The sequence below is a fragment of the Streptomyces sp. NPDC005393 genome, from assembly GCF_040606675.1.
Lineage (GTDB): Bacteria > Actinomycetota > Actinomycetes > Streptomycetales > Streptomycetaceae > Streptomyces.
Genome location: NZ_JBEXFG010000039.1, coordinates 1 through 55786, shown reverse-complemented (window position 1 = coordinate 55786; position 55786 = coordinate 1). Strand labels below are relative to the sequence as shown.

At 72.0% G+C, this 55786-nt stretch carries 49 protein-coding genes and 8 pseudogenes (1 of these 57 cut by a window edge); 27 read left to right on the top strand and 30 right to left on the bottom strand.

Annotated elements, in window-relative coordinates:
- Together ABZS71_RS26880 and ABZS71_RS26875 are read right to left on the bottom strand one after the other, a co-directional pair.
- Positions 1-473 carry the 5' end (the start) of a thiamine pyrophosphate-requiring protein gene (locus tag ABZS71_RS26880; RefSeq protein WP_355843157.1) on the bottom strand. It extends 1342 nt beyond the left edge of the window, so 473 of the gene's 1815 nt are visible here — the first part of the coding sequence; the start codon lies at positions 471-473; the stop codon falls past the left edge of the window.
- Positions 474-506: 33 nt separating this feature from the next.
- Positions 507-1472: a TIGR03557 family F420-dependent LLM class oxidoreductase gene (locus ABZS71_RS26875; RefSeq protein WP_356214213.1), complete on the bottom strand. Its 966-nt coding sequence runs from the start codon at positions 1470-1472 to the stop codon at positions 507-509.
- Between the two features lie 226 nt (positions 1473-1698).
- On the opposite strand from ABZS71_RS26875, the pseudogene ABZS71_RS26870 reads away from it, so the two are divergent.
- Positions 1699-2091, top strand: a pseudogene (locus ABZS71_RS26870) (sigma factor); the annotation flags it as partial.
- 72 nt (positions 2092-2163) lie between these two features.
- Here the strand turns inward: ABZS71_RS26870 and ABZS71_RS26865 are convergent.
- A complete protein-coding gene (locus tag ABZS71_RS26865) occupies positions 2164-3309 on the bottom strand; it encodes a PAS domain-containing protein (RefSeq protein WP_356214211.1) in 1146 nt (381 codons plus the stop codon).
- A 215-nt stretch (positions 3310-3524) separates the two neighbouring features.
- Between ABZS71_RS26865 and ABZS71_RS26860 the strand changes: the two genes are divergently transcribed.
- From ABZS71_RS26860 to ABZS71_RS26840, 5 genes are all read left to right on the top strand, one after another.
- Positions 3525-4262, top strand: a complete 738-nt coding sequence (locus tag ABZS71_RS26860; RefSeq protein WP_356214209.1) for a GAF and ANTAR domain-containing protein — start codon at positions 3525-3527, stop codon at positions 4260-4262.
- An 89-nt stretch (positions 4263-4351) separates the two neighbouring features.
- Positions 4352-5572: an aminotransferase class I/II-fold pyridoxal phosphate-dependent enzyme gene (locus ABZS71_RS26855; RefSeq protein ID WP_355843145.1), complete on the top strand. Its 1221-nt coding sequence runs from the start codon at positions 4352-4354 to the stop codon at positions 5570-5572.
- Between the two features lie 88 nt (positions 5573-5660).
- On the top strand, positions 5661-6758 hold the full coding sequence (locus ABZS71_RS26850; protein ID WP_356214207.1) for an MBL fold metallo-hydrolase: 1098 nt from the start codon (positions 5661-5663) through the stop codon (positions 6756-6758).
- Between the two features lie 83 nt (positions 6759-6841).
- Positions 6842-7903: a right-handed parallel beta-helix repeat-containing protein gene (locus tag ABZS71_RS26845; RefSeq protein WP_356214205.1), complete on the top strand. Its 1062-nt coding sequence runs from the start codon at positions 6842-6844 to the stop codon at positions 7901-7903.
- An 11-nt stretch (positions 7904-7914) separates the two neighbouring features.
- Positions 7915-8997, top strand: coding sequence for a methyltransferase (locus tag ABZS71_RS26840; protein WP_356214203.1), 1083 nt, complete (start codon positions 7915-7917; stop codon positions 8995-8997).
- Positions 8998-9111: 114 nt separating this feature from the next.
- Here the strand turns inward: ABZS71_RS26840 and ABZS71_RS26835 are convergent, their stop codons facing one another.
- The 9 genes from ABZS71_RS26835 to ABZS71_RS26795 all read right to left on the bottom strand — a co-directional run bounded on the left by ABZS71_RS26835 (position 9112) and on the right by ABZS71_RS26795 (position 16032).
- Positions 9112-9828 carry a class F sortase gene (locus ABZS71_RS26835; RefSeq protein ID WP_356214201.1) on the bottom strand — a complete coding sequence of 239 codons (717 nt, stop codon included), beginning with the start codon at positions 9826-9828 and terminating at the stop codon, positions 9112-9114.
- Positions 9829-9922: 94 nt separating this feature from the next.
- On the bottom strand, positions 9923-10456 hold the full coding sequence (locus tag ABZS71_RS26830; protein ID WP_356214199.1) for a hypothetical protein: 534 nt from the start codon (positions 10454-10456) through the stop codon (positions 9923-9925).
- 350 nt (positions 10457-10806) lie between these two features.
- Positions 10807-11136: a TcmI family type II polyketide cyclase gene (locus tag ABZS71_RS26825; RefSeq protein ID WP_355843127.1), complete on the bottom strand. Its 330-nt coding sequence runs from the start codon at positions 11134-11136 to the stop codon at positions 10807-10809.
- Between the two features lie 2 nt (positions 11137-11138).
- Positions 11139-11603 carry an SRPBCC family protein gene (locus ABZS71_RS26820; protein ID WP_356214197.1) on the bottom strand — a complete coding sequence of 155 codons (465 nt, stop codon included), beginning with the start codon at positions 11601-11603 and terminating at the stop codon, positions 11139-11141.
- Position 11604: 1 nt separating this feature from the next.
- Positions 11605-11862 carry an acyl carrier protein gene (locus ABZS71_RS26815; protein WP_355843121.1) on the bottom strand — a complete coding sequence of 86 codons (258 nt, stop codon included), beginning with the start codon at positions 11860-11862 and terminating at the stop codon, positions 11605-11607.
- Positions 11862-13139: a ketosynthase chain-length factor gene (locus ABZS71_RS26810; RefSeq protein WP_356214195.1), complete on the bottom strand. Its 1278-nt coding sequence runs from the start codon at positions 13137-13139 to the stop codon at positions 11862-11864. The genes ABZS71_RS26815 and ABZS71_RS26810 overlap by 1 nt, the downstream gene beginning before the upstream one ends.
- Positions 13136-14398: a beta-ketoacyl-[acyl-carrier-protein] synthase family protein gene (locus tag ABZS71_RS26805; RefSeq protein WP_355843114.1), complete on the bottom strand. Its 1263-nt coding sequence runs from the start codon at positions 14396-14398 to the stop codon at positions 13136-13138. Before ABZS71_RS26805 ends, ABZS71_RS26810 begins: the two co-directional genes overlap by 4 nt.
- Positions 14395-14802, bottom strand: a complete 408-nt coding sequence (locus ABZS71_RS26800; RefSeq protein ID WP_356214193.1) for a cupin domain-containing protein — start codon at positions 14800-14802, stop codon at positions 14395-14397. The genes ABZS71_RS26805 and ABZS71_RS26800 overlap by 4 nt, the downstream gene beginning before the upstream one ends.
- Positions 14803-14853: 51 nt before the next feature.
- On the bottom strand, positions 14854-16032 hold the full coding sequence (locus tag ABZS71_RS26795; protein WP_356214191.1) for a SchA/CurD-like domain-containing protein: 1179 nt from the start codon (positions 16030-16032) through the stop codon (positions 14854-14856).
- 160 nt (positions 16033-16192) lie between these two features.
- On the opposite strand from ABZS71_RS26795, the gene ABZS71_RS26790 reads away from it, so the two are divergent.
- Positions 16193-17839: an FAD-dependent monooxygenase gene (locus tag ABZS71_RS26790; RefSeq protein ID WP_355843105.1), complete on the top strand. Its 1647-nt coding sequence runs from the start codon at positions 16193-16195 to the stop codon at positions 17837-17839.
- Between the two features lie 34 nt (positions 17840-17873).
- On the opposite strand, the gene ABZS71_RS26785 is transcribed toward ABZS71_RS26790, so the two are convergent.
- Genes ABZS71_RS26785 through ABZS71_RS26775 form a run of 3 tightly spaced genes read right to left on the bottom strand, consistent with a single transcriptional unit; the run spans position 17874 to position 19856 of the window.
- Entirely contained in the window at positions 17874-18557 is a 684-nt protein-coding gene (locus ABZS71_RS26785) for a VTT domain-containing protein (protein ID WP_356214189.1), read from the bottom strand.
- Positions 18530-19312 (bottom strand): MBL fold metallo-hydrolase, encoded by a 783-nt coding sequence (locus ABZS71_RS26780; protein WP_356214187.1) that lies wholly within the window; start codon positions 19310-19312, stop codon positions 18530-18532. The genes ABZS71_RS26785 and ABZS71_RS26780 overlap by 28 nt, the downstream gene beginning before the upstream one ends.
- A gap of 58 nt (positions 19313-19370) precedes the next feature.
- The gene (locus ABZS71_RS26775) at positions 19371-19856 is read right to left on the bottom strand and encodes a GNAT family protein (protein WP_355843096.1); all 486 of its coding nucleotides are present in this window, start codon (positions 19854-19856) and stop codon (positions 19371-19373) included.
- Between the two features lie 380 nt (positions 19857-20236).
- On the opposite strand from ABZS71_RS26775, the pseudogene ABZS71_RS26770 reads away from it, so the two are divergent.
- The 3 genes and pseudogenes from ABZS71_RS26770 to ABZS71_RS26760 all read left to right on the top strand — a co-directional run bounded on the left by ABZS71_RS26770 (position 20237) and on the right by ABZS71_RS26760 (position 22756).
- Positions 20237-21261, top strand: a pseudogene (locus ABZS71_RS26770) (membrane dipeptidase).
- 105 nt (positions 21262-21366) lie between these two features.
- A complete protein-coding gene (locus ABZS71_RS26765; RefSeq protein WP_356214185.1) occupies positions 21367-22296 on the top strand; it encodes a YihY/virulence factor BrkB family protein in 930 nt (309 codons plus the stop codon).
- A 31-nt stretch (positions 22297-22327) separates the two neighbouring features.
- On the top strand, positions 22328-22756 hold the full coding sequence (locus tag ABZS71_RS26760; protein WP_356214183.1) for an ATP-binding protein: 429 nt from the start codon (positions 22328-22330) through the stop codon (positions 22754-22756).
- Here ABZS71_RS26760 and ABZS71_RS26755 read toward each other — a convergent pair.
- A pseudogene (locus tag ABZS71_RS26755) lies at positions 22704-23043 on the bottom strand (ATP-binding protein); the annotation flags it as partial. The gene ABZS71_RS26760 and the pseudogene ABZS71_RS26755 overlap by 53 nt on opposite strands.
- A 111-nt stretch (positions 23044-23154) precedes the next feature.
- On the opposite strand from ABZS71_RS26755, the gene ABZS71_RS26750 reads away from it, so the two are divergent.
- From ABZS71_RS26750 to ABZS71_RS26700, 11 genes and pseudogenes are all read left to right on the top strand, one after another.
- A complete protein-coding gene (locus ABZS71_RS26750) occupies positions 23155-25701 on the top strand; it encodes a SpoIIE family protein phosphatase (protein ID WP_356214181.1) in 2547 nt (848 codons plus the stop codon).
- Positions 25698-26816, top strand: coding sequence for a substrate-binding domain-containing protein (locus ABZS71_RS26745; RefSeq protein WP_356214179.1), 1119 nt, complete (start codon positions 25698-25700; stop codon positions 26814-26816). Before ABZS71_RS26750 ends, ABZS71_RS26745 begins: the two co-directional genes overlap by 4 nt.
- A gap of 47 nt (positions 26817-26863) precedes the next feature.
- A complete protein-coding gene (locus ABZS71_RS26740) occupies positions 26864-27646 on the top strand; it encodes an ATP-binding cassette domain-containing protein (protein ID WP_356214177.1) in 783 nt (260 codons plus the stop codon).
- On the top strand, positions 27643-28836 hold the full coding sequence (locus tag ABZS71_RS26735; RefSeq protein ID WP_356214175.1) for a sugar ABC transporter permease: 1194 nt from the start codon (positions 27643-27645) through the stop codon (positions 28834-28836). The genes ABZS71_RS26740 and ABZS71_RS26735 overlap by 4 nt, the downstream gene beginning before the upstream one ends.
- A gap of 270 nt (positions 28837-29106) precedes the next feature.
- A pseudogene (locus ABZS71_RS26730) lies at positions 29107-29280 on the top strand (protein-L-isoaspartate(D-aspartate) O-methyltransferase); the annotation flags it as partial.
- Between the two features lie 451 nt (positions 29281-29731).
- Positions 29732-31895, top strand: a pseudogene (locus ABZS71_RS26725) (phage holin family protein).
- A gap of 36 nt (positions 31896-31931) precedes the next feature.
- Positions 31932-33326: an amino acid permease gene (locus ABZS71_RS26720; RefSeq protein ID WP_356214171.1), complete on the top strand. Its 1395-nt coding sequence runs from the start codon at positions 31932-31934 to the stop codon at positions 33324-33326.
- Between the two features lie 39 nt (positions 33327-33365).
- On the top strand, positions 33366-34472 hold the full coding sequence (locus ABZS71_RS26715; protein ID WP_355843061.1) for a PP2C family protein-serine/threonine phosphatase: 1107 nt from the start codon (positions 33366-33368) through the stop codon (positions 34470-34472).
- A 130-nt stretch (positions 34473-34602) separates the two neighbouring features.
- Positions 34603-35063 (top strand): annotated as a pseudogene (locus ABZS71_RS26710) (MFS transporter); the annotation flags it as partial.
- Positions 35064-35271: 208 nt separating this feature from the next.
- Positions 35272-36534 (top strand): saccharopine dehydrogenase NADP-binding domain-containing protein, encoded by a 1263-nt coding sequence (locus ABZS71_RS26705; RefSeq protein WP_356214169.1) that lies wholly within the window; start codon positions 35272-35274, stop codon positions 36532-36534.
- A gap of 116 nt (positions 36535-36650) precedes the next feature.
- The gene (locus tag ABZS71_RS26700; protein ID WP_355843055.1) at positions 36651-37022 is read left to right on the top strand and encodes a nuclear transport factor 2 family protein; all 372 of its coding nucleotides are present in this window, start codon (positions 36651-36653) and stop codon (positions 37020-37022) included.
- 30 nt (positions 37023-37052) lie between these two features.
- Here the strand turns inward: ABZS71_RS26700 and ABZS71_RS26695 are convergent, their stop codons facing one another.
- Positions 37053-37856 carry a helix-turn-helix transcriptional regulator gene (locus ABZS71_RS26695; protein ID WP_355843052.1) on the bottom strand — a complete coding sequence of 268 codons (804 nt, stop codon included), beginning with the start codon at positions 37854-37856 and terminating at the stop codon, positions 37053-37055.
- Between the two features lie 77 nt (positions 37857-37933).
- On the opposite strand from ABZS71_RS26695, the gene ABZS71_RS26690 reads away from it, so the two are divergent.
- Entirely contained in the window at positions 37934-38248 is a 315-nt protein-coding gene (locus ABZS71_RS26690; RefSeq protein ID WP_355843049.1) for a 4a-hydroxytetrahydrobiopterin dehydratase, read from the top strand.
- Positions 38249-38257: 9 nt separating this feature from the next.
- A pseudogene (locus tag ABZS71_RS26685) lies at positions 38258-38788 on the top strand (class I SAM-dependent methyltransferase); the annotation flags it as partial.
- Positions 38789-38894: 106 nt separating this feature from the next.
- Here the strand turns inward: ABZS71_RS26685 and ABZS71_RS26680 are convergent.
- Genes ABZS71_RS26680 through ABZS71_RS26670 form a run of 3 tightly spaced genes read right to left on the bottom strand, consistent with a single transcriptional unit; the run spans position 38895 to position 41648 of the window.
- Positions 38895-40271, bottom strand: a complete 1377-nt coding sequence (locus ABZS71_RS26680; protein WP_356214168.1) for a deoxyribodipyrimidine photo-lyase — start codon at positions 40269-40271, stop codon at positions 38895-38897.
- 19 nt (positions 40272-40290) lie between these two features.
- The gene (locus ABZS71_RS26675) at positions 40291-41067 is read right to left on the bottom strand and encodes an anti-sigma factor (RefSeq protein ID WP_356214167.1); all 777 of its coding nucleotides are present in this window, start codon (positions 41065-41067) and stop codon (positions 40291-40293) included.
- The gene (locus ABZS71_RS26670) at positions 41064-41648 is read right to left on the bottom strand and encodes a sigma-70 family RNA polymerase sigma factor (RefSeq protein ID WP_355843040.1); all 585 of its coding nucleotides are present in this window, start codon (positions 41646-41648) and stop codon (positions 41064-41066) included. The genes ABZS71_RS26675 and ABZS71_RS26670 overlap by 4 nt, the downstream gene beginning before the upstream one ends.
- A gap of 193 nt (positions 41649-41841) precedes the next feature.
- On the opposite strand from ABZS71_RS26670, the gene ABZS71_RS26665 reads away from it, so the two are divergent.
- Entirely contained in the window at positions 41842-42732 is an 891-nt protein-coding gene (locus ABZS71_RS26665) for a class I SAM-dependent methyltransferase (RefSeq protein ID WP_355843037.1), read from the top strand.
- 7 nt (positions 42733-42739) lie between these two features.
- Here the strand turns inward: ABZS71_RS26665 and ABZS71_RS26660 are convergent, their stop codons facing one another.
- From ABZS71_RS26660 to ABZS71_RS26635, 6 genes are all read right to left on the bottom strand, one after another.
- Positions 42740-43915: a S1 family peptidase gene (locus ABZS71_RS26660; protein ID WP_356214165.1), complete on the bottom strand. Its 1176-nt coding sequence runs from the start codon at positions 43913-43915 to the stop codon at positions 42740-42742.
- Between the two features lie 173 nt (positions 43916-44088).
- On the bottom strand, positions 44089-44922 hold the full coding sequence (locus ABZS71_RS26655) for an aldo/keto reductase (protein ID WP_356214163.1): 834 nt from the start codon (positions 44920-44922) through the stop codon (positions 44089-44091).
- Between the two features lie 116 nt (positions 44923-45038).
- Entirely contained in the window at positions 45039-45917 is an 879-nt protein-coding gene (locus ABZS71_RS26650; RefSeq protein WP_356214161.1) for an effector-associated domain EAD1-containing protein, read from the bottom strand.
- Positions 45918-45957: 40 nt separating this feature from the next.
- Positions 45958-46641 (bottom strand): hypothetical protein, encoded by a 684-nt coding sequence (locus ABZS71_RS26645; protein ID WP_355843025.1) that lies wholly within the window; start codon positions 46639-46641, stop codon positions 45958-45960.
- Positions 46642-46682: 41 nt separating this feature from the next.
- Complete coding sequence (locus tag ABZS71_RS26640) at positions 46683-48509, bottom strand: AMP-binding protein (protein ID WP_355843022.1); 1827 nt, start codon at positions 48507-48509, stop codon at positions 46683-46685.
- A gap of 186 nt (positions 48510-48695) precedes the next feature.
- A complete protein-coding gene (locus ABZS71_RS26635) occupies positions 48696-49589 on the bottom strand; it encodes a LysR substrate-binding domain-containing protein (RefSeq protein ID WP_355843019.1) in 894 nt (297 codons plus the stop codon).
- Between the two features lie 181 nt (positions 49590-49770).
- Here ABZS71_RS26635 and ABZS71_RS26630 point away from each other — a divergent pair, with 181 nt between their 5' ends.
- Positions 49771-50901: a bile acid:sodium symporter family protein gene (locus ABZS71_RS26630; protein WP_356214159.1), complete on the top strand. Its 1131-nt coding sequence runs from the start codon at positions 49771-49773 to the stop codon at positions 50899-50901.
- Here the strand turns inward: ABZS71_RS26630 and ABZS71_RS26625 are convergent.
- A complete protein-coding gene (locus tag ABZS71_RS26625) occupies positions 50870-51112 on the bottom strand; it encodes a hypothetical protein (RefSeq protein WP_356214157.1) in 243 nt (80 codons plus the stop codon). The two genes, ABZS71_RS26630 and ABZS71_RS26625, sit on opposite strands and share 32 nt — an antisense overlap.
- 144 nt (positions 51113-51256) lie before the next feature.
- Between ABZS71_RS26625 and ABZS71_RS26620 the strand changes: the two genes are divergently transcribed.
- Both ABZS71_RS26620 and ABZS71_RS26615 read left to right on the top strand, forming a co-directional pair.
- Positions 51257-51712: a VOC family protein gene (locus ABZS71_RS26620; protein WP_355843010.1), complete on the top strand. Its 456-nt coding sequence runs from the start codon at positions 51257-51259 to the stop codon at positions 51710-51712.
- Positions 51713-51932: 220 nt separating this feature from the next.
- Positions 51933-52418 carry a DUF6083 domain-containing protein gene (locus ABZS71_RS26615; protein WP_356214155.1) on the top strand — a complete coding sequence of 162 codons (486 nt, stop codon included), beginning with the start codon at positions 51933-51935 and terminating at the stop codon, positions 52416-52418.
- 9 nt (positions 52419-52427) lie between these two features.
- Here ABZS71_RS26615 and ABZS71_RS26610 read toward each other — a convergent pair whose 3' ends face one another.
- The 3 genes and pseudogenes from ABZS71_RS26610 to ABZS71_RS26600 all read right to left on the bottom strand — a co-directional run.
- On the bottom strand, positions 52428-53018 hold the full coding sequence (locus ABZS71_RS26610) for an SUKH-4 family immunity protein (RefSeq protein ID WP_356214153.1): 591 nt from the start codon (positions 53016-53018) through the stop codon (positions 52428-52430).
- 228 nt (positions 53019-53246) lie between these two features.
- Positions 53247-55262, bottom strand: coding sequence for a sialidase family protein (locus tag ABZS71_RS26605; protein WP_356214151.1), 2016 nt, complete (start codon positions 55260-55262; stop codon positions 53247-53249).
- A 222-nt stretch (positions 55263-55484) separates the two neighbouring features.
- Positions 55485-55586 (bottom strand): annotated as a pseudogene (locus ABZS71_RS26600) (zinc-binding dehydrogenase); the annotation flags it as partial.
- Between the last annotated feature and the right edge of the window lie 200 nt (positions 55587-55786).

The following is a 55786-nucleotide window of genomic DNA, read 5'->3' as shown; positions in this document are numbered from 1 at the left end:
GCGGTGGGGGCGCGGCGGGCGTAGGCGGTGCGGATGGCCCGGTCCAGGACGTTCGGCAGCTGCTCGGGGACGGTCACCGTCTCCAGGAAGTCGGAGGCGACGTCCTTGAAGAGGCTGTGCAGATCCACCTCCTGCTGGTACGAGCCGCCCATCGCGCTGCGGTGGGTCTGGCCGACCAGGGCCACCACCGGGACATGGTCCAGCTTGGCGTCGTAGAGGCCGTTCAGCAGATGGATCGCACCGGGGCCGGAGGTCGCCGCGCACACCCCGAGGCGGCCGCTGAACTTGGCGTAGCCGACCGCCTCCAAGGCGGCCATCTCCTCGTGCCGGGACTGGATGAACCGCGGTTCGTTCTCGGCCCGTCCCCAGGCCGCGAGCAGCCCGTTGATCCCGTCGCCGGGGTAGCCGTAGACATGCTCGACGCCCCACTCGCTCAACCGGGCGAGGACGTAGTCGGCCACAGTCATGGTCATGTGCGTCCCTTCTTGGGGGCGGGGCCGCTCGGCTCAGCCGGCCAGCTGCGGAAGCACCTTGCTGCGGTAGAAGTCGAAGAAGCCGCGCTGGTCCGGGCCGATCTGGTTGACGTAGACGGTGTCGAATCCGGCCTCGGCGTACGCGGCGAGCGCGCGGATATGCGCGTCGGCGTCCGGGCCGCAGATCACCCGCTGAGCCACCCGCTCGGGGGTGACCAGCTCGCAGGCCTGCTCGAAGTGGGCGGGGGTGGGCAGCAACGACAACAGCTGGCCCGGCAGCGCCTCGCTCGCCCACAGCCGGTGGGCGGTGCGCAGCGCCTCGTCGGCGTCCGGGCCCCAGCACACCTTCAGGCCCCCGCGGACGGGTTTGGAGTTGCCGCCCGCGCCGCTGCCGCGCCGGAAGCGCGCCACCAGCTCCGCGTCGGGGACCATCGTGATGAAGCCGTCGCCGACCCGCCCGGCCAGCGCGGCGGCGGCCGACCCGAACGCCGCGATGTCGATGGGCACCGGATCCTCCGGCACCGTGTACAGGCGCGCGTTCTCCACCGTGTAGTGCTTGCCGTGGTGGCTGACCTTGCGTCCCCCGAACAGCTGGCGCATCACCGCGATGGCCTCCTCCAGCATCTCCAGCCGGATCGCCGGCGGCGGCCAGCGGTCGCCCAGCACATGCTCGTTGAGCGCCTCGCCGCTGCCCACCCCCAGCCGGAACCGGCCCTCCAGCAGTACGGCGCTGGTGGCGACGGCCTGGGCGACGATGGCGGGGTGGATCCGCCTGATGGGGCAGGTCACCGCGGTCTGGATGGGCAGGCTCGTCGCCTGCGCGAGCGCGCCGATCACCGACCAGACGAAGGAGCTCTGGCCCTGCGCCTCGTTCCAGGGGTGGTAGTGGTCGGAGATCCACAGTGCCGTGAAACCGGCCTGCTCCGCCATCCGTGCCTGCTCGACGAGTGCCGCGGGCTCGTGTTCTTCGGCCATCAGGAAATAGCCGTACTCGGTCATAAGGCCCTCCTCGAGCGCGGGGTGCCGATGCGACGGGTAACCGGCGCGCGGGCAAGGAAACCTTGTTTGGAAGGGCCAGGAGCGGGCACGCGACCCGTGTGCTTCAGACCGCACGCACGCCACGGGAGCAGCTCGGCTACTGGAGGCGTGCCGCGGAAGGCACCCGATTCATCCCGGATTGCTTCCTGTGGTGACATCGACCACAGCCCGAGGGAGACATCGGCGCATGACGTCCGTACGAGCACATCCCGGGCAGCGGAAGCATCCGCACGACGACGCCCCCGACACCTCCGCCGCATTCCGCCGGATCGCCGCCATGCCGGACGGCCCGCCGAGGGAGGCGCTGCGACAGGAGGTCGTATGCGCCTGGATGCCGATGGCCGAGCGGCTCGCTTGGCACTTCCGCGACCGCGGTGAGGCATCCGAGGGCCCGCGGCAGGTCGCCATGCTGGGCCTGGTCAAGACGGTCAAACGCTATGACCCCGACCGCGGCCCGGCCTTCGAGAGCTTCGCCGTCCCGACCGTGGTCGGCGAGGTCAAGCGGCACTTCCGCGACCATATGTGGGGTCTGCACGTCCCGCGCCGGGTCCAGGAGCTGCGCAACCAGGCGCGTACCGCGGCCCGCCTGGGCGAACAGGTCAACGGGGAAGCGGCCTGAACCGGGCGCGGTGGTCGCGCCACGCGACGCCGCTCAGGCTCCGGGGGCGGGCGCGTCGGGGGCCGGGGCGCTGGGCACAGCCGACGGCATGGTGAGGGCTATGTGGCGGCAGAAGCGATCCGCCGCGCCCGCCTCCGCCATTTCGAAGGGGTTGCGCCCGCCCGTACGGAAGAGCGTGAGCGCACCGCGGACCGGGGCCGTCGGGGAGGTCCGCAGGGGTATGCACAGCAGCGAGGTGACCTCTTCGCGCACCAGCACGGGCGCGCCCGCCGCGTCCCGGCCGAAGGCGTCCGCGTCGGGCGGGCTCACCCGCAACGAGGAGACGCCTTCGCGCAGCGCGTCCACCACCAGGGGGCAGTCGGCCGGGTCCTGCGCGGCCAGGGACACCGTACGGTCGCCGACGGCGCCCGCCGGGCCGAGCGCCACCACCCGGCGCGGGGCGCCGGCGGCATCGCCGGACGGGGCCAGATCGGCGATCACCCAGTCCGCGAAGCGGCCGGCCAGAACCTCCGCCGCCCGCACCAGGACGGCCTCCGGGCCGGCGCCGGCGAGGGCGGCCCCGAGCAGCGCCGTCGCCATGTCGTCGACGAGGTCCAGCAGTTCGGCGTGTCGCGTCACCTCGGCCAGATCCGGCCCCGACCGCGGCCGCCACGCCCCGGCCGCCCCGCCCGCCGCGTGGCCCGTCACCGGCTGGAACGCCGCCAGCACCGCCGGCTGCGGTTCGCCCGGCGGCCGCAGCGCGGCCAGGGTCACCCGCACCTCGCCGTCGGTCGTCGGCTGGGAGAGCCGCACCGTCAGACTGCGGTCGCCCTCGCCGCGCGCGACCGCGGCGACCTGCGAGCGCAGCGCGGCCTGTCCGTCACGGCGCAGCGACGAGGCGAGGGGCCGTCCGGTGGCGTATCCGGCAGGGGTGTTGAACAGCTGCGTGGCGGCGAAGTTCATCCGCCGTACGGCGGACTCACGGTCCATCAGTACGACGGCGATCGGCATCCGCTGGAACAGCGCCCGCAGCAGCTGCTGCTCATGGGGGTCGGCCCGGCCCCCGCCCGGGATCCGCGATGCCGCGGCCAGCTCCTCGTACCGCGGCCACAGCACGTCCACCACATGCTGAAGCTCGAAAAGAGCGGCGTCCAGTACGGACAGCCGCTCCTGCGAGGGCAGAGCCCGCGCGGTTCTCAATTCGTCAACCCGTCTGCGGAAATCTGTGAGCTCCGCACCAAACTCCTGCGCCCCGGACATGGGCACACGGTAGCCTGACCGGCCGTGGCGGACCGCCTGGGTGTTGTTTTCCGCGCAAAGCCGGGGGAAGCCGGAAATGAGGGTCCCGCGCGGGGGCGGGGCCGGACCGGGGCCGGAGCGCCCGCCACCTCGCAGCGAAAGGACCGGACTCGGCGATGCCGGACCGCACGCACAGCCGCCCCACCACGACCTGCCAGACCGACGCCCCCTTTCTCGGCCGCGGGCTGGCCGACCTCGCGGAGCAGGCCGTCTCGTGCACCCCCGACAGCTGCGGGGCCACCGCCACCGCCGTCCTCGCATCGGACGCGGGCGGCTGCGGGGACGGCGACCGGACGACCGCGGCCACCCACCCCGATCTGTCCGCGCTGGTGTCGGTGCAGCTGAGGTCGGGCGAGGGCCCGATCCTCGCGGCGCTGGACACCGGCCGCCCGGCGGGCGCCGACGATCTGCTGTACGACCGGCGCTGGCCGCGGTTCCGGGCCAGTGCGCTGGACGCCGGCGTACGGTCCAGCGCCACCCTGCCCTTCGCCTGCGACGGGCTCACCGTGACCATCTCCGTCTACGGGCTGCGCCCCGGCTCCCTGGAGAAGGCGGCTCAGGGCACCACCGAGCTGCTCGGTGATCTGACCACCGAGAGCCTGGCCCGGGACCGGCTCTACCGCGCCGCCCTCGTCCAGGTCGATCAGCTGGACGCGGCGCTGCGCGCCCGCCCGGTCGTCGACCAGGCGTGCGGCATCGTCATGTACGTGCTGGGCTGCGACGCCGACCACGCCTTCGATCTGCTGCGCCGGCTGTCCCAGCGGACCAACCGCAAGCTCACGGAGCTCGCCGGGAATGTGGTGCGCACCCGTGGCCGCGGTCTGGAGAAAGACCTCATCGAGCTGGGCCGCTGAGCCCGGGGCCCGCCCGTGTCGCCCTGCCGCCGCATCCCCCGATCTGCGAAGGTGGACAGGTCAGCACAGACAGGCGGAGGTGTGGACGAATGCAGCGGCAGTGGACCGCCCCGGCTCCGGCGGATCGGGACGACGGCGGCCTGCCGGTCCTCCCGGAGCTGGCCGAGCGCTTCACCGGGGCGGCCGGCCGCACCGCGCCGGAGCCGGTCGGCGGGTCCGTGGAGCTGCGCTCGGCCGCGTGCGGCTACTGGTCGCGACGCGGGCTGTGGACCGATCCGGCGCATGTCGTGGTCGCGCCCGGCGCCGAGCCGCTGCTGCTCGCGCTGCTCGCCTCGGCCTACGGCGGCGATGTGCTGCTGCCCCGGCCCTGCGCCGCCTGGTACCCGCCGCTGGTGCGGCTGGTCGACCGGCGGGCCTACCACGCGCCCGTACCGGCCGAGTGCGGCGGGCTGCCCGATCCGTTCGCGCTGCTGGAGACCGTGCGCAGGATCCGCGCCGAGGACGGGCTCCCCAGGCTGCTGCTGCTGGCGGTGGCCGACGATCCGACGGGCACCGTGGCCCCGCCCGAGCTGCTGCACGAGGTGTGCGAGGCGGCCGTGGCCGAGGGGCTGCTGATCGTGAGCGACGAGACCTGGCGGGACACGGTCCACCATCCGCATGGCACGGTGCTGCTCAGCCCCGCCGAGATGTCCCCCGAGGACGTCATCGTGCTCTCCGATCTCGCGGGTGCGTTCACCCCGGCCGGCTGGCCCGCCGCGATCGCCCGGTTCCCGGCCACCGAGCGCGGGTCCGAACTGCGGGGGCGGGTGCTGTCCCTGCTCACCGCCGTACGCTCCACCCTTCCGGCTCCCGTCGCGGCGGCCGCCACGTACGCGCTCGGCGAGCCCGGGCCGGTCCGCGCGCGGATGACCGCCGCGGCCCGGGCGCACGGTGCCGTGGCCGCCGCGGCCTATCGCGCGCTGACCGCGGTCGGGGCGCTGTGCCGTCCGCCGCAGGCCGGCCGTCATCTCTACGCCGACCTCGACGAGCTGCGCGGGGTGCTCGCCGCCCGCGGTATCACCGACTCGGTGGAGCTGGAGCGCGAGCTGACCCGGCGGCTGGGCTCCTCCGTGGCCGGGGGCCATCGCTTCGGCGACCCCCCGCACACCCTGCGGGTGCGGCTGACGACCCTGCCGCTGCTCGGGGCCGACGACGAGGCGCGGCTGGGCGCCCTCGGCGCACCCGATCCGCTGGAACTGCCGCATGTGGCGATGGCGCTGGCCGCCTTCGAGGCGGACTTCCGCGAGCTGATCGAGGCCGGTCCGGGCTGACCGGGCCGGCCGGGCGACCGCCCGCACGCCGTCCAGAGCCGAGGGCCGCCGCCGAAGGGCCGGCCCGGACCGGAAGGGAGCCCACGCCATGACCGACCAGGCAGACCAGGCCGACCGGGCCGACCGGGCCGAGCCGGCGGGGCCCGCCGGGCGGCCCCGTCCCGAGCCCGGCGCTCCGGTCCGGACCCGGCTCGGCCCGGCGACCCCCGAGCTCGCCGCCCCGCGTCCGCTCGGCGAGCTCCGCACCTGGCCCCGGTCGTTCGTCCACCGGCTCACCTCACCGCTGCCGGGCGTACGGGCGATCGCCCGGCTGGCCCGGGAAGGGCGGCTGCGGCCGCCGGTCGAGACGCTCCGAGAGATCCCCGAACTCCCCTTCGCCCCGGGTCCGCTCCCGCTGACCGGCCCCGGCCAGACGGCGCTCACCTGGGCGGGGCACGCGAGTTGGGTGATGCGGATCGGCGGGCTGACCGTGCTCACCGACCCGGTCTGGGCCCGTAAGCTCCTCGGCACCCCGGCCCGGGTCACCCCGGTCGGGGTCCGCTGGGAGGATCTGCCGCCGGTCGACGCGGTGGTCATCAGCCACAACCACTACGACCACCTCGACGCGGCCACGATCAATCGGCTGCCCCGGGACACGCCGCTGTTCGTCCCCGCCGGGCTGGCCACCTGGTTCCGGGTGCGCCGGTTCATCCAGGTGACCGAGCTCGACTGGTGGGAGGCGGCCGAACTGCCCGGCGAGGGCGGCCCCGTCCGCTTCGACTTCGTCCCCGCGCACCACTGGAGCAAGCGCACCCTGACCGACACCTGCCGCTCGCTGTGGGGGGGCTGGGTCCTCACCGCGCCCGACGGGCAGCGCGTCTACTTCGCGGGGGACACCGGCTACGGCCACTGGTTCCAGGAGATCGGCCGCCGCTATCCGGGGATCGATCTGGCGCTGCTGCCCATCGGCGCGTACGACCCGCGCTGGATGCTCCGTCCGGTGCACACCGATCCGGAGGAGGCCGTACGGGCGTTCGGGGACCTGGGGGCGCGGGCGCTGGTCCCCATGCACTGGTCGACGTTTCTGCTCTCCGCCGAGCCTCCGCTGGAGCCGCTGCACCGGGTCCGCGCTGCCTGGGAGGCCACGGGCCGTCCCCGCGAGGCGCTGTGGGATCTGCCGGTCGGGGGCTCACGGGTGCTCGAATAGCGTGCGTCCGGGGGAATGTGACGTAAAGGTGCTTACCGGAACATAAGTGGCGAGTGGTGCGGAGGGCACCTAGCTTCCTGTTCATGCGTACACGAAAACTTCGCTATGCGGCGGGCCTCACGGCCGCCCTTGTCATCGAACTCGGCTCCCTCCCCGCCGCCCACGCCGCCGCGGCCCGGCACATCGTCCAGCCCGGCCAGTCGATCCAGGCCGCCGTGGACGCCGCACGGCCCGGGGACACCATCGAGATCCGGCCCGGTACCTACCGGCAGAACGTCGAGATCACCACCGACCGGCTGACCCTGCGCGGTGCGGGCCGGAACACCGTGCTCAGCCCGGCCGCGCGTCCCTCGGCCAACGCCTGCGGCGCGGCCGGCCACGGCCTGTGCGTCACCGGTACGGCCCAACACCCCGTCACGGATGTCCGGATCCGCTCCCTGACGGTCGCCGGCTTCCCCAAGAACGGCATCTGGGGCTCCGGCACCGACCGGATGGACGTACGCAAGGTCGTCGCCGAGAAGAACGGCCAGCAGGGCATCGGCCAGCAGCTGTCCACCCGCGGCGTCTTCCTCTCCAACGTCTCGCGCGGCAACAAGGAGTCGGGCATCTTCCTCGCCAACACCGTCGACAGCGAGGGCGGGGCCACCGACACCATGGGCACCGAGGTCGCCGACAACCAGCTGACCGGGAACCGGATCGGGGTCGTGGTCCGGCGGCTGCGGAACCTCACCATCGAGCAGAACACCGCCACCGGCAACTGCGGCGGTGTGTTCATCGTGGGCGACGAGTCCACCCCGCGCGCCGGTGACCTGACCGTACGGCACAACGCCGTCCACGAGAACAACGCGTACTGCGCGCCCAACGCCCGGCTGCCCTTCATCCAGGGCGCCGGCATCGTGCTCACGGGCGCCGAGGGCACCCGGGTGACCGGCAACCAGGTGCACAACAACGTGGGCACCTCGCCCATGTCCGGCGGGATCGTGCTGTTCAGCAGCGTCGTCGGCACCCCGAACGCCAAGAACGCCATCAGCCGGAACGTGCTGAGCGGCAACAAGCCGGCCGATCTGGCCGACCGGGACAAGGGTCCCGCCAACACCTTCACCAACAACGTCTGCGAGCTGTCCGTGCCCACGGGCCGGTGCTGAAAGGCGACGCCATGACGACCATAGGGACCACCCCTCCCACCACCACACCCGCCGCCGCCCCGGCCCCCGCCCACCGCACGGCCCCGACGCAAGCGGCCATGCAGCTGCGCGAGGTCGCCTTCGGTGCCGCGCGGGCCGCCGCCTTGCGGGCCGCCGCCCGGCTCGGCGTCGCCGACGCGCTGGGGGAGCGGCCCGCCTCCCTCGGCGAACTGGCCTCCGCCGTGGACGCCGAGCCCGATCCGCTGCGCCGGCTGCTGCGCGCCCTGGCCTGCTGCGGGATCTTCACCGAGACCGACGACGGCCGCTTCACGCACACCGCCATGTCCCGGCTGCTGCGCGAGGACGCCCCGGGCAGCCTCCGGAACATCTGCCTGTGGTGCACCGAGCCCTGGACCTGGGAGGCCTGGCCCCGGCTGGACCGGGCGGTGCGCTCCGGCGGCGTCATCTTCAACGACATCTTCGGCAAGGACTTCTTCCGCTATCTCCACGAGGACGCGCCCGAGTCGGCCGAGGTGTTCGACCGGGCGATGACCACCTCCAGCCGGCAGTCCGCCGCGGACGTCGCCGACTTCCTCGACCTCGACGGCATCAAGGAGGTCGTGGACATCGGCGGCGGCCAGGGCCATGTGCTCGCCAGCCTGCTGGAGAAGCATCCGGCGCTGCGCGGTACGCTCCTCGACCTTCCGCAGGTGGTGGCGAACGCCGATCCGCGGCTGCGGGACGGCGGGCCGCTGGCCTCGCGCGCCACGCTGCTGCCCGGCGATTGCCGCCAGGAGATCCCCGTCCAGGCCGATCTCCACATCATCAAGAACATCCTCGAATGGAACGACGAGAGCACCCGACGGACGCTCGCCAACGTGGTCGCGGCGGCGCGGCCCGGCGCGCGGGTGGTGGTCATCGAGAACCTCGTGGACCACAGCCCCTCCCACTTCACCACGGCGATGGACCTGTTCCTGCTGCTCAACGTGGGCGGCCGCAAGCACACCACCGACAGCATGGTCGCGCGGATGACCGAGGCCGGGCTGAACGTCACGGACATCCGCCCGGTCAACGGCTATCTGCACGCGTTCGACTCCACGGTGCCCGGCGCCTAGCCGCCCTGGCCCGCCGTGGCCACACATACGGTGCCCGCGTCGTCCTCACGACGCGGGCACCGTGCTTGCTGTCCCGTATGCGAATCAGGCCAATTGCGGTCAGGCGGTATGCGATCAGGCCCAGCGGAACGAGGTGAGGTGCGCGAATGCCACCACATTGGCCGTGTAGTCCCTGGCCGCGTGGTCGTACGCACCGCCGCAGGTGATCAGGCGCAACTGGGCGTCGGCGGTGTCCCCGTACACCTCCTGGTCCGGGAAGGCGTTCTTCTTGAAGGTCTGCACCCTGTCGACGAGGAAGGTCGCGATGATGCCGTCCTCGCGGGTGATGCTGACCTTGCCCCCGGGCTTCAGGGAGCTGAGCGTGTAGAACACCGCCGGTCCGATCTTGGTGTCCACATGCCCCGCCACGACGGCGTTGCCGCGCTCGCCGGGCGAGGCGCCGCCCCGGTACCAGCCGACCAGGTTGTTGTCGGTGTCGGGCGGCGGGACCAGCATGCCCGTGGCGTCGAGTGACAGCTCGGTGAACGGCGCGCTCACCCCGATCGAGGGGATGTCCAGATGCGTCGCGGGGGAGCGCGGCAGCGCGGGTCCGGGCCGGGACTCGGGGGTGGCCGTCGGATCCAGGGACTCGGCCGGCGGCTCCTCCGCCGTCTCCGGCTCCTCGTACGCGGACGCGGACGCGGTGGCCGTGGCCGTGGGCGTTGCCACCGCCGGCGAGGACTGGGAGGACGCGTCAACGGAGTTGTAGATCAGGAAGACTCCGATGAGGGCCGACGCCGCGGCCCACCGGAGAGTGCGGGTGTTGCTGTCTGCCCCGCCCTGCTTGCGCATAGGGGTCCGCCTTTCTCACAGCGCCCGAGGCGCTGCCGTGGCACCTCCGCCGAGCGGTGGTGCCACGGCAGCACGGGATTCAGAAGCGTCAGGCTCAGATCGCGGTGCCCGAGGGCTTACGACGACGCAGGGCGTAGGCGCCGGCACCCAGGCCACCGAGGAGCAGGACCGAACCGGCGGCCATGCCGCTGCCCGTGGTGGCCATGCCGCCGCCACCGGTGTGGACACCGCCGCGCGGCTTCTCGCCCTTCCACGAGCCGCCGTCCCAGTCGCCCTTCTTCTCGCCGGACCAGCCGTGGTCCTCCTTTTCGCCCTTCTCGGACCAGTCGTGGTGCTCCTTGCCCTTCTCGGACCAGTCGCCCTCGTCCTTGCCCTCGTGCTCGTCCTTGCGCTCGTGCTCTTCCTTGCCTTCTTCCTCGCCCTTGTGCTCCCGCTCCTTGTCCTTGTCCTTGTCCTTCCACGAGCTGCTGCCCTGACCGTAGCCGTCCTCGGAGGACTCCTGGCTGCTCGAGTACCCACCGTGGCCGCCCGGGTCCGAGACGTCGGCGGCGAACGCGGCAGCAGGGGCGCCCAGGGACAGGGTGGCGGCAATCGCCGCCCCGGTGAAGAGTGCGCGAGTAGATCGCATGAGTCATTCCTTCCGGCGCCTGCCGCGATACTGACTATTTGCCAGATAAAGGGATCGCGGCGGCGTCTTGTCCACCGTCAGCGAAGAGTGACTCACCTGCCACTTGGCGCGGCCTACAATCTGGCCGGTTGTAAGCCCTCTGGGTGTAGATAAGCGCAATGATCACTCATTCGCCGCGCGAATGGTCTGATGCCCGTTCACCTTCTCGGCAGACGTGGCCTCGATCAGCTCGGAAAGGCGCGAATATCCAGGCATACGAAAGGGCCGCCGACCCGATACGAACGCGGTCAGCGGCCCTGCGGCGGGGGCGGAGGCGGCAAATGAACGGCCCAGGCCCTCCTGGGACGGACTCAGCTCCGGTCCCGCTCCCAGCGGTAGAACTCGTGCGCCATGGCGTCCTTCGGCTCCCGCCATGTCTTCGGGTCGTACGCCTCGACATATGCGGTGAGCCGCTCGCTGATGGCGCGGAATTCCGGATGGCCGGCCATCCGCGCGACCTCGGGTCCCGGCGGCCGGTCGGCCTCGATCAGATGCAGATACACATCGCCGAACTGGAACAGACTGCGGCCGGTCACTCCGATGAGACGCGGTAGTTCACCGCGGTCCGATTCCTCGAAGACGGAAGCGATATCCGGGGCCGAGCCTTCCTTCATCCGGGCGACGATCAGAGAGCGGTACATGACTACGCCCTGACCCGCGCGCGGGCGCGCTGCTCGATCTTGTCCCGGATGAGCTCCATCTGGATCTTCGAATTGCGGTTGATGTGCTCCGTCATCCCGGCGTCGTCCACCGGGGCGTCGGGCTTCATCTCGAAGTCCTGGGTCCAGCGCATCCGGGTGCCCTCGGGCTCCTCGTCGTACTCCCAGCGGATGTTCATGAAGGCGAACGGGCCCGTCTCGACCCGGCGCGCCCACACGGTCCGCACATCGCGGGCCGTCTCCCGCTCGGAAACCCAGCTCCAGATCTTCCCGTTCTCATCGGGGTGCATGGTCAGCCGGAAGGTGGTGGTGTCCCCGGTCCGCTGCAGCACCTCGACCGACGCGTACTCGCTGAACAGCTGCGGCCAGTTCTCCAGGTCGTTGGTCATGTCCCAGACAAGGTCCAAGGGCGCTGCGATCACGATCTCGTTGTCGGTGTGGCCGGCCATGTCATGCTCCCGTGGTCAGTGAGGTGTTGATGACATCGAGGAAGTCGCCAGGGGTCTTGCAGCTCTCGGCACCCGGCTCGATGGGGGTGCCGTACCGGTTCTCCAGTTCGCCGACGATGGCGAGCAGACCGAGCGAGTCCAGGCCGTACTCCTCGAAGGTGGAGTCGGGCCGGGTCTGCATCGTGTCCGGATCGACGGTGAGACCGGCACAGCGCTTCATGAGCGAGGCCAGCTCGCTGTAGGACAGTTGACTGGGCATCACATATCTCCTTCCGGGCCGCGGAGCACGAGCGCCGCGTTGCAACCCATGAGCCCTCGGCTCAGCACCAGCGCGGTCCGCAGCTGGGTGGGGCGGGAACTGCGGGTGACGAGGTCGAGGTCATGGCATACGTCGGTGACGTACGGGGTGGGCGGTACGACGTGGTGTTCCATGGCGAGCACCGCGGCCCCCACGTCCAGGACCGGAGCCGCGCAGTACGCCCGGCCGAAGCCGGTCTTGGGGGCGGTCACCGGGACCCGGGTGCCGTGCGCGCCCAGCGCGTCGGCGATCGCGAGCGCCTCGGCGAGGTCCGCATCGGGCCTGCCGACGGCGTCCGCGAACACCACGTCGATCTCCTCCGGCGCGCAGCCCGCATCGTCGAGGGCTGCGCGGATGGCGTGGGCGAGCCCGTCCCGGGACCGCTCCCAGCCGGACGAACCGGAGAAGGTCGAGCCATGGCCGAGGACGCGGCCGCGGATCCGCGCGCCGCGGCGCAGGGCGGCGCTCTCCTCCTCGACCATCAGCATGGCCCCGCCCTCGCCCGGGGCGAAGCCACAGGCGTCGGTGGTGAACGGCAGATAGGCCCGGCCCGGTTCCCGGGCCAGGCTCATCTCCTGGTAACCGAGCTGACAGACGATCGAGTACGGCGCGAGCGGCGCCTCGGCGGCGCCCACGACGATCGCGTCCGCCCCGTGCCGGATGGACCGGCAGGCGTGCGCGATCGCGTCCAGCCCGCCCGCCTCGTCGTTGGCCAGCACCCCGCAGGGGCCCTTGAACCCGCCGCGGATGGAGATCTGGCCGGTGCTGGCCGCGTAGAACCAGGCGATGGACTGGTACGGGCCCACATACCGCGGCCCCTTGCCCCACAGGTGCTGCAGCTCGCGCTGGCCGAACTCGCCGCCCCCGGAACCGGCGGCGGTCACCACGCCCACCGCGAACGGCGACATGTCCTTCGTGGGCAGTCGGGCGTCCTCCAGTGCCAGATCGGCCGCCGCCATCGCGAAGTGCGTGAAGCGGTCGGTCTGGACGAGGTAGCGCTCCTCGACCATCGACCCCGGTTCGAAGCCGCGGACCTGGCCCGCGACCCGCAGCGGGAAGTCGTCGCAGCCCTCGCGGGAGAGCTGGTCGAGAAAGCTGATCCCTTCCCGTACGGCCTTCCAGAAGGCGTCCGTGCCCACGCCGTTCGGCGCCACGATCCCCAGGCCGGTGATCGCGGCGCCCCGCCGGGGGTGCTTGTTCTTCTGCCTGCTCGCCGGCCGGCTCACCGATGCGTTCATGACGCACCTCCGTGGCTGAGGACCACGGCCGACTGGAAGCCGCCGAACCCGCTGCCGACCGAGAGCACATGGCGCAGCGGCAGGGAGCGGGCGGTGCGCGGCACATAGTCCAGATCGCACTCGGGGTCCGGGTTCTCGTAGTTGGCGGTCGGTGGCACCACACCATGGGAGAGGGCCAGGGTGCAGGCCACGATCTCGATCGCCCCGATGGCGCCCAGGGAGTGCCCCACCATGGACTTGATCGAGCTCATCGGCGTGCGGTACGCGTGCTCGCCGAGCGAGCGCTTGACCGCCGCCGTCTCGTGCCGGTCGTTCTGCTGGGTGCCGGAGCCATGCGCGTTGACGTAGTCGATCTCGGAGCTGTCGATGCGCGCATGGCCCAGCGCGTGGTCGATGGCCTCGGACATCTCCAGGCCCTCCCGGGTCAGACCGGTCATGTGGTACGCGTTGCCGAAGGTGGCGAACCCCTTGATCTCGCAGTAGATCCGGGCCCCTCGGGCGCGCGCGTGCTCCAGCTCCTCCAGGACGAGCACGGCGGCGCCCTCGCCCAGGACGAAGCCGTCGCGGCGGGCGTCGAACGGCCGCGACGCGTGCGCCGGGTCGTCGTTGTTCGCCGAGGTCGCCTTGATCGCGTCGAAACAGGCCACGGTGATCGGGGAGATCGGCGAGTCCGCCGCCCCCGCGATGCACACATCGGCGCGGTTCTCCTCGATCGTCTGGAAGCCGTAGCCGATCGCGTCCAGACCCGAGGTGCAGCCCGTCGAGACGGTCTGCACCGGGCCCTGGGCGCCGATCAGCTCCGCGACGCCGGAGGCCAGCGCGCTGGGCGAGAACGCACGATGCAGATGCGGACCGGCCCGCCGGTGGTCCACATCCCAGTTCTCGCCCTTGTTGCTGACCGCGACATAGTCGTTCTCCAGCCGGGTGGTGCCGCCGACCGCGGTGCCGAGCGACACCGCGGTCCGCCAGGTGGCCTCCGGCCCCGGATCGAGACCCGCGTCCCGTACGGCCTCCTTGGAGGCCGTCAGAGCGAACTGCACATACCGGTCGGAGCGTTCCACCTGCTCCGCCGTCAGCCCGCAGGCCACCGGGTCGAAGTCGACCTCGGCGGCGATCCGCGAGCGGAACCCCGCCGGGTCGAAGAGCGTGATCGCGCGCGTCGCCGTGCGCCCGGCAGTGAGCATGTCCCAGAAGGCCGGAACGCCCACGCCCCCCGGTGCGACCACGCCGAGCCCGGTGATCGCCACCCGTCGCGTCACGATGACGCCTCGGCCGGCTCGGTGGCCTCCGTGTCCACATGCCCAAGCTCGGGACGCGGGGCCAGCGGTCCCAGATGGAAGACCATCCGGGCCTCGGTGTCCCCCACGTTACGGAAACGATGGCGCAAGTCGCGGGGGATGAGGAGGCCCTGGTCGGGACGGAGCGCATGCGCGGTCCCGTCCAGATCCACCTCCAGATCGCCGCACACGACGAACACGAACTCCTCGGAGTACGGGTGGTAGTGCTCACCGATGCGCTCGCCGGGCCGCATGATGGCCAGGCCCATGAAGCCGCTCGTGGCGCCCACCGTGCTGGGGGTCAGCATGGCGCGCAGGTCGCCACCGCGTCGGCGGTTGGGAGCGACTCCGGCGAGGTCGACGATGTGGGGGAACTGCGTGGTCATGATCGGTGCCTCCGGACTGGGGACGTAAGGGACGTGGGAGAAGGCAAAACGTCAGTAGTCCGCCGCCCGGCGGTCGGTGAGCGGGACCATGTCGCAGTCCGCGAGGAAGCGCCGCAGTCCGTCCTCGGACGACAGATCCCGGCCGGTGGGGACGTCGACAAGGCGGCTCAGCACGGCCGCGGCGCGCTTGCCGCCGACACCGGCGGCCAGCGCCGGGTCCCGGTCCAGTGGGGCGCCGAGATCCACCAGCCGGACGACGGTGTCCTGGTGCTGGAAGATGGTGCTGCTCAGCAGGGGGCACGGGGTGGTCTCGGACCCCTTGCGCGCGCCGCCCGCCGTGCCGATGAGGGCCAGCTCGTCCTGGCGGGCCAGCAGCCGGGCGACCGCCGTACCGCAGCCCCGCTTCACCGGGTAGATCAGCGCATGACGCCGTATGGCGGTGACCTGCGGCGTGCCGTTCGCCGACAGGTGGGCCACCAGGGGCAGCGCCGCGGACATGAAGTATTCCCGCGCCGAATCCGGATCGTCCATGTCGCGGGACACCTCCAGATAAGGGTTGATGGCGTCCTCGACCGCCCTGACCTCGGGCTGCATGGCCACATGGCGCAGCGCCGTCATCAGGTCGCCCTTCACCTCGACGGCCCGGACCACCCGGTTGCCGCTCATGAACAGGGAGGTGCGGCACAGCCGGGTGGTGTCGTCGACCCGTGACTCGGGCGAGGAGTAGCCGGCCAGGATGGCGGCCACATCGGCCTCGCTGCCCGGCTTGACGGTGAAGGCCAGCGCATGCCGGATCACCCCGTCGCCGGTCCGCGGGGCGGCCTGCAGCCGGCCCCTGGCCCGTGTGGTGTGCTCACCGCGGGGCGGCATTTCCCGCAGGATGCCGAACCGCAGCGACCGGGTGTCCTCCACACATCCGTGCAGCGGCTTGACCATCTCGCGGTGCTCTGCGCTGTCCACCCAGGCGAGGAACGGCGGCGCGCTCTCCCACTCGCTGGTGATCAGCCACTTGCAGGGGTCCTCGATCGACTGGCACAGCTGATCGCTGAGGTGGCCCGGGACCGAGGCCACTTGATGGCACAACTCGTCGTACGCGCGCAGAAAGCGCTCCTCGGCACCGCTGCGCACATCCAGCAGCAGCACCACACGCAGTCGGGAGTCGGTCAGTGTCGACTGCATGGTCATGGTGGGTGTCGTGGTGGGCTGTGGAGCCTGGGACAGGGTGCTCATGTTCCACTCCTCCTAGGGGGGATGCGTCCTTCCTTGGATGCGTCGCCCGCTAGACGATCGTGGAGCGCTCCCACCGGATGGCGCGAGATTTGTGAGCCATCTGAGCGAACGCCAGGTCAGAGGCTCGCAGGGCCGCTCGCAGACCGGGCATAGCAGCACAATGAAACCTCTTGCCGAGAAAGCCGACACTGCTGAGCGGGTGCCCGTCCTGATCACGGGCGGCTCCCTGGTGGGACTCTCCGCCTCGCTGTTCCTGGGCCGTCTGGGCATCGGCCATCTGCTGGTGGAAAAGCACGCGCGCACCTCGATCCACCCCCGCGGACGGGGGAACAACGTGCGCACGATGGAGCTGTTCCGGACCGCGGGGGTGGAGTCCGCGATCCGCGAGGCCGCGTCCGTCCTGGCCGAGAACCACGGCATCCTGCAGGCTGAATCACTCACCGGAACGGACCACAACTGGCTCTTCCGCGACATCGACCCCGGCGGCAAGATCGGCCGGATCAGCCCCTCCGGCTGGTGCCTGTGCAGCCAGAACGACCTCGAACCCGTCCTGCTGCGGGCCGCCCAGGGCCTCTGCGGCGAACTGCGCTTCGGCACCGAGCTGATCTCCTTCGAGCAGGACGCCGACGGGGTGACCGCCGAGATCCTGGACCGCACGTCCGAACGGCGCAGCACGGTCCGCGCCGAATACCTCATCGCCGCCGACGGCCCCCGCAGCCCCGTCCGCGACGGGCTCGGCATCGGCCAGAGCGGACACGGCGAGCTCTTCCACAACGTGTCCATCACCTTCCGCGCCAAGCGGCTCGCGGACGCGGTCGGCGACCGCCGCTTCATCGCCTGCTATCTGACCAACCCCAAGGCCGACGGGGCGCTGCTCCCGGTCGACAACCAGGAGCAGTGGGTCTTCCACGCGCCCTGGCACCCCGAGGACGGCGAGCCGCTCGAGGCGTTCACCGACGAGCGCTGCGCCGACCACATCCGCACCGCCGTCGGCATGCCCGATCTGGAGGTCGAGATCACCGGGAAGGCCCCCTGGCATGCGGCCGAGCGGGTGGCGGACCGCTACTCCGACAGACGGGTCTTCCTCGCCGGGGACTCCGCCCACGAGATGTCACCCACCGGTGCCTTCGGCTCCAACACCGGCATCCAGGACGCCCACAACCTCGCCTGGAAGCTGGCCGCCGTGCTGGGCGGTTGGGCGGGCCCCGGGCTGCTGGAGACCTACGGCGCCGAGCGCCAGCCGGTCGCCAAGGCCACCAGCGCCCGTGCCGCCGCCCGCTCGGCCGAACACAGCCACCCCGGCTACTCCGCGCCCGCCACGGCCGGGCCGCAGAGCAATGTGATGGCCGTGGCCATGGGCTATCGCTACGTACGCGGCGCGATCCTCGGCGCGGACCCCTCGGCCTCCCCGGTCCCCGAGCAGTTCTCCGTCTCCGCCGACCCCGGCAGCCGCGCCCCGCACATGTGGGTCCACCGCTGCGGTGTCCGCCTGTCCACCCTCGACCTCTACGAGCGCACCTGCGTCCTGCTCACCGGTCCCGGCGGCGCCGCCTGGCACGAGGCGGGCGGTCATGTCGCCGAGGACCTCGGCATCCCCCTCGACCGCTACCGCGTCGGCACCGAACCCGACCATGAACTCGCTCCCGAGCCGGGCGTCGACTGGGCCGACCTCCATGGCACGGCGCCCGATGGCGCGGTCCTCGTCCGCCCGGACGGCTTCGTGGCCTGGCGCGCGGAGCGCTCCGTGTCCGACCCGCAAGCCATGCTGACGGAGGTGCTGCGCCAGGTGCTGAGTCTCACCCGCTGAGGTAACCGGGCTGAGCCGGGGCCCCGGCCCCGGCTCAGCCCGCCGGCTCGCTGGAGGCCGTGCGGCGGGAGCGGCGGCGGCGCCAGAGGGAGGGGGCGGTGCTGATGGCCACCGTCAGGAGGACGGCCGCCGCCACGCCCTCCCAGGGTTCCCGGAAGAGCGAGCCGCCCAGAATGCCGATCAGCTGATACGTCCCGGCCCAGGCCGGCGCCGCCGGCCCCGCGCCCCGGACGAACCTCCGCATCGGCATCCGGGCCAGCAGGCAGGCCAGCATCACCGGGATCCGGCCCGCCGGAATCAGCCGGGACAGGACCAGGACCGCCACCCCGTGCTCGGTCAGCCGGGCCTCGGCCTGTGCGAGGCGTTCGGGGGCGGCGCGGTCGTGGATGCGGGCCAGCCGGCGGGAGCCGTTCTTGGAGCGGACGCCGCGCCTGCCGAGCCAGTAGAGGACGACGTCGCCGAGGAAGGCCGCCAGGGAGGCCACCGCGAAGACGACCAGGAGGGAGAGCGGGGGAGTGGACTGGTGGACGGCGACGGCGGCGGCCGAGCTGACCACCGCGCCCGTCGGCACCACCGGCACCAGCGACCCCAGCATCACCAGCAGAAACAGCGAGGGATAGCCCACCGCCTGCTGCGTGGACTCCGACGGCAGGCTTCGCGCGAGGTCGGTCAGATCCGGTAAAAGCTCTATCACCAGGCCGGCTCCAGCCGGACACATTCCCCGTGCCCCAGCCGGTGCACCGCCGCCCCGGGGGCCAGCCGCCCCGCGTGCCGTACGAAGTCGTCGCCCGGTGCGTGGAATTCATGCGGACGGACCGCGTCCAGACCGATCGGCCAGTATGTCCCGTAGTGCACCGGCACCGCCCTGCGTGCCCCCAGCCGCGCCAGCGCCTGCGCCGCCCGGCCCGCGTCGAGATGGCCGTGGCCCAGGTACGGGCCCCAGCCGCCCACCGGCAGCAGCGCCACATCGCACGCCCCGACCACCTCGGCCATCTCGTCGAACAGCCCGGTGTCGCCCGCGAAGTACGTCGTCGCCTCGCCCCGCACCACATACCCCAGGGCGGGCACTGTGCTCGGCCCGTACGGCAGCCGCCGGCCGTCGTGCGCGGCGGGGACGGCGCGGATCCGCACGTCGCCCACCGTGAGCTCGTCCCCCGGCCGCACCTCCGTGACCCGCAGCTCGCGCGCCGCGACCACCCGCCGCAGCCTGGGCACCGCCCGCCCGGCGCCGTGCGGCACGACCAGCCGGGTGCCGGGCCACAGCCGGGCGAGCGAACCGAGATGGAGATGGTCGGCGTGGAGGTGCGAGACCAGCGCGACATCCGCCACCGCCGCGGCGGGCGGCGGCACGGGTCCCCGGCGCCGCCGCAGATGCGCGAAGCGCCGTGCGAACAAGGGGTCGGTCAGCACCCGTACGCCGGAGTCCTGCACGGTCGCGGTGGCATGTCCCCACCACGTGATCTCCACCGACACGCTGTGCCTCCCGTTCGTCGGGCCCGGATCCGATCCTCTCACCCCGCCCGGGGCCCGCTCAGCGGAGGACGAGCACCAGCTCGTCGATCTCCGTCCCCCGCGCCGCGGCGAACCCCCGCTCCTCCCCGGCCACCGTGAACCCGCACTTCTCCAGCACCCGCAGCGACCCCACGTTGTCCTTGGCGATCCGCGCGTACAGCGGACGGACCGTGACCACCTCCAGGAACGCGGTCAGCGCCCGGGTGGCCACGCCCTTGCCCCAGTGCTCCCGGCCGATCCAGTAGCCGACGGACGGCTCGCCGAACTGCTCGAAGCTCAGCACGTTTCCGGCCACCCGCCCGTCGTACAGCACCGTCCGCTTGACCATGGCGTTGTCGCCGAGGATGCGGTCCCACTGCGCGTCGAAGGCGCCCCGGTCACCGGGGACCTCGGAGGTGAAGGCGGCCATCCGGTTCGCCTCGGCGTCCCGGTGGTAGTCGAAGAAGACGGCGAGGTCGTCCCGGGTCACCTCACGCAGCTGCACATCCGCTCGGCTCGTGGTCATGGCGTCAAGTCTGCACCGTGCGCCGACCGGGTGGACCTCGGTCAGTCGCCTTCGCCCTGGGTCCAGGACGGAGTGCTCGCGCTGCGCCACATCCCGTACCCCCACGGCGGTCAGCGCCGACGCCACGGCCACCACGAGCCACCACCACGGGGACACGAGCCACGCGAGCACCGCGCGGCCAGCCGTCGTCAACGCAGGTCCAGCCACCAAAACATTCTCAGCACGCCCGCACGGCTACCCCGCTTCCGCCCGGACGATGCGGAAGGGTTCGCTGAGGGTGACCGTGGTGGCGTCGCGCGCCCTCCGGGAATTCCATGGACCGGCCGCGAGCGCTACGACACGATGGCCGCTGCCGAAGACACCGAGGGAAGAGCGTGCGCATGAGCCGTGAACTCCACCGCCGCGCCGTCGTCGCCGACGCGCACAACGATCTGCTGATCGCGGTCACCGCGCGCCCGCCACGCCGCTGGGCGGGTTTCTTCCGGGAGCGCTGGCTGCCCAGCTGCGCGAGGGCGGGGTGGATCTGCAGGTGCTGCCGGTCTTCATCGACGACCGGTTCCGCCCCGAGGGCGCGCTGCGCGAGACGCTGCGGATGATCGAGTGCGCGCACACCCTGGCCGAGGGCAACGCGGACGAGGTACGGCTGTGCCTGGACGGCGACGACATCGACGCCGCGCTCGCCGACGGCAGGATCGCCCTGGTGCTGGCGCTGGAGAGCGCCCCCGGTCTGGACGCGAACGTCGAGCTCATCCCGACCCTCCACCGCCTCGGGGTGCGAATCGCCTCCCTCGCCCACTGGGGCCGTACCGCGCTCGCCGACGGCAGCGGCGAGGACGCCACCGGCAGCCGTCTCACCGAGGCGGGGGTCGAGGCGCTGCGGGAGATGGAGCGTCTCGGGCCTCTTCGACGTCTCCCACCTCGGCGCCTGTGGAGTCGCCCATGTGCTGGAGCTGGCCACCCGCCCCGTCATGGCGACCCACTCCTGTGCCCGTGCGCTCCTCGACCACCACCGCAATCTCACCGACGAGCAGCTGCGCGGCATCGCCGCGACGGGCGGCACGGTGTGTGTGAACTTCCTCGGCGAGTTCCTGGCCACCGACCAGGCCGACCGCACGGTGGACCGGCTGGCCGAGCACATCATCCATATCGCCGATGTCATCGGCGTGGACCATGTCGGGCTGGGCCCGGACTTCATCAAGGAGGTCGGCGACGACACGCTGCCCCGTGCTGCGAGGACCGGGAGTACACCGAGCTGCTCGTCCCCGGCCTGGAAGGCCCCCGCGGTCTGCCTCTGGTGACCGAGGCGCTGGTCCGAAGGGGACTTCCCGGGACGGCCGTCCAGAAGGTCCTCGGCGGCAACGTCCTGGAGCTGTTCCGCAAGGAGCTGGGCCGTCCGACTGGTTGAGTACGGTCCACCGGGATAGGCCGCGCCCGCCGGGGCATGCGGCTTGAAGCACGCGCCGTACGGGCTCAGGCCCGTACGGCGCACGGATGAAGGGGCACGGGGTGCATGGGCGGCTCACGCGAGGCGGGTGACCGGGGGCGGGGCCGCTGGTGGGCGGCGCTGCGCCGGACCCCCGTCACGGCATGGAACGAGGACATCACCGATTGGGCGGCCGCGCTGACCTACTACGCCGTGCTGGCCCTCTTCCCCGTCCTGCTGGTGATGCTCTCGGTGCTCGGCCTGTCCATGCCCGCCTCGACGCCCGACGTCATCGACCGCCTGACCCAGGCCGCCCCGCCGGAATCCCGTGAGCTGCTGCGCGGCGCGCTGCGCCAGACGGCCCACCAGCAGTCCACCGCCTGGCTGCTGGTGGTCATCGGCGGCATCGGCGGTCTGTGGTCCGGCTCCAGCTATCTGGCCGTCTTCCGGCGGGCCCTGCACGCGATGCACCGGGAGAGCGCCCACCGCCCGGTCTGGCGCACCGCCCCCCGGATCCTCCTCACCGCCCTCGCCGTGATCGTCCTGCTGCTCGCCACCACCGTCACGCTGCTGCTGACCGCCGATCTGGCCCGCGGGCTGGGACGGGTCTGGCATATGGGCAGCGCCCCGCTGACCGCCTGGGCCACCCTGCGGTGGCCGGCGCTGGTCGCCATGGCCGTCGTGCTGATCCTGGTGCTCTACCGCTCGGGCCCGGCCCGCTCCCGCCCGGTGCGCCGGATGGCGCCCGGCGGCGCCCTGGCCGTACTCCTGCTGCTGGCCGTCTCGCTCGGCTTCAGCGCCTACGCCTCGCATGTGCCCACGTACCACCGGCTATACGGGCCGCTGGCGGGGATGGTGGTGTTCCTGATGTGGCTGTGGCTGTCCAATCTGGCCCTGCTGCTCGGAGCGCTGTTCAACGTGGAGCTGGTACGGGCCCCGAAATCGGACACATGTCCTGGGGCGGGAGGGGAAGACGGCCAAGAGGCCGCCCGGTGGCTTCCCCGTACACCCGGGTGACCGCGACATCGGAGTTGGGAGGTGGGAGACAATGCCGGCTGCAGATGAGCTGACCGACGCTGTCACATCCGTCAGCAGTGACCTGGCGACCGGTCCCGACGCCGCAGGCCGGGCCCGGCATGTGGCACGTGGCTTCCTCGGGAAGGCCCCTATCGGCGAGGCGGCCGAGATGAGCGACGCCGTCGAGCTGGTGGTGTCCGAGCTGGTGACCAACGCGGTGCGCCATGCTCACGGGCGGATGTGCCGGATGGAGCTGACGGACCTCGGCGACGGCGTGGAGATCGCCGTCAGCGACGGCGATCCGACCCCACCCCGCTGGAGGTCACCCGATCTGTCCGGCGGCGGCGGGGGCTTCGGCTGGCCACTGGTGCACCGGCTGGCCTCCTCGGTCAGGGTGTCGACCCGGCTCACCGGGAAAACCGTGCACGCCGTGGTCGTCCCCGGCCTCGTCCCCGCGTGAGCGGTGACTCCTGGGGGGCACGGTCAGCGCAGGCCGCCGCTGCCTGACCGGGGATGAGCCGTTCGCACCAGATCGTCTTGCCCTCGCGGGCGTGGCGGGTGCCCCAGCGCTGGGTGAGCTGGGCGACCAGCAGGAGGCCGCGGCCGCCCTCGTCGGAGAGGCGGGCGCGGCGCATATGCGGGCGCGGCGCATATGGGGGCGGTGTTGCCGGCGTCGGAGACTTCGCGGATGAGGGTGCGGTCGCGGATCAGCCGTAGCTGGATGGGGCCTCGGGCGTGGCGGATCGATCACCGCACACACCGCCGCAAGATGCCCCCTTTCCTCCATCTGTGCCATGCTTTTGATGTGAGCGCTGTCCCTTTCAAGGAGGCGCGGCTCTGAAGGCCCCGGCGCCAACCATGATCGGTCCCCGCGCGGAGGCGGATACACGGCCCGGGTCCGCCCATGAGACCGGCGGTCCGCGCACGGAGGCGGTGCAGGCGGCTGTGACCGGGCATGTCCTGTCGTTCACGGGGACCGCGTTGGTCGCCGTCTACACGCTGGACGCGGACGGCGCCGAGCTGCGATTGGCCGAGACGGTACGCAGCTCCGGCGGCCCGTACGCGCTGCCAGCGAGCTACTCCCTGTCAGAGCGCACACCCGTCGCCGACGCCTTCCGTACGGGCCGCCCCCTGTGGCTGAGCCCGGACGAACTCGCCGCCTACGGCCCGACCGACGCGGACGCCCGGATACCGCACGGTGTCTCGCTGGGAGTGGTGCCGCTCGGCGGGGACGGCGCGGGGCTGGGATGCCTGGTGGTCGTGGAGGAGGCGCCCGACGGTATCGACGCCGACCGCCGCAGCTTCCTGGAGCTGTACGCCCAGCATGTCGCGGCGGGGCTTGAGGCGTCGGGGCCGAAGGCCCTGGGACACCCGCATCTCCCAGCGCTGCCGGCCCCCTCCCTGGACCGCCTCCGGGCCGGCGCGTTCGTCCTGCTCCCGCGCACCGGGCAGATGACCGCCGACGCGCCGATGCTGGAGCTGCTCGGCATCGCGCCGGAGGACTTCGACGGACGGGTGGAGACCCTGCTGGAGAGCACCGTCCCGGACGACCTTCCCGCCCTGATGGCGATCGTGGAGCCGGCCCGGCCGACCACCACCACCTCACAGCTGGACTTCCGTATCCGCCGGCCCAACGGCGAGCTGCGCTGGCTGGGTCTGCGCTGCCGGGTCCAGCCGGGTGCGGACGGCACACCGGAACGCGTACTGGGCGTGCTCGCGGAAGCCTCGTATCTGCGGCCCGGCACCGACGAGGTGTCCATGGTGCAGCGGCTGTCCGCCGCCCTGGCCGGCGCGACGAGCGTCCGGGACGTCGGCCAGGCGGTGGTCAGCGCCCTGCGCGACCCGCTGCGGGCCCATCGGATCGCGGTCGCCGAGCTCCAGGCCGACCAGCTCGTGGTCAGCGTCCTCGCCCCCGCCGAACCCGCCGTCTGGCCGGAGCTGTGGCGGTCCGCGTGGCGGTCCGAATGGCCGGACGCGCCGAGCCACGCCCTGCCCACGCTCGTGGAGACGCTGCGCGAGGGCCATGTGAGCGTATGGCCCCCGGGTGCCGACATCGAACCCGGTCTCGCGGGCATCGGCCCCGGGGGGCTCGCCGTCCTGCCGCTCCCGGCGGACGGCCGGATCGTCGGAGTCTGCCTGATCGGGTGGGAGGAGCGGCACGAGTTCGGGCCGCAGGAGCGATCCCTGCTGACGGCGACCGCGCGGCTGGTGGGCCAGGCCCTGGTGCGCGCCCACGCGCTGGACGCCGAGCACGAGCTCGCCACGATGCTCCAGCGCAGCCTGCTGCCCCGCAAGGTGCCGGTGCTGCCCGGCGGGGTGGCCGTCACCCGCTATCTGCCCGCGACGATGGGCCTGGAGGTGGGCGGCGACTGGTACGACGTGATCCCGCTGACCGAGGGCCATGTCGCGCTCGTCATCGGGGACGTCCAGGGGCACAGCGCCGCGGCCGCCACGATCATGGGCCAGATGCGCACGGCCATCAGGGCCTACGCCGTGGAGGGCCATCCGCCCGATGTGGTCGTCTCCCACGCCAACCGGCTGCTCGTCGGCATGGAGACCGATCTCTTCGCGACCTGCTGCTATGTCGACCTGGACATGGAGGAGGGCGAGGCGTTGTTCGTCCGGGCCGGACACATGCAGCCGCTGCTGCGCCGCCCGGACGGCAGTACGGAAGAGCTGACGGTCGAGGGCGGCCCCCCGCTGGGCGTGGTCGCGGACGCCGAGTTCCCGATGACCGCGGCCGGTCTGGCGTCCGGCACCCTGCTCGCCCTGATGACGGACGGCCTGGTGGAATCCGCCCGGCTCGACCTGGAGGACGGCGTACGCCAGGTGTGCGAGGCGCTCGCCCGCGCCGACCCGTCCGACCCCGGACGGGTGGCGGACGAGCTGCTCGGCGGCGCGAGCCGGCGCGATGACGATGTCGCGCTCCTGCTCCTGCGCTACGACGGGATGCGGGTACGGCCCACCCGCGCCGGCTGGACCGTGTGGCGGCTGCCCGACGCCGTGATGCACGCGCGCCGCTTCACCGCGCGCACCCTGCGCTCGTGGGGCGTGACGGAGGAGCTGGACGTGGCGTTGCTGATCACCTCCGAGCTGGTCACCAACGCCCTCGTGCACACCCAGGGCGAGGTGCAACTGCATCTGACGCTGACCGCGGACCGGCTGCGGATCGCGGTCAGCGACCGGTCGCCCCGTGCGCCCGTCAAGCCGGCCACCATGGACTGGGAGTCCACCGGCGGGCGCGGGCTCCTGCTCGTCGACGCGGTGTCGCAGTCCTGGGGGTCGGTGCCGCTCAGCGGGGGCAAGCAGGTCTGGGCCGAGATCGCCCTGTCCTCCGTGCGAGACCCGTCCTCGGTGCGAGAGCCGCCCTGCGCACGAGAAGACACGGGGAGGCCGGCCCCATGAGCCTCCGCCGGACGCGCGAGCGCCTCCGTACGGCCACCGCCCTCGCGGTGGGGCTGGGCCTGGCCGTGTCCCTCGCCTCCTGCGGTAAGGCGGCCCAGGTGCACGAGCCGGGCGGCGGGCCCCACCGCGGCGGCCTGCACATCGGCCTGCTGCTCCCGGACAACGAGATCGCCCGCTTCGCCCGGTTCGACAAGCCCCTGATCAAGAAGAAGGTCAAGGAGCTGTGCCCGCGCTGCACGATGGAGTACGCCAGTGCCCAGCACGATGCGGCCAACCAGCAGCATCAGGTCGATGCGATGATCGCCAACGGTATCGAGGTCCTGATCCTCGACCCGGTCGACAGCAAGGCGATCCGCGCCTCGGTCATCAAGGCGCACCGGGCGAACATCCCGGTCGTCGCCTACGACCGCCTCGCGGAGGGACCCGTCTCCGGTTATGTCTCCTTCGACGGCGCGCGGGTCGGCAGACTCCAGGGCGAGGCGCTGCTGAGGGCGCTCGGCCCGGACGCGCGCCACAAGCAGATCGTCATGATGAACGGCTCGTCGACCGACCCCAACGCGGGCTGGTTCGAGCGGGGCGCGCTCTCCGTCCTCCGCGGCAAGGTCAAGATCGGCAAGTCGTACGAGACCGTCGGATGGCGACCCGAGAACGCCAACCTCAACATGACCGGCGCCATCGCGGCCCTGGGCGCCCAGCACATCGACGGCGTCTACGCGGCGAACGACGGCCTCGCCGCCGGCGTCATCGCCGCCCTCAAGGCCGCCAGGATCCATCCGCTGCCGCCCGTCACCGGCCAGGACGCCGAGCTCGCGGCCGTGCAGCGGATCGTCGCGGGCGAGCAGTACATGAGCGTCTACAAGCCCTTCAAGCCCGAGGCCGACGCCGCCGCGGCCATGGCCGTCGCGCTGGGGCACGGCAAGACGCTCGACGGTATCGCGAAGCAGAAGGTCAACAACGGCCCCACCCAGGGCATCCCCGCCGTCCTGCTGGAGCCGATCCCGCTGACCGTCCACAACATCAAGAGCACCCTCATCAAGGACGGCATGTACACCATTGATCAGATCTGCACCGAGAAGTACGTGGCCGACTGCCGGAAGGCCGGCCTCATCAGGTGAGACGCGAGGGCGTCCGGGCGGCCTCCGCGCTCCGAAGGGAGGAGCAGATGGCTCATCCGTCAGCCCCGCCCCTGCTCGCGCTGCGCGGCGTCTTCAAACGGTTCGGCGCGGTCCAGGCGCTCGCGGACGTCGAGTTGGAGATCCACGCCGGTGAGGTCATCGCCCTCGTGGGCGACAACGGCGCCGGCAAGTCCACCCTGATCAAGGTGATCTCGGGCGTCGAGCCGGCCGACGAGGGCGTCATCGAATGGGAGGGCCGGCCCGTCCACATCGGCCGCCCCCACGACGCCCAGCACCTGGGAATCGCCACCGTCTACCAGGACCTCGCGCTCTGCGACAACCTCGATGTCGTCGGCAACGTCTTCCTCGGCCGCGAGATCCGCAGGGTCGGCGTCCTCGACGAGGTGGAGATGGAGCGCCGCACCCTGGGGCTGCTGGACAACCTCTCCATCCGGATCCCCGATGTGCGCCGTCCCGTCGCCTCCCTCTCCGGAGGCCAGCGGCAGACCGTCGCGATCTCGCGTGCCCTCCTCGGCGAACCCCGGCTCCTCCTCCTGGACGAGCCCACCGCGGCCCTGGGCATCGAACAGACCGCCCAGGTCCTCGACCTCGTCGACCGGCTCCGCGAACGCGGCCACGGCGTGCTCCTCATCAGCCACAACCTGGGCGACGTCAAGGCCGTCGCGGACTGCGTCGCCGTGCTGCGCCTCGGCCGCAACAACGGGTTCTTCGATGTGACGACCACCTCCCAGGAGCAGATCGTCTCCTCCGTCACCGGGGCCTCGGACAACGCCGTGACCCGGCGCAAGGCCCCGGAGGGGGAGCTGTGAGCCGACACGGCGCCGGCGGCTACGCGGGCGCGCTCAAGCGCAGGCTCCGCTCCGGCGAACTCGGCTCCGTCCCGGTCGCGCTCGGCGTGTTCACGATCTGGGTCATCTTCCAGACCCTGAACCGGAACTTTCTCTCACCGCGCAATCTGTCCAACCTCAGCGTGGACATCGTCGGCACCGGCATGATCGCGGCCGGCGTCATCTTCGTCCTGCTGGTCGGCGAGATCGATCTGTCCGTCGCCTCGGTGAGCGGCCTGGCGGCGGCCACGTTCGCCGTGCTGAACGTCAACCACGGCATGCACGAGCTGCCCGCCGTCCTGCTGGCCGCCCTCTGCGGCGCCGCCGTCGGAGCCGTCCAGGGGTTCTTCTTCGCCAAGGTCGGCGTCCCCGCGTTCGTCGTCACCCTCGCCGGACTGCTGGGCTGGTACGGCCTGATGCTCTACGTGATGGGGTCGTACGGCACCATCAACATCGATGACGAGGGCCTGGTCGCCAAGCTGACCAGCTACTACTTCACCGACGTCGCCGTCGCGTACGGCCTGGCGGCGATCGGCGCGGCCGGATACTTCCTGGCCTCCCGGCGGGACGCGCGGCGCCGCCGGGCCGCCGGGGTGCCGTACCGGCACCCGGGCGAGATCGCCGTGCGGACGGCGCTGCTCGCCGTGATCGCCTTCGCCGCCGCGTATGTGCTCAACCAGTTCCAGGGCCTGCCGCTCGCCCTCCTCATCTTCCTCATCGTCCTCGTCGGCCTGGACTACGTCCTGCGCCGCACGAAGTACGGACGGATGATCTTCGCCGTCGGCGGCGGCGCCGAAGCCGCCCGCCGCGCCGGACTCAATGTGGCGCTGGTGCGGATCTCGGCGTTCATGATGTCGGGGACGATGGCCGCGATCGGCGGCCTCTTCCTGGCCTCGCGGGTCAGCTCGGTGAGCCAGACCTCGGTCTCCAACAACCTGCTGATGAACGCCATCGGCGCGGCCGTCATCGGCGGCACCAGCCTCTTCGGCGGGCACGGCCGGATCTGGTCCGCCCTGCTCGGTGTGCTGGTCATCCAGTCGATCGCCTCGGGCGTGGCCCTCATGGACATCCAGGCCGCCGTGCAGTTCATGATCACCGGCGGCGTTCTGCTCGTCGCCGTCGTCATCGACTCGCTCTCGCGCCGGGCACAGAAGGCCCACGGCCGGCTCTGACCAGTCGGCTCGCCAGGGGGCGAGCCGTGTGCCGATGCCGTCGAGCAGAAGGTCGAGGCCGGTGCCGAAGGTGGTGGCCGCGTCAGGGTGGGCGGCATCCCGGACGGCCTTCGCCAGCGTCGGATAGCGGCCGGTGGGTCGGCGTGGAGGTCTCCGACCCCCGCGAGGGCCGGCCCGGTATCGCGGAGGCGACACCGGACGACGAGTCCGGGCGCCGTGGACGCGCTCGCCGAGGCGTGGGGCGTGCGGGAGCGCATCGTCGGCAAAACGAAGGAGGCGCGCGTCTGGCAGGCGGGCGGGCGTCGGCTGTGGGACGAGGTTGAGGCGGCCTACCGGTGGTGGATTGACCACGGCCGGCCGGAGCACACCCGGTTCGGCCTTACGGTGAACGACGCGGGCCACCGGGCGTGGCTGGACGACCCGGCCGACTCCTGGGCGGTGTAGGACCGCTACCTCGTCCGCATGGCCCCCAGCCGCTGCGTTGCCGACGCCCCACCCACGACCCCTACGAGGGGGTGATGAGGAAAACGCTTGACCTAGCGCAACTACTTCATCAAGCGAATTCGCAGGGGGTACCCCACCAGCTCGTCATCCGGCGACGGCCCGCACCCGCCCCCACCCTCGCCGATGCTCCAAGCACCGCGACCGACGCACAACCCGCACCCGGCGAACCCACAGACCGCGAACCCGCAGGCGCCGTAAGCGGAATGGACCGATCCCCGTAACCTGTCGCCCGCCGGGGCCCGGTTCCGCTGTGCAACGCTGGGGCTCGGTCCGTGCGCGCGGTGCGGGCCGTGAGGTGAAGCGAGGGCCCGGCGTGCAGAAGCCCCGGTGGAAGACGGTGGGTGGAGCCGTGCTGCGGGTGACGGCGGTGTGGGCGGTGTCCACGCTCACCATGCTCGCGCTCGCGGGGGTCCTCCCGGACTTCCGGCTGAAGTCCGGCACCGGCGACAGCGCGACGCGGATCGCGATCACGGCGGCGAGCGGGGCGGGGGCGTTCGGCCTGCTGAGCGCGCTGGTGTGGCCGTTGCTCGTACGGGCGATGCTGTTGCTGCCCGCGCTGGTGCTCGGGCTGCTGGTCTTCGTGCTGAACGGCTCGATGCTGCTGATCGCCATCAGTTTGATCCCGGACGGGCGGGGCTCGGTGGAGCCGGAGACGGCCGTCGTGGTCGCGGCCGTGATGTCGGCCGCGTCGTCGGCGACGAGCACCTTACTGACGGTACGGGACGACGAGGCGTACCGGCGGCGGTTGGCGCGGCTCGCGGACCGGCGGCGTCGGCGGCTGGGGGAGGACGGGGGGCGGGAACAGCCGCCGGGGACGGTGTTCCTGCAGCTCGACGGGGTGGGGCACGCGGTGTTGCGGGAGGCGCTGCGGAAGCGGGAGAACAAGCCGCCGGTGATGTCCACCGTCGCGGGGTGGGTCGGGAGCACGCATCAGGTGATGCCCTGGCGCACCGACTGGTCCAGCCAGACCGGCGCCAGCCAACTCGGCATTCTGCACGGGTCGAACGAGGAGGTGCCGGCCTTCCGCTGGTACGAGAAGAAGACCCGGGAGGTGATGGTGAGCAACCGGCCGACCGGCGCGGCCGTGTTGCAGCGCCGCGCCGCCGCCCGCGCGGGGCACGAGGGGCTGCTCGCCGTGGACGGGGCGAGCCGGGGGAACCTGTTCACCGGGGGCGCCGACCAGCTGGCTCTGGTGCTGTCGGTGGCGGCGCGGCGCGGTAAGCACAATCGTTCCCGCAGCGGCTACTTCGCGTACTTCTCCGACCCCGCCAACGCGACCCGTACCGCCGTGTCGTTTCTCGCCGAGGTGGGCCGGGAGATCGGCCAGTCCACGCGCGCCAAGCTGCGCCGGGAGACGCCCCGCGTGGGGCGCGGCGGGCTCTACCCCTTCATCCGGGCGTTCGCGACGGTCGTGGAGCGGGATGTGGTCGTGGCGGCGGTGATCGGGGACATCCTCTCCGGCCGTACCGCGATCTACGCGGATCTGGTGGCGTACGACGAGGTGTCCCACCACTCCGGGCCGCGCAGCCGCGACGCCCAGCAGGTGCTGGCGCGGCTCGACCGTTCCATCGCGCTGATCGCCGAGGTCGCCGAGCACGCCGCGCGCGACTACCGGATCGTGCTGCTGTCCGACCACGGGCAGAGCCCCGGCGAGACCTTCGCGGGGGGCGTACGGGCTCACGCTGGAGGACCTGGTCCGGGCCGGATGCGGGCTGCCGGTGTCGCGGCGGGCCGGGAGTACGCCGAGCGGCGCGGAGGCGCGCGAGGCGGCGCGGGCCGCTCTGCACCGGCCGGAGAGGGACGGGGACGGGCGCGGGCCGTCCGATCCGATCGTGCTGGCGTCCGGGAATCTGGGGCTGGTCTCCTTTCCCGATGTGCCGGGGCGGATGAGCCGCGAGGCGATCGAGGCGGCCCATCCCGCGCTGCTGCGGACGCTGGCCGACCATTCGGGGGTGGGCTTCCTGCTGGTGCGGTCCGAGGAGCACGGCGCGGTGGTGCTGGGCTCGGGCGGGCGGGAGCACCATCTGGACACGGGCCGGGTGATCGGGGCGAGCCCGCTCGCGGTCTTCGGGCCCGGCGCCGAGGCGGCCGTACGGCGGACCGCGCACTTCCGGAACACCGCCGACATCATGGTCAACTCCGTCTATGACCCGGTGACCGGCGAGGTGCATGCCTTCGAGGGGCAGATCGGCTCGCACGGCGGTCTCGGCGGGGAGCAGGGGCATCCGTTTCTGCTGTGGCCCGGGGAGCTGACCGCGCCGGTGGCGGCGGGGGCGGAGCTGGTCGGGGCGGAGCGGGTGCACACGGTGCTGCGGCGGTGGCTGGAGGAGGCGGACGAGCCGCGGATGCCCAGCGAGGGGGAGTCGCTCGGTGAGTCCGTCCGCGAGGGCGAGGACGAGCCCGTCGGCGAGGGCGCGGGGGAGTCGTCCGGCGGGCCGGTCGGACCCCTCGCCGTACGGGCGGAGGAAACGCGGCTGGAGGAATCGCGGCTGCACGTCCCCACCACCGCACCATTTCCCGTGGTCAGGGCGGTCGTGCCGGACAAAACCCGGTGATTTGTTGCATGATACATCTTCCGGGACAATACATATATGCACGATCAGCCCCACACCCGCCGCTTCGGCCTGCCCACGGCGACCGCACTCGTCATGGGCAACATCATCGGCGGCGGCATTTTTCTGCTGCCCGCCTCCGTCGCCCCCTTCGGCACCCTCAGCCTGCTCGCCTTCGTCATTCTGACCATCGGTGCCATCGCGCTCGCCCTCGTCTTCGGACGGCTGACGCAGCGCGACCCGCGCACGGGTGGCCCGTATGTCCATGCGCGCGCGGCCTTCGGCGACTTCGCGGGATTCCTGTCGGCCTGGTCGTACTGGACGATGACCTGGGTCAGCAACGCGGCGCTGGCGGTGGCCGCGGTCGGGTATGTGCGTGTGCTGGTCCCCGGGCATGACTCGAAGGGCGTCAACCTGGCCGTGGCGCTGCTCGCGCTGTGGCTGCCCGCGCTCGCGAACCTGGCGGGGACGCGCTGGGTGGGGGCGGTGCAGATCGTCTCGACGGTGCTGAAGTTCGTCCCCCTGCTCTTCGTCGCCGTAGTCGGGCTCTTCTTCTTCGACCCGCGCAACCTCGGCTCGTTCAACGCGACCGGCGGCAGCGCGCTCGGCGGTCTGTCGGCGGCGGCCGCGATCCTGCTCTACAGCTACGTCGGCGTGGAGTCGGCGTCGATGAGCGCGGGCGAGGTGCGGGACCCGGAGCGCAATGTGGGACGGGCCAGCGTGCTCGGCACGGTCGGCGCGGCCGTGGTCTATCTGCTCGGCACGGTGTCGGTCTTCGGCACGGTCGCCCACAAGGACCTGGCCAATTCCACCGCCCCCTTCTCGGACGCGGTCAACGCGATGTTCGGCGGCCACTGGGGCGGGACGCTGATCGCGCTGGCCGCCGTGGTGTCGATCGTCGGCGCGCTCAACGGCTGGACCCTGATGAGCGCCCAGGCGCCGTACGCGGCGGCCCGTGACGGGCTCTTCCCGGCGGCCTTCGCCACCAAGCGGCGCGGAGTGCCGACCGTCGGCGTCCTCGTCGGCGTGATCCTGGCCTCCCTCCTGACTGTGGTCAACTACTCCTCGGGGTCGAGCGGGCTCTTCGAGATCCTCGTCCTGATCACCACCTTCTCGGCGACGGTCCCGTATCTGCTGGCGGCCGGCGCGCAGCTGTACTTCCTGCTGTCGGGGCGGCGGGACGAGGTGCGGACGGGGCGCTTCGTCTGGGATCTGACGCTGGCGCTCGCGGGCTTCGGCTTCTCGTTCTGGCTGGTCGCCGGGGCCGGATACGCGGCGGTGTACCAGGGGGTGCTGTTCCTGTTCGCCGGTGTGCTCGTCTATGTGTGGATGACGGCGCGGCGCGAGGGCCGGGCTGAGGCTGCGGACGGCGCGGACGGCGCGGACGGCGCGGACGCTGTGACCGTGGAGCGCGCCCGACAGCTGACCACCTGAGGCCGGGCGCGGAGGCCCTCAGGGGTGTAAGCAGGATGTATGCGCGATCGGCCCGTCCCCACCCGTATCGCTGTGTCACGGCGGTCGAGCCGGGCGCTGCTCGCTCTCCCGCTCGGAATCATCCTGGCGATCACTCTGGTCGACATCCAGACCCCCGAGACCATCCACCTGGGCCCCTTCCTGGTCGCGGCGCCCGCGATCACCGCCTCGTTCGCCGGCGCCGCCCTCACCGGCGGGATCGGTGCCCTCGCCGTGGTGGCCCAGATCGTCATCGGCCATCTCCACGGCGGCCTGATGACCGCGAACCACCAGGCACAGATCGCCGCCCTCGTCGTCATCTCGGTGCTGCTGACGGTCTTCCGCTATCTGGCCGACCGGCATGAGCGCCGGCTGCTGCGGGTGCGGTCGGTGGCCGTGGCGGCGCAGGAGGTGCTGCTGCGGCCATTGCCCACCCGGGTCGGGCCGCTGCGGATCGCGTCCGTGTACCTCTCCGCGGAGGAGGAGGCCCAGATCGGCGGTGATCTGTATGCGGCGGTACGCACCGACGGGGGGACTCGCTTCGTCATCGGCGACGTCCGCGGCAAGGGGCTGGCCGCCGTCGGGGACGCCGCGGTGGTGATCGGGGCCTTCCGGGGGTCCGCCCACCGGCAGCTCTCGCTGCCCGCCATGGCCGCTCATCTGGGCAATGCCGTGCGCTGGAACTGGGTCCATGCCGCCGAGCGCGCCGGGGACGCCCAGGAGTCGTTCGTGACCGCTTTGCTGCTGGACGTTCCCGACGACAGCCCCATCGTCGGGATGGTGGACTGCGGACACCCCCCGCCGCTGCTGCTGCACGACGGCAAGGTCCGGCTGGTGGAGGTCGGCGCGCCCGCGCTGCCCCTGGGTCTGGTCGAGGCGTCGGAGAGGTTTTTCCAGGTCGAGACGTTCGCCTATGAAGACAACGATCTTCTGGTGCTCTACACCGATGGGGTCATCGAGGCCCGGGACGCCTTCGGCACCTTCTACCCGCTCGTCGAGCGGGTCGCGGGCTGGGAGGGGGACAGCCCGCAGTCGCTGGTGCGGTACCTCCACGACGACCTGCTCCAGCACGCGGGCGGAACCCTGAACGACGACGCGGCCATCGTCGTCATCGCCCGCAGTCCCTGACGCGCCGGTGCTCAGCCCGTCGCCTCGGGGACCTGGACGCACGGTCCGCGCGCGGGAGCGGCCCGCGGAGCCCGGCGGGACCACCGGCCCGCGATCACCGCGCACACCGTCAACTGCGGCCATCACCTTCGTCGGCCGGCTCTCCGACCGCATCGGCCGTAAGCCGCTGCTGATGACCGGCTCCGTCGGCTTCCTGGTGCTCGCCGTGCCGTGCTTCCTGCTCATCAAACAGGGCAGCGTCGTCGCGGTCTTCGCCGGACTGCTGCTCCTCGGGCTGTGCCTGCTGCCGTATGTGAGCGTGATGTCCGCGTCGCGCTCTTCCCGACGAACGTGCGCTACGGCTTGCTCTCGATCGCCTTCGACATCTCCGTCCCGCTCTTCGGCGGCACCACGCCGCTGGTGACCGAGGGGCTGATCAGCGGCACCGGGGACGATCTGATGCCCGCCTACTACACGATGCTCGCCGCGCTCGTCGGCATCATCGCGACGGCCGTGATGAAGGAGACGGCCCGCCGGCCGCTGGAGGGCTCCCCGCCCGCCGTCGCGACCAAGGAAGAGGCCATCGCGCTGGTGGAGTCGCAGCGTCCCTGAACCCGCCCTGGCCGGGGCGGACTGCCGCCGCCGCGGGCGGTGAACTCCTCGACGAAACCTTCGTCCAGGGCAACCCTCCCATTCGGCGGCGTGGGGCCATAGGTTCGTCGCTCAGGGGTGGGCGCCGACCGTACGGTCCGTCGCCGGCCCTCGATAACGGCGGAGACCTCCGCCACCGGTGTCGCCTCTGAAGGAGAAGGATCTCACTATGGAACGCACCAACCGGGACACCGACATCGTCGTCTACGGCGCGACCGGATTCGTCGGGGTGCTGGTTGCCGGGTACCTCGCCGAGGCCGCTCCCGCCGGGACCCGGATCGCGCTCGCGGGCAGGTCGCGGCAGAAGCTCGAAGCCACCCGCTCCCGCCTGGGCGAACGGGCCGCGGGCTGGCCCCTGCTCGTGGCGGAGGCCGACGACGGCGCGGCGCTGCGGGCCCTCGCCGAGGCCGCGCGAGTGGTGATCACGACCGTCGGTCCGTACGCCAAGTACGGCCGGGCCCTGGCCCATGCCTGCGCCGCGGCGGGCACCGACTATGTGGACCTCACCGGAGAGGTGCTGTTCGTACGGCAGAGCATCGAGGAGAACCACGAGCTCGCCCGGTCCACCGGCGCCCGTCTCGTCCACTCCTGCGGATTCGACTCGATCCCCTCCGACATCGGGGTGCACGTCCTCCACCAGCGGGTGCGGGCCGACGATGCCGGGGAACTCACCGACACCACCACCGTCCTCACGGCCATGAGGGGTGGCGCCAGCGGCGGCACCATCGACTCGCTGCGCCACCAGATCGACACCATCCGCAAGGACCGGGCGCTCAGGAAGCGGGTCCTGGACCCGTACGTCCTCAGCCCGGACCGCGCCGCGGAACCCGATCTGGGACGCCAGCCCGACCTTGTCCTGGCCCGGGGCGCCGCGATCAGCCCCACGCTGCGCGGGACGCTGGCCCCCTTCGTGATGGCCCCGTACAACACGCGGGTCGTCCGCCGCAGCAACGCGCTGCGCGGCCACGCCTACGGGCCGCTCTTCCGCTACCGGGAATTCATGAGCGTCGGGCCGTCCGTCCTGTCGCCCGTCTTCGCCGCCGGTGTGGCCGCCGGGCTCGGCACGCTCGTCGCGGGCCTGGCCGTAGGGCCCACCCGCTACGTCCTGGACCGGCTCCTGCCCAAGCCGGGCCAGGGGCCGAGCCAGAAGGCCCGCGAGAGGGGCCACTTCACCATCGACGTCTTCGCGTCCACCACCAGCGGGGCCCGCTACACGGCCCGGTTCACCGCCCAGGGCGACCCCGGCTACCAGGCGACCGCCCTCATGCTCGGCGAATCGGCCCTCGCGCTCGTCCTCGACCGCGACGCCCTGCCCCCGTCCGACGGCGGCGTCCTCACCCCGGCCACCGCCCTCGGCGACGCGCTGGTGACCCGGCTCCGTAAGGCCGGCGTCGGCATCTCGGACCGCGTCCTCTCCCCGGCCATTACCTGAGCGGTAATCGACCCTCCGGCCCGGTGGCGGCAAGGTGAGGGCATCGGGTTCCGGGCCGGCGCACTCCGGTCCGGAACCCGGGTCCGAGCAGGTAATTCCTTGAGGAGAGTGGCCAGATGACCCACTACGACGCCGCCGTCGCCCGCTACTTCGAGGCGTGGAACGCCACCGAGCCGGAGGACCTCGCCAAGGCCGTCGCCGCCGCCTGGGCCGACGACGGCAGCTACGCCGATCCGCTGGTCGAGGTGCGCGGCCATGAGCAGCTGGCCGCCGTCATCGCGGGCGCGCACGAGCAGTTCCCGGGCTTCGAGTTCCGCCACACCGGCACCGTGGACGGCCATCACGACATGGCCCGCTTCACCTGGGAGCTGGTCTCGACGGCCGACGGGACCGCGCCGGTCGCCGGGTTCGATGTGATCACGGTGGGGGAGGACGGCCGGATCCGGTCCGTCCTCGGCTTCCTGGACCGGGTGCCGACCGCCGGATGAGGCCGTTGCCTCAGCGCGGTCGGCCGGCGGCTACGACCGGGTAAGGCGCCCCAGGAAGGCGGCGGTCTCCGTATCGGCCGGCAGGAAGGTCTCGATGGCCAGCTCGGAGACCGTGACATCCATGGGGGTGTTGAAGGTCGCGATCGTCGAGATGAACGACAGCACCCGGCCGGCGTGCTCGATCATCATCGGGAGGGCGAAGGGCGGATGGTCGCCGCCGGTGGCCGTCTCCTCGCCGCCCGTCTCGGGGAGCGGATAGGCGGCCACCTCGTCGTACAGCTCGCGCAGCGGTGAGGAGCGCATCAGGGCGAGCTGGCGGTCCAGCTGGGCCAGGAGGTGGCCGCGCCACTCGCGGAGGTTGCGGATGCGGGGGGCGAGGCCGTCCGGGTGGAGGGTGAGGCGCATCGCGTTGAGCGGGGGCCGCAGGAGGTGGTCGGGGACGCCTTCCAGGAGCATCGCGATGCCCTGGTTGGCCGCCAGCACCTCGTAGGTGCCGTCCACGACGAGCGCCGGGTACGGCTCGTAGCCGGTCAGCAGCCGCTCCATGCCCTCGCGCAGGGCGCTCATCGAGGGGTCGTCGACCGCCCGCTCCGGGTAGTGCGGGGCGTAACCGGCGGCGATCAGCAGGGCGTTGCGCTCGCGGACGGGTACGTCGAGATGGTCGGCGAGCCGGAGGACCATCTCCCGACTGGGCCGCGACCGGCCGGTCTCGATGAAGCTGATGTGGCGGGCGGAGGAGTCCGCGCGCAGCGCGAGCTCCAGCTGGCTGATCCGCCGGCGGTCCCGCCACTCGCGCAGCAGTCCCCCCACCCCGGTCGGCGCGGCAGTCGTCATGCGCCGACGGTAACCGACCACCCGCGGCCGCCCATGGCAGGGTGGAGTACGTCGGTCACCGTACGGAGGGACATGCCATGGCAGTCGAGCCGCTTACCCAAAAGGAGATCGAGGAGCGTCTGGAGCAGCTTCCCGGCTGGTCGTTCGTGGACGACCGGCTCTCCCGCAGCTATGTCTTCGACGGGCATCCGCAGGCAGCGGGGCTGGTCGCGGAGGTCTCCAGGATCCAGGAGGAGCTGAACCACCACTCCGATCTGACCCTCGGCTACAACCGGGTCACGGTCTCCGTGAACACCCACAGCGTCGGCGGCAAGGTGACCGAGCTGGATCTGGAGCTCGCCCGCCGTATCGAGACCGCCGCCCCGGAGCACGGCGCCCGGCGAAATTCCTGACCCATCCGCCTCGATGTCGAAGGCGACCTCGAGGAGGGATTGCGCGCCGTGTGGCACACGCTGCGCGTGCGCTCCGTACCGCCGCCCAGACCCACCCTCGCCACCCGCGCCCGCGCCGCCGCCACCGCCGTTCGGCTCGGCGCCATCGGGCCGCGGCCGCCCGCTCCCGGCAGCCGTGCCCGGCTCGGCGGCCCCCGCCACTCCAGGTCCCGGGACCGGGCCGCCATCAGCCACCACTACGACTTCTCCGCCGGGTTCTACGAGCGGCTGCTCGACCCGTCGATGGCGTACTCCTGCGGCTACTGGACCAGCCGGGACCGCGGCTACGGACTCGCCGACGCCCAGCGCGACAAGCTCGAACTCATCTGCCGCAAGCTCGCCCTCGTCCCCGGCGCCCGGCTGCTGGACCTCGGCTGCGGCTGGGGCGCGCTCGCGCTGTACGCGGCCGACCGGTACGGGGCGCAGGTCACCGCCGTGACCCTGGCCCGCGAGGAGCACGACTTCCTGGCCGAGCGGGTCCGCGAGCTGGGGCTCGGCGAGCGGGGCAGCGGGAAGGCGCTCCTGGAGCGGCACATCGCGGGCCGGCCCGGCTTCGCCGCGTATGTGGCGCGGACGAGTGGCTTCTTCCCGAGGCCGCGACGGCGGGTCAGCCGCGGTGGCGGGCTTGTCTGAAGCGGGCCAGGCCCGCGTCCAGGTCCACGATCGGGTCGGGGTAGTCCAGCAGGTCCCGCTCGGCCTCCGGCAGCCGCCATGGCGTATGGACACGGGCCCCCGGGACCCCGGCCAGCTCCGGGACCCAGCGGCGCACATACGCGCCGTCCGGGTCGAAGCGCCTGGCCTGGGCGAGGGGGTTGAGGACCCGGTTCGGGCGGGTGTCGGTGCCGGTGCCGGCCACCCACTGCCAGTTGAGCTGGTTGTTCGCCATGTCGCCGTCGACCAGCAGATCCAGGAAGTGCCGGGCGCCGATCCGCCAGTCCACGTACAGCGTCTTGGTGAGAAAGCTCGCCACCAGCAGACGCGCCCGGTTGTGCATCCACCCCTCGTGGCGCAGCTGCCGCATACCGGCGTCGACCAGCGGATAGCCGGTGCGGCCCGCCTTCCAGGCGGCGATCTCCGCGTCGTTTGCCCGCCATCGGTCGCCCCGTGCCCGGTAGTCCGTGTGCGCGGCGTCCGGCCGGGCGGCCAGTACCTGGTGGTGGAAGTCGCGCCAGGCGAGCTGCCGTACGAAGGCGTCGGCGCCCGGGCCGCCCGCCTCCTTGGCCCGGTGCACCAGCTCCACCGGGGACAGACAGCCGAAGTGGAGATACGGGGAGAGCCGGGAGGTGGCGTCGCCCGCCAGATCGTCAAGGCGGTCGGCGTACTGGCGAAGCCCCGACCGCCGCCAGGCGAGGAACCGGCGGCGGCCCGCCCGCTCCCCGCCCTCGGGCAGTCCGGGGGAGGGGCTGCCCGGTGCGAGCGAGGTGACCGCCGACACCGGCTCGGACCGCAGACCGGGCACCTCGGGTACGCGCACCGCGCGCGGGGCGGCCAGCGGCGTCCGTAGCTCGGCCCGCTGCCAGGCGCGGAAGTACGGGGTGAAGACGGCGAAGTGATCCTTGCCCGCCGGAACCACCTCCCCCGGTTCGACCGCCGTGACCACCGCGCCATGCACCCGCAGCCGCCGCCCGTCCGCCTCCAGCGCCTCGAGCAGCCGCGCCTCGCGGCGGCCGGCATAGGCGCTGACCCCGCCCGCGAGGTGCACCTCGTCCGCGTCCGTACGCTCCGCGACCCGGCGGATCTCGGCCACCGGGTCGCCCTTGACGACCATCAGCCGCCCGCCGCGCTCCCGCAGCCCCGCGTCCAGATCGGCCAGAGCGTCCACGAGGAACGCCACCCGGTTGGGGACGGCGAACCCCGTCTTCGCCAGCCGCCGGTCCACCACGAACAGCGGAACGACCCGGTCGGAGGAGCGGAGCGCGGCGTGCAGCACGGGGTTGTCGCGCAGCCGCAGATCGGAGGTGAAGACGGCGATCGACGTGCTCATCCCCTTTCCCTACACCCCCTCACCCGGAGGGGAACGTCAACAGGGCGAGGGGATCGCTCGTCGGCGCCTTCGACCCCCCGGTGGGCTCAACGGTCAGCCCCATGGCCGACGCCTTCCCGACCGGGCCGCTCAGCAGCGCCGCCGTACCCCCGCCGGAGGAGTCCATCAGCCCCGCCGAGCGCATCGTGCCGTCGTCGCTGAACCACAGCTGGTAGACCCGCCCGGCGGGCGGCTTCGGCAGACCGGAGGTGAGGAACGCCGCCTTGTCGAGGCCCCGCGAGACCACGACCGTGCCCGTCGCGCCGTTGGTCAGCCTGCCGCTGCGGCTGTGCGCGTCCGGCGCGGCCAGCACCCGGGCCAGCTCCCGGACCTCCGCCACCCGCTGCTCGGAGCGGCGGGCCGTATCGCGTGCGTCGGACGCCTGCTGGTGCTGCCACACCGCGACCCCGCCGAGCGCGGCGGCCCCGGCCAGACAGGCCGCGAGCACAAAGTTCTGTGCCCGGCGACCGCCGCGCCGCCGGGGGCCCGCGTGGGACTCCCGCCCCTCCCGCCCCTGCACCCGCGGAGGCTCCTGGCGGACGGCGGCGATACGCCGCATCACCTCGTCCTTCATCAGTGGGGACGGGGTCAGGGAGGTGGCCACGCCCAGCTTCGCGGCCGTCTCCCGCAACTCCCGTACCTCCTGGCTGCAGGGGTCACAAATGGCCAGATGTCGCTCGAACTCGCTCAACTCCCGGCCCGACAGAGCATGCACCGCGTACGCTCCGGTCAAGGTGTGCAGATCCCCTCTGGTCATGCGCCGACCCCCATGCAGTCCCGGAGCCGGATGAGCCCGTCCCGGAGTCTGGTCTTCACGGTCCCGAGCGGCAGTGACAGCAACTCCGCCACCTCACGGTAGGTGCGGCCCCGGTAGTAGGCGAGCGTGACCGACTGCCGTTGCAGTTCGGTCAGCGTCCGCATGCACCGGCGCACTTGTTCGCGCTCGAGTCTGGCTTCCACCTGCTCGGTCACCTCGTCGAACGCCGGGGTGCGGGCCAGCAGCGCGGCGCGCTCCTCACGGTCCGAGGCGGCCTGCGCCGAGCGCACCCGGTCCACGGCGCGCCGATGGGCCACCGTCATGATCCAGCCCATGGCGCTGCCCCGGCCCGGTTCGAACCGGGCGGCGGACCGCCAGACCTCGACCAGGACCTCCTGGGTGACCTCTTCGGCCTGGGCGGGATCGCGCAGCAGCCTGCGTGTCAGTCCGAGGACGGGCCCGCTGACGGCGTCGTAGAGGGCGCTGAACGCGTTCTGGTCCCCGCGGGCCACCATCTGGAGCAGCCCTTCGAGGTCCGGGCCGCGCGCGGCCGGTCCGCCGATGTACACGGGTTCTCTCACAAGCCGTCCTTCCGGATGAGCGATGCGGCGCACACGCAGGTGTCGTACCTCATTCGTCGCCCGGGCGGGTACGGATTGGTCAACCTGATCCGAACACGCGCAGCTTCACGCGCTGACGTGGTGCGGAACGGGCGGATTGCCGTTTCGGCAACAAGGTTTGGCATACCGTCCCCCGCCGTGGAGGCTCGGCGTCATGACCGAACACCACAAGACCTCCGGCGCCCACTCCCACGACCACGCCGATATGGACTGGGACGCCCTCGGCGCGCTGCTCGAGCAGGGCGCCGAGCTGCATGGCCCCGTCCACGCACAGGCCGCGGAATGGCTGCGCGAGCGGACCGGCGGAACGGTGCGGCGGATCCTCGACGTCGGCAGCGGCCCCGGCGTCGTCACCTGTCTGCTCTCCCGCGCCTTCCCGGACGCCGAGGTGGTCGCCGTGGACGGCACGGAGGCGCTGCTGGAGCGGACCCGCGCCCGCGCCGAGCGGCTCGGGCTCACCGACCGCGTCACCACCGCGCTGACCGAGCTGCCGGACGGCCTCGAGGCGGTGGGCAGCGCGGATCTGATCTGGTCGAGCTTGACGGTGCACCATCTGCCTGATCAGCAGGGCGCCGTCCGCGCCCTCGCCCGCGCGCTGCGCCCCGGCGGGCTGCTCGCCATCGGCGAGGGCGGGCTGCCGATGCGCTGTCTGCCCCGTGACGCGGGGGTGGGGCGCCCCGGTCTGCAGGCCCGTCTCGACGTGGCGATGGGGGAGATGTTCACCGAGATGCGGGCCGCGCTGCCGGACGCCAAGGAGGTCGTCGAGGACTGGCCCGCCCTGCTCACCGCGGCCGGGCTGACCGGCGCCGCCGGCCGCACCTTCCTGCTCGATCTGCCCGCCCCGCTCGACGTCACGGCCCGCGTCGCGCTACGGGCCGATCTCACCCGTCAGCGCGAGGCCGCCGCCGACCGTCTCGACGACGGCGACCTCGCCGCGCTCGACCGGCTGCTCGACCCGGACGACCGGGCGGGCATCATGCGGCGGCCGGATGTCTTCCTGCTGAGCGCGCAGACCTTCCACACGGCGGTGCGAGCCGCCGGATGAGGGGACGTCAGCCGGTGGTGAGGGTGAGGCCGTACGTCCGCAGGATCGGGTTCACCGGCTGGTAGTAACTCGTACCGCCGACGGTGCAGTTCCCGGAGCCGCCCGAGGTCACGCCCTGGGCCTCGCTGCCGGAGATGAAGGAGCCGCCGGAGTCGCCGGGCTCGGCGCAGGCGCTGGTGCGGGTCATGCCGCTGACGGTGCCCTGCGGGTACTGCACGCTGGTGTCGTGCTGCTGGATGATGCCGCAGTGCCAGCCGGTGGTCGAGCCCGAGCGGCAGACGGACGAGCCCACCGGCGCCTGCTGGGAGCCGGTGACGGTGACGTTGGTGCTGTCGGGGCCGATCACCCAGGGCCGCGGCGTCCAGCCGTCGTTGGTGGCCACCCAGGCGTAGTCGTTGCCGGGGAAGGTGGAGCCCTGGACGACGCCCTGGTCGACCCGGTTGAAGCCGGTGGTGGCCGCGCCCGCCGGGCCGCAGTGGCCGGCGGTGACGAAGCCGCCCCGAGCGTCCTGGGCCACCGAGAAGCCGATCGAGCAGCGGACGGTGCCGTTGATGTAGTACGCCTCGCCGCCCCGCAGGTCCTCCAGCGGGCGCGGCCGCTCGGCCGACTCCACGACCCGTACGACATCGGGGTCCGCGCCGCTCGCGGCGACGAACGCCGACGCCTCGGCCGGCTCGGTCGACTGCACCACGACGCTGTTCGACTTGAGGTCCACGTACCAGACGGACACGGCGTCGGTCGCCGGGGCACGCTGCGCGGCCGTCCGGTCCAGCGCGCCCTTGGCGTCGTTGAGGGCCTTGAGGCTGTGGCGGACGACCTCGGCCTTGGCTCCGCCGGCCGTGATGGTGCCGCTCTGGTCCTTGTCGGTGGTGGCGACGGTGAGCTCGGCGGTGTTGCCGGACACCCACGCGCCGCCGTAGCTGCCGCCCAGGCTCTTGCGCAGCCCCGGTTCGGCGGCCCCGGCCCGGTATTCGTTGGTGAGCCGCGTCTTCACCTCATCGGCCGTCAGACCCAGATCGCGCTGCATGGAGGCGAGCATCTCGGGCGGCACCTCCCTCCGGGGGCCGGTGGTGGGCCCGCCGGGGTCGGCCGTCGCGGGTATGCCAGTACTCAGGAAGAGGGTGGCTATCGCCACGGTGCACCCGGCGGCCAGCTCAAGACCGTGACTGCGTCTGCGGGGCATCTTCTGTCTCCTCGGGCTCGGGGGAAGAGGTCACTCTATGTGCTCTTCTGGGCGCCAAGCGTAATCGCCGTGGATGTGCCCCGCTCGGCGGGCGCATGAGCCCCACAGGGCCCGCACATGAGTCCGCCCCGCCGCGTGAACGCGGCGGGGCGGAGGGAGTCAGGCGGTGCGGATCAGACCATGTTGAAGGTATCGGGGTCCGGGCCCAGCCGGTTGCCCGCGTCCATGGCGTCGATCGTGGAGAGGTCCTCGGAGTCCAGCTCGAAATCGAAGACGTCGAGGTTCTCCTTGATCCGGGACGGGGTCACGGACTTCGGGATCACGACATTGCCGAGGTCGAGGTGCCAGCGCAGCACGACCTGGGCCGGCGACTTCCCGTGCTTGGCGGCGATCGCCGCGAGCTTCGGGTTCTCCAGCAGCCCCTTGCCCTGGCCGAGCGGGGACCACGCCTCGGTGACGATGTCATGGCGCGAGTTGAAGGCGCGAAGGTCGGCCTGCTGGAGCTGCGGGTGCAGCTCGACCTGGTCGATCACCGGGGCGATCGAGGTCTCGGAGAGCAGCCGCTGGATATGGGCCGGGTGGAAGTTGGAGAGCCCGATGGCCTTGGCGCGGCCCTCGGCGTAGATCTTCTCGAACGCCTTCCAGGTGTCCACGTACTTGTCGACCTCGGGCAGCGGCCAGTGGATCAGGTACAGATCCACATAGTCCAGGCCGAGCTTGGTCAGCGAGGTGTCGAAGGCACGCAGGGCCGAGTCGTAGCCCTGGTCGGAGTTCCAGAGCTTGGTCGTGACGAACAGCTCGTCGCGCGCGATGCCCGACGCGGCGAGCGCCTTCCCCGTGCCCTCCTCGTTGCCGTAGATGGCGGCGGTGTCGATGCTGCGGTACCCGGCCTCCAGCGCGTTGCGCACGGCGACCTGCGCCTCGTCGTCCGGGACCTGCCATACGCCGAAGCCGAGCTGCGGCATCCGAACGCCGTTGTTGAGGGTAATGAAGGGGACCTTGCTCACGAGCGGTCGATCCTTACGTCGGAATGCGGATACGTGTACTCCAAAGTCAACGATCAAGGGGAGCCGCACATTCCCGGCCACCGCGGCCGGATCTCATGATTCTGCCGTGGACATGCCTACTCGTACGCCCCTGTCCTGCCGGCGCCCCCCAGCACCACCACCCCGTCCCGCCCGGTCCGCTCCGCCGCCAGCCGCACCGCGTCCGCGGGCGCCGGCACCGCGCCCAGCAGCCCGTAGAGCCCGCCCGCGAAGGCCGCCGCCGCCTCCGCGCCGAGCGGTCCGCGATGGGTGACCACCATCTCGGCCGCCCCGGCGAAGAGCGGGGCGAGGGGCGCGCCGTCGCCGCACGCGAGCACCACACCGCGCAGCCGGGCGCCGGTCAGCCGGCGGTACGCGGCCAGCAGCGCGGCCAGACGCGTGGCGGGCGTCCGGTGCGCCTCGCCCCGGTCGTCCGTGAAGACCAGCGCCGAGCGCTCGCGGCGGCAGAGAAGATGGAGCACATCGGGGCGTACCGTCAGGATCCGCCGTACATCGGTGGCGGACGCGGCGGGGCACCGGTCCACCGTGAGGATGCCCCGCGCGGCCTGCCGGATCGCGCATAACTCCCGGTCAGCGCGGCTCGCCCCGGTCACCAGCACCCGTCGGATCATGCCCCCGCCCGGCCCCCGTACGGCCGCGCGGAACATCTCGTTGTGCGGATACGTGACGCAGGCGGCGGCCAGCACCCGCAGCCTGCCGTCCGCGATCCTGCCCGCGGCGACCGCGTCCGCCACCGCGTCCCAGAACCCCCCGGCGGCAGATCCCGTTGTGGACGGGATCTGCCGAGCGGGGAACCCCGCCCTGCGCAGCAGGGTCAGCGCGGTCGGGCCCGGCGGGAAGACCCGCGCCAGCTCCCGGAGCTCCCCGGCCGTCAGCGCCGGCGCCGCATTCCCGTCTCGGCCGCAGCCTTTGCCGTCCTTGTGGTTCTTGCCGTCCTCGTCGTCCTCGTCGTCCACCGTTTCCCCCGTTGCCCCTCCTCATTGCCGCGCCGCGAGCCTATTGCCGCGCCGCGAGCCGCAGCGGCTCGGGGAGCTCCGACCGGAAGCGGTGCAGGGTGTGCCCCTCGCGCACCGTCGCCCCCACCGCGACCGCCGCCCGGCTGACCGCCCCGCGCGGCGCCCGGACGACCATGGCCAGCCGGTACGTACCGCCGATCCGCGCCGCGGGGGTGTGCCGCAGCTCCCAGCCCGGGTCCGAGCGCAGCTCCCGCCGCGCCTCCAGACAGATCCGCTCGCCGGGCGCGACGCCGTGGTCGCCGTTCAGGAACCCCAGCCGGGGGCCGAGATGGGCCGGGTGGGCCGCCGCCGTCCCGCCGGCCTCCTCGGTGAGCTGCCGGGGTGTCATGGACCAGGCCACCGGATGGAAGGCGGTGGTGCCCCGCTGTACCGGCTCGGCCGTCAGGGTCAGATCGAGGTTGACCGTGTGCAGGGCGGGGTCCGGGGCGTCCCGCGCGCAGGTCACCGACAGATGCAGCAGATGGTAGACGGCCCTGTTCGCCTCGGCCTCCAGGAAGGCCCTCAGCTCCGGATCGGGGCCGACGAGCTCCGGCGTCACGGGTACGGCCACGGGCCCGCCCAGGACGACGCGCCCCGCCAGCGTCGGGCCGGACGGCCGGGGTGTCTCCTCGGACACCAGCGCCAGTTCGCGTTCGGGAAGTTCGGGGAGAATGACATCGATCATTGCGTGCCCCCTTCGCGGCTCAGGTCGTGCTCAGCTGTGGCTCAGGCGTGGTACAGCGCCTCGACCTCGACGGCGTACGCCTGTTCGATGACCTTTCGCTTCAATTTGAGCGACGGCGTCAGCAGACCATGCTCCTCCGAGAACTGCGCGGCAAGTATGCGGAACGTACGAATCGACTCGGCCTGGGAAACCAGCGTGTTCGCCGCGACCACGGCCCGCCGGATCTCCGTCTCCAGATCCGGGTCCCGGACCAGCTCGCTCGCCGGCATCTCCGTTTTGCCGCGCATCGTCAGCCAGTGCGAGACCGCCTCCGGGTCGAGCGTCACCAGCGCCGCGATGTACGGGCGGTCATTGCCGACCACGATGCACTGGGCGACCAGCGGATGTGCCCTGACCCGCTCCTCCAGGACCACCGGCGAAACGGACTTGCCGCCGGAGGTCACCAGGATCTCCTTCTTCCGCCCGGTGATGGTGAGATAGCCGTCGTCGTCCAGCGTGCCCAGATCGCCGGTGGCGAGCCAGCCGTCGCGCAGCACCCCGTCGGTCGTCTTCGGATCGTTGTGATAGCCGGCGAAGATCTGGCCGCCGTGCAGCCACACCTCCCCGTCGTCGGCGATATGCACGGTGGTGCCGGGGATCGGCACCCCGACCGTGCCGTAGCGGGTCCGCTCGGGCGGGTTGGCGGTGGCGGCGGCGGTGGACTCGGTGAGGCCGTAGCCCTCGTAGATGGTCACCCCCGCGCCCGCGAAGAACAGCCCGAGCCGCCGCTCCATCGCCGAGCCGCCCGACATGGCGTGCCGGATCCGGCCGCCCATCGCCGCGCGCACCTTGCTGTAGACGACCTTGTCGAAGAACTGGTGCTGCATGCGCAGTGAGGCGCCGGGCCCCGGTCCGGTGCCGAACGCCTTGGCCTCCTGCGCCTCCGCGTACCGCACCGCGACGTCGACGGCCTTCTCGAACGGCCCGGACCGGCCGTCCGCCTCGGCCTTGCGGCGCGCCGCCGCGAAGACCTTCTCGAAGATGTACGGCACGGCGAGGATGAAGGTCGGCCGGAAGGACTGGAGGTCGGGCAGGAGCGCGGCCGCCGAGAGATTGGGCTGATGCCCGAGTTTGACCCGGCCGCGGAGGGCGGCGACCTGGACCATCCGGCCGAAGACATGCGCGAGCGGCAGAAAGAGCAGGGTGGCGGCCTCGTCGCCCGGCTTGGAGTGGAAGGCCGTCTCGAACCGTTCGACGACGTTGTCGCACTCGGCCATCAGATTGGCGTGGGTGATCACACAGCCCTTGGGGCGGCCGGTGGTGCCCGAGGTGTAGATGATGGTCGCGGGCTGCTCGGGCATCATCGCCCTCCGGTGCCGGTGGACGACATCGTCCTCGACGGACTCCCCGGCCGCCAGCAGCTCCTCCAGCGCTCCGGCGTCCAGCTGCCACAGCCGCTCCAGCTGCGGCAGCCGGCCGACCACCGAGCCGACCGTCATCGCATGGTCCTCGTGCTCCACGACGCACGCGGAGACGCCCGCGTCATACAGCATCCAGAAGACCTGCTCGGCGGATGAGGTGGGGTACAACGGAACACTCTGGGCGCCGACGGTCCACAGCGCGAAGTCGAAGAGCGTCCATTCGTAGCGGGTGCGGGACATGATGCCGACGCGGTCGCCGAACCGTACGCCATGGGCCAGCAGCCCCTTGGCGAGTGCCATCACCTCGTCCCGGAACTGGCTCGCGGTCACGTCCTGCCAGCGGCCGTCCGGCGTCTTGCGTGCCAGGGCCACCCGGCCCGGGTCGGCGGCGGCATGGTCGAAGACGGCGTCCGCCAGTCCGCCGGCCTGGGGCGCCGTGGCCATCGAGGGGACGGTGAACTCGCGCAATACCTGCTCCTTGAAGCCGCTCCGCACAGCGCCGCGACCGTACCCGATCCGGCGCCTGATGGGGGAGAGGTGTTTTGTGACCGGAACGTACGGAATGTGCGCCGGTCAGTACGGTGAAAGGGCGTCAATCGGGCGTTGCGAAGGCGGGATTGTGTTAAGTCTGGTCCTATGTGCCGCATGTGTGGCTCATATGTAACGACTTTCTGCACGGAATCTCTCCGATGGCGGCACAGGGCCCGCCAGAATCGTGGCGGCGAGCCGCTCCGCCGCGGCGCGCGACGCGGTGTCCCGCCGCTGCTTTCCGTGCAGCAGTACGAAGTCCACGGGGCCGAGCTCCGGCAGCCCGGCCCGCTCCGGGACCGGCGTCAGACCGGGCGGAATCAAGCCATGTGTGTGCGCCATCACACCGAGCCCCGCGCGCGCCGCCGCGACCAGTCCATTGAGGCTGCCGCTCGTACAGACGATCCGCCACGACCTGCCGTGCCGCTCCAGCACATCCAGCGCGCGGGCCCGGGTCAGCCCCGGCGGCGGGAATACGATCAAGGGTAGCGGGCGGTCCGGATCCAGCCGCAACCGCTCCGCGCCGATCCACACCAGCCGGTCCCGCCACACCAGCTGCCCCTGCGGCCGCTCCTCGGACCGCTTGGCCAGCACCAGATCCAGCCTGCCCGCCTCCAGCCGCTCATGCAGCGTGCCCGACAGCTCGACGGTCAGCTCCAGATCCACCTCGGGGTGATCGCGGCGGAACCCCTCCAGGATCTCCGGCAGCCGGGTCACCACGAAGTCCTCCGACGCGCCGAAGCGCAGCCGCCCGCGCAGCCGGGTGCCCCGGAACCACCCCGCCGCCCGCTCGTTCGCCTCCAGGATCGTGCGCGCGAAGCCCAGCATCGCCTCGCCGTCCTCGGTCAGCTCCACCCCGTGCGTATCGCGGGCGAACAGCTGCCGCCCGACGGCCGCCTCCAGCTTGCGCACATGCTGGCTCACCGTGGACTGGCGCACCCCGAGGCGGTGGGCGGCCTGGGTGAAGCTGAGCGTCTGGGCCACCGCGAGAAACGTACGGAGCTGGACGGGGTCGTACATGGAGCCACTGTACGGCCGGGTCATCACGGAACGCGATGGCAGTCAGAGCGGTATACGGGATTCCCGATAGCGCTGATCAAGAGCACCCTGGAGAGGGCCCGTCCGTCTCCGTCCCGCGGGGCGACTCCGCGTCCCCTCCGGGGGACACCGAATCCGCCGCGGACACCGAGGAAGAGAGCGAATGCCCAGCCCGCACCGCCCGCCACCCCAGCACCGCCCGCCACCCCAGCACCGCCCCCGCCCCCCGCGCCGCCGTGGGATCGCCCTCCCGCCCTGGCTGCCCCTGGACGGGTTCATCCTGGGCCTCATCGCCACGGTCGCGCTCGCCGCGCTCCTGCCGGCCGGCGGCCGGGCCGCCACCGTCACCGACGGAGCCACCACGGTCGCGATCGGCTTTCTCTTCTTCCTCTACGGCGCACGGCTCTCCACCCGCGAGGCGCTGGACGGGGTACGCCACTGGCGGCTCCATCTGACCGTGCTGGCCTGCACCTTCGTCATCTTCCCGGCCCTCGGCCTGGCCGCCCGCGGCCTCGTCCCGTACCTGCTGACCCATCCGCTCTACACCGGGCTGCTCTTCCTGTGCCTGGTGCCCTCCACCGTCCAGTCCTCCATCGCCTTCACCTCCATCGCCCGCGGCAACGTCGCCGCCGCGATCTGTGCCGGCTCCTTCTCCAGCCTGATCGGCGTCATCGTCACCCCGGTGCTGGCCGCGCTGCTGCTGGGCGGCAGCGGCGGCGGCTTCTCGGCCGACTCGATGGTCAAGATCGCGCTCCAGCTGCTGGCGCCCTTCCTCGCCGGCCAGCTGCTGCGCCGCTGGATCGGCGGCTTCATCTTCCGCCACCGGGCGGTGCTGCGCCTCGTCGACCGCGGCTCGGTCCTGCTCGTCGTCTACGCCGCCTTCAGCGAGGGCATGACCCGCGGCATCTGGCACCAGGTCACCCCGGGCCGGCTGGGTCTCCTCCTCGGCGTCGAGGCGGTGCTGCTCGCGGTGATGCTCTCGCTCACCGCGTACGGCTCACGCAAGCTCGGCTTCGCCCGGGCCGACCGGATCACGATCGTCTTCGCGGGGTCGAAGAAGAGCCTGGCGGCCGGGCTGCCGATGGCGAGTGTGCTCTTCGGCGCCCAGGCGAGCCTGGCCGTCCTCCCCCTGATGCTCTTCCATCAGATGCAGCTGATGGTGTGCGCGGTGCTGGCCCGGCGCTTCGCGGCGCGGGTGCCGGAGCCGGTGCCGGAGCCGGGCTCCGAGCCGGCTCCGGTGGCGGAGCGGGAAGCTGACGAGCTCAGCTCCCGGCAGCCGGTTTACGGGCGATGAGACAGGCCTGAGGGGTCTTCTCGGCGCGTTCGGGTTCGCGCTGCGCCCGGGCGCGTACCGGCAGCCCGGCCTCGCCCAGCAACGCGGCGATACGGTCCGGCTGCCAGCGGCGGAAGGTCAGCGCCTCCTCATGCCCGAACGCCTCCGTGAAGTGCAGCGGCTCGTCGCCGACCTGGAACGCGACCAGCACATGGCCGCCCGGCGCCAGCACCCGGTGGAACTCGGACGACGTCGAGACGGCCTACGCCAACCGGGCCGTCATCACCAAGCGAGCCGCCGACGGCGCGGCCCTGACGGCGGTCGTCGCCGACCTGACGTCGGGCTCGTTGTCAGACCCGTCTGAGACGCTGCGCACATGACGATGACACTGCAACTGACCATCGACTGCGCCGACCCGCGGCGGATGGTGACCTTCTGGACCGACGCTCTGGGCTATGTCCCGGAGCCGCCACCCGGCGGACATGCCACGTGGCGGGACTACTGGGCGGACATGGGTGTGCCCGAGGAGGAGTTGACCGTCGGCGTCGGGGAGACGTCGGAGTCGATCGTCGATCCGGCGGGGCAGGGGCCACGGGTGTGGTTCCAGAGGGTCCCGGAGGCGAAGCTCGTCAAGAACCGGCTGCACCTCGACCTGAAAGTGGGCGGCGGCCGCGACGTCCCCCTGACCCTCCGCACCCAGCGCGTCACGGCGACGGTGGACCGGCTGACCAGGGCCGGGGCCACGGTGCTGCGGATCATGGATGAGCCGGGTATGGAGTACTACGCCGTGGTTCTTCAGGATCCCGAGCGCAACGAATTCTGCGTGGTGTAGGAACTCCGGTCGGCTCGGTGCTCGGTGCTCGGTGCTCGGTGCGACGGCGGCACCTCTTGGTTTTCCTGGCAAGACCCCACGCCCAGCCACAACAGCTGCACGCCAAGGTGCCCGTCGGTGGCTACTGGGGCGCGCTCGAACCCATCAGCAGCCACACCACCAGTAGCAAGGGCCGATAACGCCCCTCGTCGGCCGGCACCGGTGCGCGCACTCTGCCCCTATGGGGGATACCAATCAGCCACGTGCCTGCAGCACCTGCCCGGCCATCTGTGGGAGCGTCGTCGACCGGGGTGAGCCCTTCGGCCCGCTGTGCGACCACTGCTGGGCCGATGTCCAAGCCCTCGAAGACCACCGCCAAGCCCTCACCGAGGGTGCCGACGCGCCCGCACCTCCCGCCCCACCTCTGTGCCGCGACTGCGGAACCGAGCCGGACCGCTTCGAGACCGGCTACGGCCACTGGGTCTTGCTGGAACCCCGTACCCCGCTGCCCGCCCATATCGTGCCCGACGGGCAACGCTGGGCGATCGGTTCGGACGGATGCGCGGTCAACTGGGGCGACGGCTTTCCCTCCGATCACAACTGCCGCATCCGCCATGAACTCGTCTGCCCCGTGCGTCAACGCCCGGATACGCTACCGCCGGTTTTCGGCATCATCTGGGACGAGAACCGGCGTCAGTGTGAAACGTCTATGTCCGATACCGGATGACCGCCGTCGTCACTCCGACAGATACTCGAACACATCGGCCCAGAACGACGAGTCGTACACCTCCGGCTCGACGTCGCCCATGCGCTTCCGCAGGTCGGCGACGGCGGCGTCGCGGGTTTCGGTGTCGTCGGAGGTGAGCGCGTCGCGTCGTTCGACGAGGAGACCGAGGAGGACGGCCAGGGCGGGGAGCGAGGAGGCGGCCGTGCCCTGCTGGCCGGCGCCGTGGTCCCAGCCGGAGGGGTCGTAGTGGTCGATGTCGCCGACGGCCGCGTCGAGCATCAGCTGCTGATCGAAGCGGGTGCCGATCGTGAAGCAGAAGTTCTCGGGCGGGGAGTCGTCGTCGGGGTAGCGCTTCCCGTACAGCTCGTCGGCGTCGAAGGGGTACGGCTCGTCATCGTCGCGCAGATGGGTGGAGTCGAAGTCGATGAGGTCGATCGTGACCGCGGGGAACCCGACCGTGGTCAGAAACTCCCGCGACGTTCCGTGGCTCAGCTCCTTGGGAAGGTCGGCCTCGGCCGGCCGCCAGAGCGAGTCCTCGCCGAACCGGGCCTCCAGCCAGGCGGCGTCCGGGATTTTCGGAGTGTTGTCGGCTGTGGGCATGCCTGTTGTCGTCATGGCTGTGGGATCCCCCTGTGTCTCCGGTGCGGGTGATAGTCAATCGCAACTCTCACCCCCGTGCCCGACGGGGTCGGCCCGTGCGACGCCGGCTCGGTGGTGCGTACGCCACCTGGCTGGGCGCGAGCGCCGAGCGGCGGCGGTACCGGCGGGCACACCGGGTGACCCTGCTTCCGCGCCGGCCGCCGCGCGGGTGCGGGGCGGCCGGTGGGGTCAGCGGTGGGGTGACCGTACGCGGTCCAGGGGGAGGCGTACGAGCGCGCCCGAACCGTGGTGGTCGAGCGGGGCGTTGAACTCGCGGACGCGGCGCAGTTCGGTGTCGGTGAGGGCGCGGTCGTAGAGGCGGAACTCGTCGAGGTCGCCGGTCAGATGGGAGCGGCCGTCGACCGCCTGGCCGAGGTGGAGGCCGAAGGGCGCGGTGCGGCTGACGGTGCCGGGGACGTCGGGAGCTGTGGCGGCGGTGCCGCCGTCCACGGTGAGGGAGAGCCGGCCGCCGGTGCGGATCAGGGCGATGTGGTGCCACTGGCCGTCGTTGTACGCGGCGTTGGTGCTCACGGAGGCGCTGGTGAAGGTGGCGGGGCCGTTGACCGTGGTGATGAGCGCCCGGACGCGGTTGGTCGAGGGCTCGCCGCGCAGCCAGACCTGCGGCTGTTTGGTGCCGATGCCGCCCATCCACAGGAACGGCTGCTGACCGGAGGCGGCGGTGTAGCGGAACCACAGGCTCAACGTGAAGTCGCGCGTGCCGAGCGGGAGGGAGTCGCGGTACGGGACGCGTACGGCGTCGTCCGTGCCGTCGAAGGTCAGCCCGGGGCCGAAGCGCCCGTCCGTCCGGGCCGCGCCGCCGAGGACCGTCGCGGCGCGGGCGCCGGGCGCGCGGTCGTCGGTGGTGGGGTCGGGCGCGCGGCGGTCGCCCAGCCAGTCCTCGGTGAAGCGGGCGAAGCGGATCTCGTCGCGGGCGTCGACCGCGCCGCCCTCGTAGAGCAGCCCGACCGTGTCATGTGAGATCGCGGTCATGTCCGAATAGCCGGACCAGTCGGTGGTGACGACCTTGCCGCGGTCGACGCCGTCCCAGGTGCGCGCCTCGTTCCAGGAGGAGCGGATCATCATGGTGCGGCGGCGGTCGGGGTCGGCGGGGGCGGCGAAGAGGAGCCGGCTGTAGCCGTCGCGGTCCTCGCCGCGCAGCCGCAGGATCGACCCCTGCACCTGCGGGGTGGACAGATCGTGGATGGCGCGGAAGGGCGCGGTGAAGCTCTCGCCGCCGTCGCGGCTGATGGCGTAGTCGCGGTGGCCGAGGTCGGTGCCGTCCTGCTCGCGCCCGTTGACGTAGATCGATCCGTCGGCGCGCTCCACCAGCGTCATCTCGGACGGCTTCTGACGGAAGGTGCCGTCGTCCGCTATCGGCCAGCTGTCCACCGCGCCGATGTGCCAGCGGTTTCCGCCGTCGTCGCTGTAGGCGAGGGCGGCATGGTTGTCGGTGATGCGGGTGCCGTCGTAGCTCTCGGTGTTGATGGTGAAGACCAGCCGGCCCTTGTGCCGGCCGTGCTCGAGCTGGATGCCGTGGACGGGCCCGGTGGCGTACCAGGAGTTCCACTGGGGCGGGAGGAGGGAGGGGCTCAGATCGCGCGGGGCCGACCAGGTGGCGCCGTCGTCGTCGCTGTACTGGAGGTGCGGGGTGCGGTCACAGGGCACATCGCAGCTCTGGGCGTCGTCACGGCCCGTGTTGTACGTGCTGGCGAGCACGATGCGGCCGGTGCGCGTGTCCACGATGGGCGCGGGGTTGCCATGGGTGTCGCCGCCGCCCTTGTTGATCACCTGGAGCGGGCCCCAGGTGCGGCCGCCGTCGGTGGAGCGCTTGAGGACGATGTCGATGTTCCCGGCGTCGCCGCAGCTCTCCACCCGGCCCTCGGCGAAGGCGAGCAGGGTGCCGTCCTTGGACCTGACGACCGCCGGGATCCGGAAGCAGGAGTACCTCTGGTCCTGGGCAGACTTGAAGAGGACCTGCTGATCGAATCCGGAGTCGGCATCGGAGGCGGATGTGGAGGTGGTGGCGGCGGTGGCGGCGGTGGCCGAAATGGAACCGGAATCGGTACGGGCCGCGGACGCGGAGGAGTCCGTGGCTGCGGCCCAGGCCGGAAGCGGAGTCAGGGCCAGCGCCGCGGCGGCGAGGAGCACCGGGGCGCGGCGCCGCCATGGTCTGGTACGGGGGCGTGTACGGAGAACTGACGCCATGATCATGACCTGCCCTTCAGACTGCCCGCCAGAGGCATCTGGACATCAAGACATCAAGACATCCCACGTCTCACAGGTGACTGCGGCAGAAGTCTCTCGTCTCACGGTCGGCCGCGACAAGGACCGTGCGTCATATCTCTGTGACACAGGGACAGTTGAGTCAGCCGACGATCATGGGTCGATCTGGGCCAGCCCGTGATGGCCGGCTGGGCGCGGTGACGGTCACGGGATGAGGACGATCTTTCCGAGGTTGGTGCGGGATTCGATGATCTCGTGGGCCTTCGGCGCCTCGGCGAGCGGTATTTCGGCGTGGACGGCGGGGCGCGGACGGCTGTCGGTCGGCGGGGCTGAGCCCGGCCGAGCGGGAGCGGCTGATCGCGCCGCCACGGCGGATCGTGGAGCCGGGCGAGCCGTGCGAGCCGGGCCCGCGCTAGCCCGATCCTCCGCACATGACCGATTCGGATGAACTGATGATGTGGCCGGTGTCTCGGCGGGTTGTGGATCGTTGGGCTGGACGTGCCGAT

Coding starts and splice junctions, on each gene's coding strand:
- ABZS71_RS26775 (WP_355843096.1), bottom strand. CDS start 19,856: ATGACCACGAGCCGAGCGGATGTGCAGCTGCGTGAGGTGACCCGGGAC.
- ABZS71_RS26720 (WP_356214171.1), top strand. CDS start 31,932: ATGCACGATCAGCCCCACACCCGCCGCTTCGGCCTGCCCACGGCGACC.
- ABZS71_RS26630 (WP_356214159.1), top strand. CDS start 49,771: ATGCCCAGCCCGCACCGCCCGCCACCCCAGCACCGCCCGCCACCCCAG.
- ABZS71_RS26690 (WP_355843049.1), top strand. CDS start 37,934: ATGGCAGTCGAGCCGCTTACCCAAAAGGAGATCGAGGAGCGTCTGGAG.
- ABZS71_RS26810 (WP_356214195.1), bottom strand. CDS start 13,139: ATGAACGCATCGGTGAGCCGGCCGGCGAGCAGGCAGAAGAACAAGCAC.
- ABZS71_RS26855 (WP_355843145.1), top strand. CDS start 4,352: ATGCAGCGGCAGTGGACCGCCCCGGCTCCGGCGGATCGGGACGACGGC.
- ABZS71_RS26830 (WP_356214199.1), bottom strand. CDS start 10,456: ATGCGATCTACTCGCGCACTCTTCACCGGGGCGGCGATTGCCGCCACC.
- ABZS71_RS26795 (WP_356214191.1), bottom strand. CDS start 16,032: ATGAGCACCCTGTCCCAGGCTCCACAGCCCACCACGACACCCACCATG.
- ABZS71_RS26660 (WP_356214165.1), bottom strand. CDS start 43,915: ATGCCCCGCAGACGCAGTCACGGTCTTGAGCTGGCCGCCGGGTGCACC.
- ABZS71_RS26765 (WP_356214185.1), top strand. CDS start 21,367: ATGGGCGGCTCACGCGAGGCGGGTGACCGGGGGCGGGGCCGCTGGTGG.
- ABZS71_RS26750 (WP_356214181.1), top strand. CDS start 23,155: ATGATCGGTCCCCGCGCGGAGGCGGATACACGGCCCGGGTCCGCCCAT.
- ABZS71_RS26835 (WP_356214201.1), bottom strand. CDS start 9,828: ATGCGCAAGCAGGGCGGGGCAGACAGCAACACCCGCACTCTCCGGTGG.
- ABZS71_RS26675 (WP_356214167.1), bottom strand. CDS start 41,067: ATGACCAGAGGGGATCTGCACACCTTGACCGGAGCGTACGCGGTGCAT.
- ABZS71_RS26850 (WP_356214207.1), top strand. CDS start 5,661: ATGACCGACCAGGCAGACCAGGCCGACCGGGCCGACCGGGCCGAGCCG.
- ABZS71_RS26760 (WP_356214183.1), top strand. CDS start 22,328: ATGCCGGCTGCAGATGAGCTGACCGACGCTGTCACATCCGTCAGCAGT.
- ABZS71_RS26620 (WP_355843010.1), top strand. CDS start 51,257: ATGACGATGACACTGCAACTGACCATCGACTGCGCCGACCCGCGGCGG.
- ABZS71_RS26645 (WP_355843025.1), bottom strand. CDS start 46,641: ATGATCGATGTCATTCTCCCCGAACTTCCCGAACGCGAACTGGCGCTG.
- ABZS71_RS26610 (WP_356214153.1), bottom strand. CDS start 53,018: ATGCCCACAGCCGACAACACTCCGAAAATCCCGGACGCCGCCTGGCTG.
- ABZS71_RS26860 (WP_356214209.1), top strand. CDS start 3,525: ATGCCGGACCGCACGCACAGCCGCCCCACCACGACCTGCCAGACCGAC.
- ABZS71_RS26825 (WP_355843127.1), bottom strand. CDS start 11,136: ATGTACCGCTCTCTGATCGTCGCCCGGATGAAGGAAGGCTCGGCCCCG.
- ABZS71_RS26635 (WP_355843019.1), bottom strand. CDS start 49,589: ATGTACGACCCCGTCCAGCTCCGTACGTTTCTCGCGGTGGCCCAGACG.
- ABZS71_RS26815 (WP_355843121.1), bottom strand. CDS start 11,862: ATGCCCAGTCAACTGTCCTACAGCGAGCTGGCCTCGCTCATGAAGCGC.
- ABZS71_RS26745 (WP_356214179.1), top strand. CDS start 25,698: ATGAGCCTCCGCCGGACGCGCGAGCGCCTCCGTACGGCCACCGCCCTC.
- ABZS71_RS26785 (WP_356214189.1), bottom strand. CDS start 18,557: ATGTGTCCGGCTGGAGCCGGCCTGGTGATAGAGCTTTTACCGGATCTG.
- ABZS71_RS26740 (WP_356214177.1), top strand. CDS start 26,864: ATGGCTCATCCGTCAGCCCCGCCCCTGCTCGCGCTGCGCGGCGTCTTC.
- ABZS71_RS26680 (WP_356214168.1), bottom strand. CDS start 40,271: ATGAGCACGTCGATCGCCGTCTTCACCTCCGATCTGCGGCTGCGCGAC.
- ABZS71_RS26695 (WP_355843052.1), bottom strand. CDS start 37,856: ATGACGACTGCCGCGCCGACCGGGGTGGGGGGACTGCTGCGCGAGTGG.
- ABZS71_RS26615 (WP_356214155.1), top strand. CDS start 51,933: ATGGGGGATACCAATCAGCCACGTGCCTGCAGCACCTGCCCGGCCATC.
- ABZS71_RS26800 (WP_356214193.1), bottom strand. CDS start 14,802: ATGACCACGCAGTTCCCCCACATCGTCGACCTCGCCGGAGTCGCTCCC.
- ABZS71_RS26820 (WP_356214197.1), bottom strand. CDS start 11,603: ATGGCCGGCCACACCGACAACGAGATCGTGATCGCAGCGCCCTTGGAC.
- ABZS71_RS26840 (WP_356214203.1), top strand. CDS start 7,915: ATGACGACCATAGGGACCACCCCTCCCACCACCACACCCGCCGCCGCC.
- ABZS71_RS26705 (WP_356214169.1), top strand. CDS start 35,272: ATGGAACGCACCAACCGGGACACCGACATCGTCGTCTACGGCGCGACC.
- ABZS71_RS26875 (WP_356214213.1), bottom strand. CDS start 1,472: ATGACCGAGTACGGCTATTTCCTGATGGCCGAAGAACACGAGCCCGCG.
- ABZS71_RS26845 (WP_356214205.1), top strand. CDS start 6,842: ATGCGTACACGAAAACTTCGCTATGCGGCGGGCCTCACGGCCGCCCTT.
- ABZS71_RS26700 (WP_355843055.1), top strand. CDS start 36,651: ATGACCCACTACGACGCCGCCGTCGCCCGCTACTTCGAGGCGTGGAAC.
- ABZS71_RS26605 (WP_356214151.1), bottom strand. CDS start 55,262: ATGGCGTCAGTTCTCCGTACACGCCCCCGTACCAGACCATGGCGGCGC.
- ABZS71_RS26715 (WP_355843061.1), top strand. CDS start 33,366: ATGCGCGATCGGCCCGTCCCCACCCGTATCGCTGTGTCACGGCGGTCG.
- ABZS71_RS26665 (WP_355843037.1), top strand. CDS start 41,842: ATGACCGAACACCACAAGACCTCCGGCGCCCACTCCCACGACCACGCC.
- ABZS71_RS26790 (WP_355843105.1), top strand. CDS start 16,193: ATGAAACCTCTTGCCGAGAAAGCCGACACTGCTGAGCGGGTGCCCGTC.